Genomic DNA, 57,671 nt, shown 5'->3' with positions numbered 1-57,671 from the left:
ATTCATGAAAGTGATGACCTGAACAAAATGCTGCCAAACGAAACCATGTTCCTAGCTTATCCTGAACTTGAGGTTATCTTTTACAAGCACTTGGCCGACAAGCGTTTACTGAGCTATCGCTCGCAAGGTAAATCACGCACGTTACGTAAAGTGAAGGCGCAAAAACCAGATAGCAAGAACATCGATATTGAAAAGGGCCCGTTTATCGTCTGTGTGGACGCTTCGGGCTCTATGAGTGGTTTCCCTGAGCAGTCTGCTAAAGCGATGGCTTATGCCTTAATGCAAATTGCTCTTGCGGAAGAGAGAGACTGTTACGTGATTCTGTTCTCTTCTGAGCAGATTACTTATGAGTTAACAAGGCAGGATGGCTTACGTGAAGCGAGCGACTTCTTAAGTTACTCATTCCACGGCGGTACGGATCTAGAACCTGTTCTTATGAAGTCGATTGATTTGATGACGGGTGATAAATACAAGAATGCCGATTTAATCGTACTTTCGGACTTTATTGCACCTAAACAATCTGACGAAATGATTGCTCAGGTTGAAAAGTTGAAAGAACACAAAAACCGTTTCCATGCGGTTAGTCTTTCTAAGTATGGTAACCCTCAACTTATGACGATGTTCGACCACTGCTGGGCGTATCATCCGAGCCTTGTCGGTCGTTTCATGAAGAAGTGGTAGCGCTAAAACATCTTATTTAAATCGATTTTGCTGTGTGATTTTTGATTGAAGAGATCGAACATGCAGCAATTTGATTTAAATGTCAGCAAACGGAATTTAAATTCACTTTTTTGTTTGACTATCTCTCCCCAATCCGTAAAGTAGGCACCCGAACACAGCGATGAGGCTTACTTAAGTCCCTAAAGTGTTGAATTAAAAAGGCGCCTTGGCAGAGTGGCTATGCAGCGGATTGCAAATCCGTGGACCTCGGTTCGACTCCGGGAGGCGCCTCCATTCTTTCTCTTAGTTTGATAAGTTAAGAGACACTAAGAATGAAATGCGATACTAGCTCAGTTGGTAGAGCGCAACCTTGCCAAGGTTGAGGTCATCGGTTCGAACCCGATGTATCGCTCCAAATTTTGTAATGTTGATTCATCTCGACATTAAGATGGTGTTTTACTTTTCAGTAATCGGCATCGCAATAAAGAATTGCGTGCCCTGGTGGTGGAATTGGTAGACACAAGGGATTTAAAATCCCTCGACGTTCGCGTTGTGCCGGTTCAAGTCCGGCCCGGGGCACCATCTATTTGATTTTTACCTCGTTTGGTATTAGTCAAAAGAGTTGTTCTCTTAAAACACTATTGAAGGCGCCTTGGCAGAGTGGCTATGCAGCGGATTGCAAATCCGTGGACCTCGGTTCGACTCCGGGAGGCGCCTCCATCATTCAGAAAAACCAGTCCTAGTGGCTGGTTTTTTCGTTTCTGGCCTCGCTAAAAGCTTCCTACGTACCCATTTCAATGTTTATCAAAGAAATCTTTGTTACGGATATACTTGCTCATTAAGTGATACGAAAAAGGTCGTATCAACCAGCTAAAAATGGATCGTCCAAGGCGAATAAGAGTTGGGGTGTTCTCATAGATTCTGCCGTTGTAGAGCCAAAGGACCTTTCCTACATGCCAGTACAGTAAAGGTACGGGTGGCATGAAGGTCACGATGTCGATGTCACAACAGATGCGGTAAGTCTTCTTACTCAAGCGATAGTGCTTTCGAAAACTCCAATCACCAATTGCAGGTTGCCCAAAGGTCACGATCCGCTTAATGCAGCCTGGAAACTTTTGCTCAAAGTAGTCAGCAAACACACAACCAATAGCACCACCGGAAGAGTGGCCAGTAATGGAGATTCTTTTGCCTTGCTCTAAGAGAGGGATGAGCGTCGCTTCCAATCGTTCAATTACCGTTAAGCCAAGCTTATCTTCATTACGAGTTGGTTGGCTTTCCTGAAACATCAGATGATAGAAGCCAGCATGCACTCGGTAATTGAGTCCAATCCTTTTGCAGCTTCTCGTCCATAGGGCGAAGTTAAGCAGCCAGTCTGACACGCTGTGTGACCCTTTAATAACGACAACCACTTCGTCTTTGTCGCTGCTCCATAACACTCGAATCATGGTTTTAGCAAACTGGTTCTTTATGATGCGCTGCCCATTAGGATCGAAACCATAACGAGTTTGTTTAAAAACTCTAGGGTAGGCGAGGTTACAAAGAACGGCATAGCGTTCATATTGGTATCGTTTTAATGGTTTCACAGTTACACATGGTTTTTGGCCGTATTTAATACCATAGCGTTAGATTGTGAAGCAGAGATGAAGGGAGGAATAAACGAGGGAATGACATTCAGTTTGTATCAAAACCGTTCTAAATAAGCTATATAATATTAACTTGTAATATTGGTTAATATCTTTTAACAACAAGTCGGGTGTTTTATAATAAGTAAGCTTTTTTATACAATACAGTTTGTAACTAAGATGAATACAATGCCTTACTTAACCTTACATTTTTTAAAATTTAATATGGTAGCATCTTCGAAATTTCGAAGTTATAAAGATAATGTAAAAGGCTCTATTCATGCAATCAAAAAGTCAATCGTATAAGTTAACGTTTTACTGGGTATTAAAAAGCTTATATAGATTACTTCCTATACTACCTTCAAAAATCAAGATGTCTAAAAACCTTAGGCTTGCTGAGCTATATGTACAAAAAAAAGACTATAAAAAAGCAACTAGTCTTATAGAAGAGTTAGTCTACAAATTCAAAAAAAATGAATATAGTTTCATGTTATTGAATTTATATTTAATGAATGGTGACTCAGAAAAATCAAAAGAGCTTGAAGTTTCATTAGATTCCACAAGTGAAAGTACTAATCTTGTAAAGAGTTTGGATATCCTAAATTCAAGTGTGAACGACTCTGATAAAGTGGCCTTTATCAAGTCGTACATTGCGACCAAAGGAGCATCTTCAGTACTTATTGATGTTCAAAGTGGAGGAGATCATTTAACCAAGTTGTCTAATGAGGAAAAGATTCTTGTTAACAACACAAAGCTCTATCTAAAGCAACGAAGAGATTGGAGTCGCAGGAATAGTCCACCGACTTACATCAAATCGCTCTATAGCAAAGATGAGCAGAACAAAATTGATGAGTTGTTTAGTGATGTGCTGCCTATTGTAAGAGCGACCAAAGTATCTTTATCTGATCATGACAGCTCAGTTATATCAGTAAAAAATGGGTTTAGAGCAACCACAGGTCAACCAGAAATATCAGATCGCCGAGTGCTTTTCTTCGGAGCATCAACAACTTTTTCGTATGGTATGAGCGACAAAAATACAATTGTCAGTCAGGTTCAGAAAAACATTAATAAAGTAACTGATAATGTTAGAGTTGAAAATCATGGTGTACTAGGGATGAATTTGCTTCTAGCAATGAATAATTTAGTACAAACTGAGATCAAGCAGGGTGATGTAATTGTTTTTTTCAACTTTGATGAATTCAAAAATGTTGAAGATCCGGATGTGTTTTCGATTGATCTTAATGATGTTGACCGGGGTGGCGACTTTTTCATTGATCTAAACGCGCGTCATTGTCATTACTCTCCTAAGGGAAATAAGGCCATGGGAGAGATCGTAACAAATAAGTTAATACCTGTGTTGAACAGTAAAAGTGAACCTGTATCGACTCAATTAGACTCAGATAATAGAATGTTCTGTGTCCTAGAAAAGTTCAAGTACTTCCTATTCAGACATACTGCGCAGGCGCTTGAATCTTGTGAAATGAAATCTTACTTAGAGTTATTGGATCAACATGCTACAGATACTGAAGGTGTTATAGGCAGCGTAGCGGTTAATTGTAACCCAATTACTAAGGGACATTTGCACTTAATCGAGCACGCGGCAAGAAGTGTGGATAAGCTATTTATTTTTGTTATCGAAGAAGATAAATCGTTCTTTAAGTTCGAAGACCGCCTCCACTTAGTCGCAGAGAGTACTAAGCATTTAGATAATGCCACTGTGCTTAGAGGAGGTAAATTTATCTGTACTGAGTTAACTTACCCTGATTACTTCGACAAAGACACCACAGAAGCTAAAGCAGACGCTTCTATGGAAGCATGGTTCTTCTGTGAGTACATAGCAAAAACGCTAAATATTAGTAAGATCTTCTTAGGTGATGAGCCTAAGTGCATGATCACCAAACAGTACAATGAAAAAATGCGAGAGTTACTCCCAGAGTACGGTATTGAAGTTGATATCATCGATCGAATTGAAACTAATGGCGATGTTATCAGTGCTTCTAAAGTTAGGGAGTTTTTAGCTAGTAGAGATTTCAGCAGTATAGAAGCAATAGTGCCCAAGCCTACATATCAATTCTTAAAAGAAAAATATTAAGTTTTGTTTCGCTTTCAAACTACTTTTCTGTACAAAAGTCAGTCTGTTGACTGGCTTTCTTATTCGAATTCGCTAGCCATAGTTAAGTTCAAGAGATAATCCGAGGTCGAATTAGGTAGTGTATGTAGGATGTTGTGTGTGCAGTTTGTGCGATCTGTAGTAATTTCAATCGTTAAAGTTCGATAATTAATCACTTGAATTAAAAGATAAAATTTATTGTTGACGAATTTTTTCCTTCCGTTAAAGTACACCTCGTTCTCACGGCTTAGGTCGCTGAGGGATGGTGTTTTTACTTTTCAGTAATCGGCCTCGCAAGATTGCGTTGCCCTGGTGGTGGAATTGGTAGACACAAGGGATTTAAAATCCCTCGGCGTTCGCGCTGTGCCGGTTCAAGTCCGGCCCGGGGCACCATCTATCTAGCTTTTACTTTTTGAGTAGAGTGATGAACAAAGAGTTGTTCTCTTAAATCACTATTAAAGGCGCCTTGGCAGAGTGGCTATGCAGCGGATTGCAAATCCGTGGACCTCGGTTCGACTCCGGGAGGCGCCTCCATTCTCTCTCTTAGTTTGATAAGTTAAGAGATACTAAGAATGAAAATGCGATACTAGCTCAGTTGGTAGAGCGCAACCTTGCCAAGGTTGAGGTCATCGGTTCGAACCCGATGCATCGCTCCAAATTTTGTAATGTTGATTCATCTCGACATTAAGATGGTGTTTTATTTTTCAGTAATCGGCATCGCAATAAAGAATTGCGTGCCCTGGTGGTGGAATTGGTAGACACAAGGGATTTAAAATCCCTCGACGTTCGCGTTGTGCCGGTTCAAGTCCGGCCCGGGGCACCATCTATTTGATTGTTACCTCGCTTGGTATTAGTCAAAAGAGTTGTTCTCTTAAAACACTATTGAAGGCGCCTTGGCAGAGTGGCTATGCAGCGGATTGCAAATCCGTGGACCTCGGTTCGACTCCGGGAGGCGCCTCCATCACTTAAAGTTGAAAGGCCAGCAGAAATGCTGGCCTTTTTGCTATCTGAAATTCCATTTCCTAGCATTACTTCCAAATACCGATGTTGACCTCTGTTCATTAGTGCCTCTAGGAACAAGCCCTTGTCTGATGATTTTCTTTGTCGGTCTTTTCCTTGCGGAAATCTATCATTTACTAAACAACCACCAGCATATTTAAACTAATTGCGCTGTTTGTAAGTGGAATTAGTAGGGAATGGAAAAGGGCGCCTGTCCTTTGGGTCATTAAGTTCTTCATATTTATACATAGTTGCTCATGAACCTGTAACGCTTTCATGAGTTATTACAGTTCTTATGACTATAAATGAAAATGATTGTCATTTACTTGCGTTGTTGCTAATCTATTATGAAACTTTACAACATCCTCTCTAGTGCAAGAAAGTGTATATAAAACCCCGCTAAACCCCATTAAGACTACGGTTATTCGTTTGCTTAGCCTGATAATTAAGCAGATCTACCTCTTTTGTTCTACCCCTTTAGGGTAGTTTGTTTTCGTAATTGATTTACATCATATTTTCATTTTCTTTCATAATTCATTATTCGCTCAGTTAAGAAATATATAACCTTCAGGAATTCTTATGAGCAAGATGAAGCTAGTCGTAATCGGTAACGGGATGGTCGGCCATCGCTATATCGAAGATTTAGTCGAGAAGACAGATGTTGCAAACATGGACATCACCGTGTTCTGTGAAGAACCACGAGTAGCATATGACCGTGTGCACCTTTCTTCTTACTTTTCACACCACACTGCAGACGAACTTTCTTTAGTTAAAGAAGGCTTCTACGAGAAACACGGCATCAACATGCTGATCGGCGAACGTGCAATCAACGTTAACCGTGAAAAGAAAACAGTTTACTCAAGCACTGGTCGCGAAATTCAATACGACAAACTTGTTCTTGCTACCGGTTCTTTCCCATTCGTACCACCAATCAAAGGTAACGAAGGTAAAGATTGTTTCGTTTACCGCACAATCGAAGATTTGAAAGCGATTGAAGCTACGGCTAAAAACTCTAAGTCTGGTGTGGTTGTTGGTGGTGGTTTACTTGGTCTTGAAGCGGCAGGCGCACTAAAAGCACTTGGCGTGACAACTCACGTTGTTGAGTTTGCTCCTAAGTTAATGGCTGAGCAGCTTGATCAGGCGGGTGGTAATCAACTTCGTCAAAAAATCGAACGTATGGGCGTAAACGTACATACAAGTAAGAACACGCTTGAGATTGCTCCTGAAGGCACTGAAGCTCGTAACGTAATGCGTTTTGCAGACGGTACAGAGCTAGAAACTGATTTCATCGTATTCTCTGCTGGTATTCGCCCACAAGACAAACTTGCTCGTCAAATGGGTCTAGGTATTGCGCCTCGCGGTGGTATCGAGATTAACGATCACTGTCAAACGACAGACAAAGATATCTATGCCATCGGTGAGTGTGCGTCTTGGAACCAAACGTTCTACGGCCTAGTGGCTCCTGGCTACAAAATGGCGACGGTAGCGGTTGACCACGTTGTTGGTAACGAAAGCACATTTGAAGGTGCTGACATGTCTGCGAAGCTTAAGCTTCTAGGCGTGAAAGTAGGCTCTATCGGTGATGCGAACGGTCGTACTCCAGGTTGTAAGAGCTACGTTTACCAAAACGAAGAGCAAGAAGTTTACAAACGTATCATCGTTTCTGAAGACAACAAGAAGCTTCTTGGTGCAGTAATGGTTGGTGATACATCTGACTACGGCGATCTTCTACAGCTTATGCTGAACGAAATCGACCTACCAGAACACCCAGATGCACTGATTCTTCCTGCGCACGCTGGTGCTGAAAAGCCAACACTTGGCGCAGACTCGCTTCCTGAATCTGCGGTTATCTGTTCTTGTTTCGATGTAACGAAAGGCAAGATCGCTCAAGCGGTTGCCGGAGGTCACCACACCATTGGTGATATCAAAGCGGTAACAGGCGCAGGTACTGGTTGTGGTGGTTGTATTCCACTAGTGACTTCAGTACTAAACGCTGAACTTGCTAAAGCTGGTGTTGAAGTGAAGAACGACGTGTGTGAACACTTTGCTTACTCTCGCCAAGAGCTTTTCCACCTGATTCGCATCGAAGAAATCAAAACGTTCGATGAGTTACTAGAGAAATACGGTAAAGGCTACGGCTGTGAAGTTTGTAAGCCACTAGCGGGTTCTATCCTTGCTTCTTGCTGGGGTGAACACATCCTTAAGCCTGAACTAGTGAAACTGCACGATACCAACGATAACTTCCTAGGTAACATGCAAAAAGACGGTACTTACTCTGTAATCCCTCGTATGGCGGGTGGTGAAGTAACACCTCAAGCACTAAGCGTTCTTGCTGATGTTGCTGCAGAATACAACCTGTACACCAAGATCACGGGTGCACAACGTATCGGTCTGTTCGGTGCTCAGAAAGATGACTTACCAGCTATTTGGAAGAAGTTAATCGCTGCGGGTTACGAAACGGGTCAAGCTTACGCAAAAGCACTTCGTATGGCTAAGACATGTGTTGGTTCTACTTGGTGTCGTTACGGCGTTCAAGATTCAGTTGGCCTAGGCGTGATGATCGAGAACCGTTACAAAGGCATCCGTACTCCTCATAAGATGAAGTTTGGTGTGTCTGGTTGTACTCGTGAGTGTGCTGAAGCTCAAGGTAAAGATTTAGGTATCATCGCGACTGACGCGGGCTGGAACATGTATGTGTGTGGTAACGGTGGTATGAAACCTCGTCACGCAGACTTGCTTGCAAGCGACTTAGACCAAGAAACGCTGATCAAATACATCGACCGTTTCATGATGTTCTACATCCGCACGGCTGCTCCGCTGCAACGTACTTCGGTATGGATGGATAACCTAGAAGGTGGTGTTGATTACCTACGTGAAGTTATTGTAGACAACAAGCTTGGCATCAATGACCAACTTGAAACTGACATTGCTGGTCTAGTGGATAACTTTGCTTGTGAGTGGACAGATACAATCAACGATGAAGCTCAACTTAAGCGCTTTGCACACTTCATCAATGCTGATGACCGTGATGAAAACGTTGTGTTTGTTGATGATGGCCGTGAACAACACCGTCCAGCGACATTCACTGAGAAACACCCTGAAGCGAAGGGCGATATCCTTCACGTTGAACTGGTTTAATTGGGAGACGACATCATGGCATTTACCAAAGTTTGTAAGATCGAAGATATTATCCCAGGTACAGGTGTTTGTGCATTGGTTGGTGGTGAGCAAGTAGCAGTCTTCCGCCCAACTAAGGCTGAAGAAGTATTCGCGATTAGCAACACCGACCCTTACTTCCAGTCTAACGTGTTATCACGTGGTCTGATTGTAGAGCACAAAGAAGAGCTTTGGGTGGCAAGCCCGCTTAAGAAGCAACGCTTTAACCTGACAACAGGTGCGTGCATGGAAGACGAGAACTTCAACGTGAAAGCGTACAAAGCTCGTGTTACCAAAGGTGCTGTAGAAATCTCTGCTTAATCTTTGGATGAGTAAGATTTGATAGTTCAAGGGTTCTAGTTTTCGATATTGCCTTAACTCGGCAACTAGAGCCTTTTCCTATCCAATTTTAACTTTTAAATTTAACTTTTAAGGACAACCTTATGTCTACTGATTTTAAACCGGCAGAATTCGTTCAAACTATGATCGATGTAGGTGAAGCTAAAACTAAAACGAGTACTCGTGATCTTCTGATCCGAAGCACTATGGCTGGTATCATCCTTTCTCTTGCGGTTGTTGTTGCTATCACAACTATCGTGCAAACAGGTATCGGTATTGTTGGCGCTCTTGTGTTCCCGGTTGGTTTTGTCATTCTAAGTGTAATGGGCTATGACCTAGTAACGGGTGTATTTGGTCTTGCGCCTTTAGCTAAATTTGACAACCGCCCAGGCATTACTTGGGGCCGTATCCTTCGTTGTTGGGGTATTGTTGGTCTTGGTAACCTTATCGGTTCTTTGATTGTTGCTTTCCTAGTTGCCGTTTCACTAACGGGTAACTTTTCTCTAGAGCCAAACGCTGTTGCGCAAAAGTTTATTGCAGTTTCTACAGGGCGTAGCCTAGGTTTTGAAAACATGGGTATGGACGGATGGATTACGTGTTTCGTACGCGGTATCTTCTGTAACCTAATGGTATGTCTAGGTGTGATTGGTAACATGACTGCACGTACTGTTGCTGGCCGTGTAGCGATGATGTGGTTCCCAATCTTCATCTTCTTCGCACTAGTATTTGAGCACACAGTAGTAAACATGTTCCTATTCCCACTGGGTATGATTCTTGGCGCTGATTTCGGTATCGCGACATGGTTGAACTTCAACCTTATCCCAACAATCCTAGGTAACATCGTGGGTGGTTTGTTCCTAACATGTGTTCCTTTGTTCCTAACACACGCTAGAACAGCTCCTTCTCTAGGCGCTAAGTAATTCTTTTGCTCTAGATTAATGAGCAAATGATAAGCCCCAAGCAGTTGGTTTGGGGCTTTTTTGATCTCAACAGTCTCTACTTGATCAAGGGCGCACTATCAATGAGCATTGTGAGCTTGTTAATGGTGCAAAAGTCAGCGTGTTCCAGCGTAATAGATTGTTTTGTTATATAAACTTCTATCTTGATTAGAATTAATCGTGAAGTTTTATGGCAACAACTGATAGTCTAAGAAGTAGGGATATTGGTGATTCATACAATGATGAATCGTCATACAGAATTAAGCTTGAAATATAACAAGCTAACTTTCGGAGCAAAGCATGTCAGAAGTATCGCCATCGAATGTTAAAACAGGAAACACAGGATTTGTTTCATTAGTAGGTGCAGGTCCGGGCGACCCAGACTTACTTACGTTAAAAGCGGCACGAGTGATTCAACAAGCAGACGTTTTGGTTTATGACCGCTTGGTATCAAAAGATATCTTGGCGATGGCTAACCCAGAAGCAGAAATGCTGTATGTGGGTAAAAAGCTTGATCATCACTGCGTACCGCAAGATCAGATCAACCAATTATTGGTCACCAAAGCGCAAGAGAATAAGCATGTAGTACGCCTAAAAGGTGGTGACTCGTTTATCTTTGGTCGCGGTGGTGAAGAGTGTGAAACTCTGGCTGAGAATGACGTTAGATTTGAAGTCATCCCAGGCATTACTGCAGCAGCTGGGGCAACTGCTTATGCCGGTATCCCTCTAACGCACCGTGACCACGCACAAAGCGTCCAGTTCATTACTGGTCACTTAAAGAAAGATGGCGAAGATATCGATTGGCGCTCTCTTGCGCAGCACAACCACACGATAGTGTTTTACATGGGGTTAAAAGAGAGCCCGAATATTCAGAAAAACTTGCTTGATAATGGTATGCGATCAGACATGCCTGTAGCGATTATCGAAAACGGTACTCGCCAAGAACAGAAGGTGTATCGAGGTGGATTGAGTGACTTAGCTAACCTTGCGAGTGTCGCGAAAAGCCCGGCTTTGATCGTTGTTGGCAGCGTGGCTCAGCTTCATGAAAAACTTGATTGGTTTAACAAGTAGCTTTCTCTTATTAAGTAACGCTGCCTTGTTAAATAGCGTGGGTTTAGCAAACAGTGTTGGTAAGAACCAATAGCTTTAGCGTAATAAACAGTGTCTTACTTCAATCTGAAGATTAAATACTGCAGCGGCTGCCTTGTCGCTGCATTTCTTGCTGGCGCATGGGCATTTCGTCAATTATGTTGGTGATTAGGTTCCAATCTGTCTTACCATTCCATCTGTGCTTCTCTTTTCCGTCTTTACCGATCAATACCGCGGTGTGCGATCCTTTCGGTATGTCATAGCTGTTTGTTACCGCCTCCAGGTTAAACTCTTCCACTAACCAATTTGGGACAGTGTAGCCGCTCTCCGCAATGACCATAATGACAACATCTCTTTCTTCTAACTGACAGTTATTGATCAAAACCTCATTGAGAAACTCTTTAACGATCGAATCTTCGGTTGGTGCGAAATAAATAACACTTCGGTGCGGTAGTGCTTTGGAGTGAGAGTACGCTGGGTAGGCGAGGGCTGAGTTAGTCGCCATACACATGATTAAGATTATGCTGATAGTCATTAGTTTAAGCAAACCAGTACCAACGCCAGATCCGAATGGTTGATCCACAGGCAGCACTGATTGGGTTGACTTGATGCTTAAGCACATTTCGCGTGTTTGTCGGTGTAGCATAACCAGCCTCCCTTAAATAACTTTAAGCCTTATCGTTATTTGAATGTGACTCGTCTGAAATTCAGTCTTATTGAGCAACGAGTAAAGCCAATCGGCATACAATAAGCATAGTTAGATTTACGTTAAAGAGAGCGGATAGGTTCATTTTTATTGTCTAAAGCGACTCGCATTTTAGAAGTGAATAGAATAGGGTATACGGAAAATCTAAAGGTATGAATTTATGGAAAACATAGCAATTTTGGTCGACGTTCAGAACGTTTACTACACAACACGGGATAAATACCGTTCTAACTTTGACTATAACCAGTTTTGGTATGTTGCCACGGAAGGGCGTAATGTTGTTGCAGCTAATGCTTACGCAATCTCAAGCCAAGACCCAAAGCAGCGTCAATTTCATCATATCCTTCGTGGTGTGGGGTTTAATGTGAAGTTAAAGCCGTTTATTCAGCGTCGAGATGGTAGTGCAAAAGGTGACTGGGATGTGGGTATTGCGTTAGACGCGATAGAGCTTGCAGAGACGGTTGATACGATTGTTTTAGTATCAGGAGATGGTGATTTTGAAATTCTTGTAGAGCGAATCAAAGAGCGTTTTGGTAAGCCTGTTGAAGTGTATGGTGTCCCGGGATTAACCGCTCAAAATCTTATCGATTCTGCGTCAAAATTTGTACCGATCGAAAAAGATTTTCTTCTATAGAGGAAATCAGTCACTTTATAATTGAAATCAATAATAACGATAATTAGAATGCAAACAGTTCTTATTTATCGGTGTGTGCAATGTCTCGCGTTTTAGTTGTTGATGATGATATTCAGTTGTGTGAGTTACTGGGTGAAGTATTGGAAAATGAGGGGTATCACGTTGATACCGTTCATTGTGGTGAATCGGCTTTAGAGTTTATTCAGTCTCACCCTGTTGATTTGGTTTTACTCGATGTAATGCTTCCAAATCTAAGCGGTATTCAAGTAGCAAGACGTATTTGTCAGCGTTTTGCTACTCCCATTCTTATGCTAACCGCTCTTAATGACGATGCCTCAATGCTCGATGGCTATCAAGCTGGAGCCGACCAGTACATCGCTAAACCTTTTAATGTTCCTGAACTCTTAACCCGAATTAAGGTGATCTTGCGCCGAGTTGGGTTCGAGCGTCAGAGGCAATCTTTTGCTTCATCTAATCACGGCTTGTGTGAACAACTCTCCCGTTTACCTCTAACGGGGACTGAAAAGGACCTACTTGATTATCTGATCAAAAATGATGGTATTGTTGTATCCAAGTCTGATCTGCAGATACATGTCCTGAAGAAAGAGTTATGTCCTTTCGACCGTAACTTAGATATGCATATTAGCAATATACGCCGAAAATTGGTTCAGGCTGGCTTGTCGAAACAGCATATAAAAACCGTGCGTGGTAAAGGCTACAGTTACCTAGAGTCTGTCGGAGCATGAGTGCTAAGTTGGTACGCTGCCCGGAGTTCATTGCTAAACGTAAAGACGGGCTCACTTTCCAACTGTTTAGCTATCTCACGGTTATCTTAGTCAGTATCTTGATTCTTCAAGGCGTCGCTGAAAGAGCGTTGATGAAAGCTCTGCTAAAAGTCCCTGAGTCCGTTAAAGCTGAAATGTTGGATCTTGCTTATCAAGCGAATGTGTTGATCGAAGATGGAGACATGGATGAACTCGCGGATTGGGGTAATGCTCAACAGTATTATCTGTTCGTTATCGATGAAGATAATCGACCGATCACGCACCGTAACATGCATCCGCATTTTGAATTCAAATTGAAGTACTTGCGCAGCTTAGATCATCAACTGAGTGATCGTGTTAGTAAGCCTATATTCGGCCTACCTCTGAATAATGGCAACACGCTCGTAATTCAACTACCGCACCAGTTCCATCCGGCTAAATCCTTTGCTCCATACTCCTATATGATCAAAGCTTTGATTGCTCTAGTCGTATTATCGCTGTTCTCAATTATTATGGCGAAGAGCTTGCAACAACCGCTGGATAGATTGAGGGAGGCTAGCCGCAGACTTGCTCAAGGTGACTTTACTGTCAGTGTGGTTTCGGAGTTAAACTCCACGACGCGCGAGTTCAACGAACTAGCGCATGATTTTGATCATATGACATTTGAGATCAAGTCTCTGGCAGAAAAGCAGCGTCGACTGATTCGTGATGTATCACATGAGCTGAGAACACCATTAGCAAGGCAAAACCTCGTATTACACTTACTACGCAATAAGGTGGATGAGAAAAGCTTAGGATTGCTTGAACGGATGGAAAATGAGACAGAAGAGATGAATAAGCTGGTGGGTGAGATACTTGAGTTCAGCCGACTAGAAACGTCTCGCTACGACTCTAAGTTAACGCTAATGCATCTTGAGCACTACTGTTCGATGCTGATTGCCCAAATGCAAAGTGATTTAAAAACCAATCAAACTTTAATCGGAGATTTAGATACTCCGACTTCAATGGTAAATATTGATGAGCGACTGTTGCTAAGGGTTATCGGCAATTTGGTGGGTAACGCCATTAAATACGCTGGTGATAGTGCGCATGTTGTCGTCACTACATATGAACAGGTCATAGACAAACGTTACAGCGTCATATCTGTAGAAGATGACGGAGATGGTATTCCTGATAACAAAATAGCAGGGATTTTCGATCCCTTTACACGAATTGAGTCAGCCCGTGATAAACAGTCTGGTGGTTATGGTCTTGGGCTTGCGATTGTTAAAGAAGCAATGGGTGTGATGAATGGGCACGTTACTGCTGAGAATAGAGAAGATGGGGGACTCAGGGTCAATCTTATGTTCCCAATCGACGATTAATTTAAGTACTTTTCTAGAGATAGTTAATACCGAATACGAATTCAAAAAACGATACCCAATAAAAAACGCCACTGCATCTGCAGTGGCGTTTCTGTTTATGCGCTTTTTGTGAGTTAAGGTGTAGCCATTAATTACACCTTAGCTCGAAGGCAAGAGCGTCAGAGAAACTAGATTATGCCTGTTGGCGTGCTAGCTTAACTTCTTCTTCTTTCTCGCCAGCAGCTGGGTCGTTGAAGCGAGACTCATCAAGAGCACCTTCAGACTTAGCAACAATGATAGATACGGCACTATCACCTGTGATGTTTACAGCAGTACGGATCATATCAAGAAGGCGGTCAACACCCATGATTAGAGCAATACCTTCAAGCGGTAGACCAACTTGGTTTAATACCATCGCTAGCATAACAAGACCGACACCAGGAACACCTGCAGTACCAACAGACGCCAGTGTCGCCGTTAGGATAACCATCAGGTAATCGCCCATAGTCAGGTCGATGTTGTAAGCTTGTGCGATAAACGCAGTCGCAACACCTTGCATGATAGCAGTACCATCCATGTTCACAGTCGCACCTAGTGGTACTGTGAAAGATGCTACTTTGTTGTCTACGCCCATACGGTTCTTAGCCGTTTCCATGGTTACTGGAATCGTTGCGTTTGAAGACGCTGTTGAGAATGCAAACATGATGGCATCTTCCATCTTACGTAGGAATGTAATCGGACTAAGACCTGTGAATCCTTTAAGCATTGCGCTGTAAGTAACCAAACCGTGTAACAGTAGGGTACCTGCAAGTACTAAGAAGTATTCTGCTAGGTTCCAAATCGCACCCAAGCCAAGGCCAGAAAACAGTTTCGCCATTAAGAAGAATACGCCGTAAGGAGCAAGGTTCATTAGTAGCGCAACTAGCTTCATGATCACTTCGTTAAGATCAGAGAAAACGGCGGCGATACGTTCACCGGGTTTGCCCGCTGCACTGATTGCGATACCAAACAACACTGCAAATACGATAACTTGTAACGTTTTGCCCTCAGCCATCGCCTGAATAGGGTTGGTTGGGAACATGTCGATGATTACTTGGCCCAAAGAAGGGGCATCTGCTGATTTGAAAGAGCTCGCAGCAGTAAGATCCGCACCAGCTCCAGGTTGGAACAGGTTACCGATAGTGAGTGCTAGAGTGATAGCAACGGCTGTAGTACCGATATAAAGTGCAAGCGTTTTGCCACCCATACGGCCAAGAGTTGATAAGTCTTTAAGAGAACTTGTACCGCACACTAGTGAAACGAAGACTAGTGGCACAACAAGCATTTTTAAACTGGCGACAAAGATTTGCCCGCCTACTTCAAAGAATCCGTTAACGATGTAGTTATTAACAAATCCGCTGTCTGCAAAAAGGGATTGAATGGCAAATCCCGTTAATATACCTACGACCATACCGAGGATTACTCGACCGGTCAGAGACATAGGTTTCTTGGTATTCATTTAGAACACTCCTTATTATTTATAACTTTGATACCTTTTCAAAGTGAGCAGGAGATTAGCAGTCGGTTGTTAAAATCGAAAAACAAAAAATGAGTTTGAAATTATAGATGTGATCATAATCACTGATATTTGTGTCAATTAAACAAAATTGAACAATATAATTCACCATAATTTTACATCTATCGAGGGTTTTATACATAAAGTTGTCATTTCAAAGGTAGTAAATAAGAAGAGATGAATTTCTTATTGATCTTCGCGTCTTAAATTGACCCGGCCAATAACGCCGTTTCAAAAAGACTGGATAGTGACAACCATTTTTTAGCGTAAATGCTCTCTAAATATCTGTATTGAATTGGTTTTGCTTAATATCATAAAAACAAGTCATCAATACGCCTTTACAAAACTTTACGAATGCAAAGAATGTAAATTTAATGCAAATGGTAATAATTATCACTTATATTCACTCCCGAAATAATTCAGTGGTACCGGAAACGGTTCAACGAACACATCGAATAAATAACAAGGTGTTCGGATAAAGAATAAAAGCGGAGTAAAGGACATGTTTTCAAAGAGCCCATTGGCTTTAGTGATCGGTGCAGTATTAGCTTCACCAGCAGTATTGGCAGAAACAGTAAAAACAGACGAGCATATGGTCGTTGAAGGTCGTGACTACGGTTACAAAGCCGACACGAACACAACAGCAATGCGCATGGAGGCGACTCAATTAGAGACTCCGGGACAAGTTTCAGTAATCGATGAGCAAATCATCGATGAACAGCGTGCAACGACGTTAGGTGACGTTCTTAAGAATGACGCAAGTGTAAGTGCGGGTGGTACAAGCCGTAACCGTGAGCGTTTCTCATTACGTGGTTTTTCGGTAGAAAGCTCTTCGGGCTTCCTTAAAAATGGCCAGCAACATTGGTCACACTACCGTCAACCAATCGAACTTCTAGAACGTGTTGAAGTACTTAAAGGACCTTCTGGTCTTCTTTACGGTATTTCTGCACCTGGTGGTTTGATCAACATGGTCAGTAAGAAACCTACTTACGACACGCAAGTAAGCTTAAGCCAAGACATTGGCTCGAATGATCACTCTCGTACGACTGTTGATGTAAGTGGCGCATTGAACGACGCGGAAACTTTACGTGGTCGCGCAATTGTGTCTAAAGAAAGCTACGGCTCTTGGAGAACATACGGTGACGGTACCGAACCACAGACTGAGCGTTTTGTTGGCGGTGTATTCGTTGATTACGATGTAACTGAAGACGTAATGGTTTCTGTTCACTACGACAAGACCAATGACGAAGGTAGCGTAGATTCTGGTGCACTATACACACTAGATGGCAACCGCGTGGGTAGCGACAAGCACATCTGGGATGCGCAGTGGTCACAGATTGAAAACGATGTTGAGAACGTAGGCTTTGATATTGCTGCTAACCTGACTGACACATGGTCTTTAAAAACAGGTTTCAACTACCAAGATTTCGAACGTATCGATATGGAAAGCTACCCAAGCTTTTCAAACATGAATCCTGACGGTACAGGCACCGTGACTCAAGGCGGCAACTACCGTCACGACAAATGGCGTTTCAGAACAGCTTATGTCGATCTAACAACAACCGCTGATCTTGCTGGCACAGAGCACCAACTATTATTCGGCGCTAACTGGTTAGGCTACAGCTATTATCGTGGTATGGATCGCTTCAGCAGCGGTGAATACGCACCAGATGCAACGGTACCAGCACCGTCAGTGGGTCCAACATCGCTAGGTAAGATGAGCACTTACGATACTTGGGGTTTCTACATTCAAGATCTGATTACTATCAATGACGAATGGCAAGTTCTTGCGGGCGCTCGTTTCGACCGTAAAGTAAGTGATGGCGTTGCAGAAGAAAACGTAGCACCTAAGCTTGGCGTGATTTACCACCCAGCATCAAACGGTAGCATTTACGCTTCTTACTCTGAAAGCTTTGAACCACAAGGCGTTGTCTCTAGCGGTAGCCGCAATTACACGAACGATGGTGAACTTCTTGATGCCGCGACGGGTGTTTCTTATGAAGTCGGTACTAAGTGGGAACTGATGGACGAACGTCTATTCGTTTCTGGTGCGGTATTTGATATTACCCAAGAAAACATCTCAATGGATGTAGAAGACACTTCATCAGGCGATTGGACGAAGACACAAGGTGGCGAACAAGTTCACCGTGGTGCTGAGTTAGCCGCGCAAGGTTTTATCTCTGAAAAATTCTCTATGTCTGGCTCAGCAATGTACTTAGATGCAGAAATCACGAACCATGAAACGTATGAAGGTAACCGTCCAGTTGACGTACCTGAGTTTGCAGCAAGCGTTTGGTCTACTTACGCAGCGACAAACGAAGTTGATGTTAACCTAGGCCTTATCTACGAGGGTTCTCGTTACGGTGATAGTGCGAACACGTTCAAGAAAGATGGCTATGCTCGTGTCGATATGGGTGCAGCATACACGCTTAAGTACGACGACTCTCTAGACTTCGTTGCTCGTCTAACAGTAGAGAACGTATTTGACAAAGAATACCTAGCGGGTGGTGGTTCAACTTCTTCAAAACACCAATTTGCAGAAGACGTAGTAATCGGCGAAGGCCGCAACTACATGGCGACTTTACAGGTAAAATACTAATTTGTTAGTAGGGTACTATTGTTAGCTTAAATATAGAGGGGAAGGTTTCGACTTTCCCCTTTCGTGATTCTGCTATTTCTTAAAATATCCCTAGCTATGTGAGTGGGTTTTAATGATAATGAGACCGCTTATCAATAAAACTCATTTGACCTTCTTCTTATAGTAAATGACTACAATTATGAATCTTTTAAAAACTAGCCTAGCGCTTGCCATCAGTTTGGCCGCAACGTCTTCTATGGCAAATAGCTTAGAACAAGCTCAATCAATTCAAAATAAAACCAATAACGCGTCGGCTTCGAGCCAAAAGGTTATTGATAAAAGCTCACAAGCAACTTTAATGCTGCAAGCTGAGATTGAGCGCCTGCAAGAAGAAGTCAAAAACCTAGAAATCTATCACGATCACCTTGCCGCCTTGGTTTACAGCCAAAATCAAGAAGCTCAAAGCATTGAAGGGCAGATCGACGAAATCAAATACACACGTCAAGGTGTTGTGCCTTTGATGTACCAGATGATTGATGGCCTTCAACAGTTAGTTGAGCAAGATGTGCCAATCAAGAAAGAACAGCGTCTAGAAAGAGTAGAAAAGCTGCAAGCAATGATGACTCGTGCTGATGTGAGTGATGCTGAGAAATACCGCCGTATTTTAGAGGCATACCAAATTGAGATGGACTACGGCATCAAGCTAGGTGCTTATCAAGGTCGAGTAGTATTGAGCAGCGACAGAACGATTGAAGCTGACGTGTTGCACCTAGGTCGTATCTCTTTAGTTGCTCGCAACCTAAATGGCAGCCAATATTGGTCTTGGGATCAAACAAAAGGTCAATGGCAAGAGTTAGATTCTTCAATGAAGTCTGAACTAGATAAAGCGTACGATATTGCTAGCCAACAAGCGGCGCCAAGCCTAATTACTTTACCTGTTTCTTTAACTGTTGCGGAGGTTAAGTAATGAACTTAAAACCATTAGCAGCATTGCTTTGCATTACGTCCATTTCATTTTCTGCTTTCTCTGCATCAGACACGACAGCTCAGCTTGTTAATAAAGCAAAATCAGAAAGCCGAACTCAAGCTTCTCACAACGTGGTGCGTGAAGCTGATTTCAAAAAGACAGAACAAGAACTGAAAGCGATCAAAGCGCAGCTTGAAGCGAAACGTACCTCTATCCAAGGTGCGACAGATGTTCTGACTCAAACCTTCAGTGATAACGAAAACAAGCTTGCTCGCTTAGAAGAGAAGCTGCGTTTAGAAACCGGTAGCTTAGGCGAGCTGTTCGGTGTCGTTCGTCAAAACGCAAAAGAACTCGGCGCAGAACTTAGCTCAACCGTGAACAGTGTTGATCGCGCTGAATACACTGCAACTGTTGATCAAATCATTGATGCTAAATCACTGCCTTCAATGCCACAGCTGACCGGTTTGTGGATGAGTATGGTTGAACAGATCCAAGCGAGCTCTGAGCTTAGCAAATCTCAAATTGCATTCATCAATGGTGAAGGCAATACACAAACTGTCGACGCTTATCGCTTAGGTTCAATCGGCTTAGTAACAGACCAAGGCTATGTTAGCTGGAACACTCAGCGTGAAGATGCGATTGCGTATCTGAAACAACCATCGAATGGTCCAACTTTAGCATCGCTATCTACATTAGCTAATGGCGACGTGTCTAACGTGGTTGTCGATCCTTCTCGTGGGTTCATGCTAGAGCAACTAGCGCTAACACCAAGCCTCACAGATCGCCTTCAAGCGGGTGGTGTTGTTGGTAAAGTGATTCTTGGCTTGCTTGCAATTGGCTTAATCATCGCATTGGTTCGTGGTATTTCTTTAGCTATCGCTCGTCAGAAAATTCGCGCACAACTGAAGAACCCTGAACAAGCGGGCGACAACCCTCTTGGTCGCGTTCTTGCAGTTTACAACAAAGAGCAAAACCAAACGGTAGAAGCGTTAGAGTTGCGACTTTTAGAAGCGGTTGTTGATGAGCAGACTCATTTAGAGAAAGGCCTATCAATGCTTAAACTATTGGCAGCACTAGCACCAATGTTGGGCCTTCTAGGTACAGTAACGGGTATGATCGAAACATTCCAAGTGATCACACAGTTTGGTAATGGCGACCCTAAAGTGATGGCGGGTGGTATTTCGATGGCACTTGTAACAACCGTACTTGGTCTTGTTGCTGCAATGCCCCTTCTATTAGCGCATAACATTCTTAGCACTCAGGCTGAAAACATTCGCAATATTCTTGAGAAACAAGGTATTGGCCTCGTTGCTGAGCAGGCAGAAAAGACGGATGAATCAAAAGTTGTCGTTTCACCAGTTGGGACTGCTGCGTAATGGATATTCTGTCGGGTTCTCTATTACCAGCGAGTTGGTTAACGAGTGACTGGCTGCTGTCTTTATCAAGCTTTATGGAGCAGGGCGGTTTCGTCCTGTGGTGGCTAGCAGCTGTTGTCCTAGTTTACTGGGTGCTTGTAGTAGAACGTATGCTTTATCTTGCGTTCTACTTTCCAAAGCAGCGCCAAGCTTGGATTACTAAGTGGCATGAAAGAGAAGATCACTCTTCTTGGCATGCTAAGGCCATTCGAGAAGGTTGGTTAGGGCAAGCGAGTATCTTACTTAACCAAAACTTGAATTTTATTAAGCTGTTAGTCGCTATTTGTCCGATGTTGGGTTTGCTAGGTACCGTTACCGGTATGATCTCTGTTTTTGATGTCATGGCGACACAAGGTAGCAGTGACCCTAAATTGATGGCTTCAGGTATCTCGTTGGCAACACTGCCAACCATGGCGGGTATGGTTGCTGCATTAGCGGGCATGTTTGTTCACGCTCGTTTAGCGAAAGTGTGTAACCGCTTAGAATTGAAATTAGAAAAATCTTTAAGGAGTCAACGATGAGACTCGGTCGACGTCATTCAAAAAACGAAGAGGCTCAAATAGACCTTACTTCGATGCTTGATATTGTATTTATCATGCTTATTTTCTTTATTGTGACCAGTTCATTTGTTCGTGAATCAGGGGTTGAAGTCAATCGCCCACAAGCGTCTAACGTAGTAAGCCAAAAGGATGCGGGCATCTTTGTTGCGATTACTTCTGCGAATGACATCTTCATCGATAAACGTGTTGTTGATGTTGAACGTGTCCAAGCAACGTTAGAACACTTGTTGCTAGAACAACCTGATGCTTCTTTGGTTATTCAAGCGGATGAGCACGCTTACAACGGTACGGTTGTTAAAGTGATGGACGCCGCGAAAGGTGCGGGTGTTAAAAACATTGCGCTTGCTGCTGAAAAGCGATGATCTTGGAGGATCTTCATAAATGATTCGCCTATTTCTTGCTTTACCGCTAGCGGGCGCATTGGGCTTAGCTCTGTTTTCTTTTATGGCTTGGATGGTCGATAATGGCCACCAACGTTCACCAGACAACAGTGAGACGGTAAGTTTCAACATGGTGATGGTGGAACAAGAACAAGAAGTCCAAAGAAAGCAACGTGCAGTCCCTGAAAAACCAGAAATGCCAGAGCCGCCACCGGAAGCGCAAACATCTCAGTCACAAGCTGAAGTTACGCCTCTGAATTCGATGTCTTCTCTGCCTTCATTGGATTTGAATACATCCATTGATGGCCTAGCGATTAACGCACCGACATTCTCTGATTTTGGGTCAAACCAACAAGCAATGCCTTTGTACCGAGTGGAGCCTCGTTACCCAGCGAAAGCGCTTAAGCGTGGAGCTGAAGGCCATGTGATTATGTCTTTTACCATCGATGAAACGGGGCGCCCAATTGATATTCAAGTCACTGACGCAAACCCACGTCGTATGTTTGAACGTGAAGCGATGAGAGCACTTAAAAAATGGAAATATCAACCGAAAGTCGTCGATGGAAAAGCGATAGCTCAGGTTGGTCAAACCGTGAAACTAGAGTTTAAGTTGGCAAAATGATGAAACAGATATGGATATTAGTGGGCTTGTTGTTAATGCCCCTTACAACACAGGCACAAGAGCTAACCCAATATACTGCTATTCGTGTTCAAAAGGCGCATAAGCTTGCTCAAGATGAACAGGTTAAACAGGCCATTGACGTACTTGCAGGTTTAGAGCTTTCTAAGGGCTACGACAAAGCGTACGTAGCTCGTATGCTGGGTGTGTTTTACTGGCAAGATGGCAAAACGGATAAGGCAATTAAGCAGCTTACTTATGCCGTAGACACTAATTTGCTGGTGGATGAACAAGCTTGGATAACGAAGCGTATGCTTGCGGATCTGTTATTAAACGATCAGCAGTTCAAAAACGCGCTTCCACATTACTACGAGTTAGTAAAAACAGCACCAGAGGCAGAAAAGAAAGACGTGCTTTGGATGCGAATTGCACAAGCGGAATACCAAATCGAAAACTGGTCAAAAGCACTAGTAGCTATTGGTAATCGTGATAAGTTCAATGCAAAATCAGAACTGTCGCCTCTGTCTCTAAAACTGGGTGCGCAACTACAGTTAAAGCAGTGGAAGCAATCTATTCCGACACTGGAAAGCCTGATTGAACTTCAGCCAGAAAAAGACAACTGGTGGCGTCAACTTGTGGGCATTCAGTTAAGACTAGAACGTAACCGCGATGCATTGAACACGTTAGCGTTGGCGGATCTACAAGGTGTTGAGCTGAAAAACTCAGACCGCCGACTACTGGCTCAGCTTTATGCTAAACGTGGTATTCCAGAGCGCGCAGCGCAAGAAATTAGTAAGTTAGACGATGCGAACAGCGATGTTCAACTTCTGGCTGAGCAAGCAACCTACTGGCAGTTAGCGAAAGAGTGGGACAATGCGATTGAAGTGTGGACGTTAGCGTCTAAAAAAGACACGCAATATCATTGGAACGTGGCTCAATTACTGGTTCAGCAAGGTTACTACGATCGTGCTCTGGTTGTTTTGGATAAAGTGAAAGACAAGAACAAGCAAGCTGATGTTGCTTTAGCGAAAGTACGTTCATGGTACAAGCTAAAGAATCTTGATAATGCTCTTGCTCAAGCGAAACGTGCGAACAACATTGAGCCTTCTTCTGAAGCAAAAGGTTGGATTAAATATCTGACTCAGCTAAGAACAGTGAGTGACAACGGCAACGTTTAACTGCTAATAGCACAACAGAAGACAAGAGAAAGTGATATAGAGAAAAGGGTGTCATTTGATGGTTCAAATGACACCCTTTTTAATTTTTGGCGATTAAGGCTCGCACATCGTGCCGCTGGACGTCGCACTCTGAATTACGCCACTGGTATCAGCGACCCAATTAATGGTGCAGTCACGATAAGGATTTTTGAATGCGTGTACTGTATAACCATTGTCTAACGGCTTCTTCGTCTCAATCCAAGCATAGTTGCGAGACGCCCAAAAACTGATAGGGCGTGAGCGTTCGGTGAGATAACGTTCTTGTACATCGGTTATGTCTGAACCGATGTATTGTTGAATATGTTCTTCCGTGCTGGCTACTTGACTGGTACACGCCGTTGCTAGCGCAGCAAAAGCCAAAACAATAATACGCATTTCAAATCCTTTTAAGCTTAATTAGCTATCTCAAACCAGTGGTCAAATAGTCCCAACTTTCTATCCTTAAAGCCACAACTGTTACCTTAAACCCATCTCAGTCAAGGATGTTGAGATTGAGGTTTTTTGAGCTTTGACCCTGTTATCGATTACCTCTAATAGAACGAATCAAATCCCTCTAGTACACGTTAGCAAGAATATGCATACAGTTCGATTACTTCCGATGTAATGTTATGTAAATTTCCTTACGCCGCTCGGCAAACGTAAACAATGTAAATTGAATGCCAATACGAATGATTATCAACTAAATTGTCGCCATAAAATTTATAGGTATTGGTTTGTATGTCGTTAAAAAGTAGGGCGGTTCAGTCATGGGCTCGTCGACTTCATGTTTATATTTCTATGGCACTTCTGTTCGTGGTTCTTTTTTTCTCAGTGACAGGTATCACCCTGAACCGACCTGAGTTCTTTGAATCAAGCCAACCCAATACTCAACGCTCTACGCTAACGCTTCCTACGAGTTTATTTACAATCCAAGACGGCCGTTTAAAAGCTGACGAGACAGCATTTGAAACGTTTCTGTTTGAAGAAGCTAACCTCTCCGGCGTTCCTTCAGGTTTGGACATCTACGCAGAGATTGAAGACGGTGAGTTGCTGATCGGTGAAGTGTCTATGGACTTCAAAGGACCAGGCTACAACGCTTCCGTGTTTGTTGACGTTGCGTCTGAATTTGTAGAAGTCGAAACCACTAATTACGGCGTTATCGCATTGTTGAACGATCTACACAAAGGTCGTAACAGCGGAGAAGTATGGAAATGGTTTATCGATATCACCGCGCTACTGATGATCTTCTTTGTGCTGACTGGCGTGTGCTTACTGCTACCTAAGAAAAAGACACTCAATACCTCCATCAAGTGGACGGTGTTTGGGTCTGCAATCTCACTTGTTATCTATTTTGTCGCCGTGCCTTAACACTTGATTCGATTGATGAATCGGATTGAAGAACGAACTTAAGGTTAAACGGATTTAAAAGGTTGTTAAACATGAAAAAAATGAACTGGAGTAAGGCACTTCTTGCTTTATCTTTTTTGCCAAGCCTAGTTATGGCACAAGCGATCCCTGATACGGCAAAACTTGATGTGAACTTTAAGCTACCAAAGATCGATACCTCTATGTACGCGCGTCCTTATGTGGCGGTATGGGTAGAGAACAGCGAACGAAAGTCAGTGAAAACCATCGAGCTTTGGGTCGGTAAAGACGAATGGCTTAAGGATTTGCGTAGCTGGTGGAGAAAGGTTGGCCGTTACGATCGTGAACTGGTTGACGCTGTGACGTCTGCAACACGCCCTGCTGGTCAGTACCGTTTCGTTTGGGATGGCAAGAGCGACAGCGGTGAAACGCTAGAACAAGGCGAGTACACGGTTCATATCGAAGTTGTTCGCGAACACGGTGGCCGTAATTACCTTCGTCAAAAAGTATCACTAACGGATACAAATGCTTCATATGAGCTAAAGGCAACGGAAGAGACGGGTGAAATCACTCTGAACTATATCGCTAGATAGTAAGTGCGAAATCGCAAAAGCAAACTGAACAGAATAGACAGTCGTCATCGTAGGCTCAGATAGAGCGACACGGCTAACAATTATAAATAATGGAATTGAACATGATGAAACAGATAAAAATTAAGGCACTTGCACTAGCGGGTGTTATGGCATTTGGTTTAGCAGCAACGACAACAGCGCAAGCTCACCCGCGTTGGATCCTGCCATCTCACTTCACTGTATCTAAAGAAGGTGGTGATTGGCTAACGTTCGACGTAACTGCGTCTCACGGTACGTTTGTGTTTGATAAGCCTGCTGGTAGCGAAAATGCTCATGTCATCATGCCAGACGGTCGCAGCGAGCGTCCTAACTTTGTTATTCGTGGTAAGCGCCGTTCTATCTTCGACTTCTATTTTGAAGAAGAAGGTACGCACAAAGTTGCGATCAACAATGAACCGTCTTACTACACACAATACAAAGCAGGCCGCCGTGACACGGTGAAATGGATGAAGGCAAACAAAGCGGAGCGTGGCTCTGTGCTTCCTGAAAAATCACGTGACGTGGTAACACAAATCAGCTTCACGCGCGCAGAAAGCTACATCACGGTAGGTAAGCCAACAGATTCAGTCTTTAAAATTGAAGGCAAGCTTCTTGAAATGAAGCCTGTGACACACCCATCAGACATCGTTGAAGGCGAACCCGTAACGTTCCAGTTCTTCTACAACGGTGATGTTCAGAAAGGCGTGAAGGCGGAAATCACTCGTGAAGGTACGCTTTACCGCAACCACCAAGAGCAGATTGACGTGGTGAGCGATGAGAACGGCGAGATCACCTTTACTCCAGACGTAGCGGGTCGTTACGTAATGAAAGCGAACTACAAAGGTGAGTTGATTGACAACCCACTGGCAGACAAAGCAAGCGCGAACGTTCACCTAACGTTCGAAACACTGCTTCAATAATCTGTGCTATCGGGGGCTAGGCTCCTGATTAAGCAACCAAAAACTTAAGGGCTCATTTGAGCCCTTTATCGCTCAGTTTATTACTGAGAATTTGCACTGTGGCTAGGGTACGAACCATGACAATAAAAACAAAACTTAACGCATTAATGACTCCTTGCTTAGCACTGGGACTTGGTTTCGCTGCATTACCTGCACAAGCACACTTTCCATTGATGAGTTGCTGGTTTGAAGGCAAAACCGTGGCCTGTGAAGCGGGTTATTCAGACGGTAGTAAAGCGATTGATTACGCGGTTGAGATGTACGACTACGAAGACAACTTGATTGCGAAAGAGATGACGGATAAGCGCTCTATCGTTGAGTTTCCAAACCCAGACACTGAGTTCTATCTTGTGTTTGATTCAGGCCACGAGTTTCCTGTTGAAGTAGACGTTGTTGAGATCAGTGAGAAATGATGATTGAAGGTGTACGTGCAGACACGGGTGGCAGAGAAGGCAAATGGGTAGGGCTGAGCATTGTATTCATCCTGAGCTTTGCCACGGTCGCTATCCCATTTCATCAGGCAGAATCCTACGTTAAAGCAGTGCTTGATCATCAAATTTTGGTGACCGATGTTGAACAAGAAAACTTGGCGATGTTATCAGAGCTGCGTTTGGCTCATGAAGAGATTCGTGACCTGCGTATTGACTCAGACGGCGAATGGCCGAGTGTCGCATCACTTAAAGATGAATGGGTTGCGCCATTTGTAGAAGACCAAAGCTGGAAGCGCAAAGGTTCTCATACTTGGTTATTGGACGAGCGTGGTTATTATTTCTCTACTCCAAGTGAATATGCGACACCAAGTGGACAAGCTACACCAACTGATCATGGTTTTGCAGATTCTTTTATTTTAAACGCGAACAGCGTTTCTCCAGAAATCTGGATCTTCTTCGATGGTGTAGCGAAACAGCCTGATACTTTTGACCAACAAATGCTTGAGTCTGCCGGCTGGAAAATGGTTGTGAATGAATCAGAAATCGAACTGCATCATGAAAGTGATGCTCACTAATAATAAGAGAATTACTATGCGAATTATGACTCTGTTCATGTCGTTACTAGCGGTGTTCATGGCACCTAATGCATTAGCAAAAGAATACAATGTCGACAGTGACAAACTGACGATTGGTATCACACTTCAACCTTACTACAGCTATGTGAAAGCCGTAGTCGGAGACAAAGTGAACATTCTTCCTTTGGTTGACGCTGGCTTTAACCCACATAACTACCTACCACAACCGAACGACCTGAAGCGATTGAGCCAGATGGATGCAATCGTGGTAAACGGTATTGGTCACGATGACTTCGCGCTTAAAGTGATTTCAGCCGCGCAACGTGATGACCTCGTCGTGATCGAAGCAAACAAAGATGTACCTCTACTTCCTGCTCTTGGTCAGTCTGTTGGTCAGGGTGCCGTTAACCCGCATACTTTTGTTGGGCTTTCGACAACCATTCAAAAGGTTTACACCATTGCCAGCGAGGTTTCTAAGCTCGACCCAGACAACGCTGCGTTTTATCGCAAGAATGCACGTAAATACGCTAAGCAATTCCGTCTTATAAAGCGTGATGCAATGCTGTCACTGGGCGAACTCGATACATCAGGTATGAAGGTTGCGACCACACACAACGCTTATGGCTATATTCTTCAAGAGTTTGGTGTGGATGTCGCGGCAGTAATTGAGCCTGCACACGGTGTTGAACCAAGTGCTAGCCAGCTGCAAGAGACGATCGAGAAGATCCGCGCATCAGGCATTGATGTTCTGTTCTACGAGCTAAACATGCCAAACCGTTTTGTTGACACGATTGAAGCGGAAACAGGCGTTCAGCTTTATCGCTTCTCTCACATGACGCATGGCGAATACGAAGACGATAAAGTAGAAGTTGAGATGAAGAAGAATCTAGAGACGTTGATCGAAGCCATGAAATTTGCGGCGGCGAACCAAGCTAAAAGCGGGAACGCATAATGTTAGGTCCATCAATCTCAATTAATAAACTCGGCCTGCAATACGATAATAACGTGATTCTGGATGATATATCGCTCCAACTGAAAGCGGGCGAATGTCATGTGATCATGGGGCCAAACGGCGGTGGTAAAACTTCATTGCTACGCTCTGTACTTGGTCTTACGCCTTTCTCTGGCCAAATCAATATCCACTGGCCAGAAAAGCCGAGTATTGGTTACGTACCTCAAAAAGCGACGTTCGAGTCTAGCTTACCTTTGACGGTCATGGACTTCGTATTGCTTAATCAAACGCGAATCCCATTGTTTTGGCGCCGTAAATCTAAGCAATTGGATCTTGCTCTTGCCCAGTTAGACCGCGTTGGCATGGCGACACGCAGCGACCGCCGCATGGGACAGTTATCGGGTGGTGAGCAGCAACGCGTGTTGTTTGCTCAAGCGTTATTGGATAACCCAAGTCTATTGGTGTTGGATGAACCTACGACCGGTATGGACGAGCAGGGCGTGCGTTATCTGGAATCGCTGATTCGTGAATGTGTTAATGAAGGTCGTACGATTCTTGCGGTACACCACGATGTCACGGCAGTTCGTCGACTTGAAGCGAACGTACATGTCGTTAACCGATTCTTAGTGGATAGTGGCCCGCATGAGCAAGTTCTGCATCCAACTAAGATTGAGCGTCTGTTCCAGCATTACAGTAGTGGCGCTGCAATTTCTGAATCGAAGGAGGTTGCGTAATGGATTGGTTACGACAACTTGCCATTAGTGGTGTTGAAGCGGGTCTGTTATCAGAAAGCTTCATGTATGCCTTCATGGTAAACGCTTTGGTTGCAGCGTTACTACTTGGTCCTCTATTAGGTGGTCTGGGTACTTTGGTGATTGCCAAGCGTCTGGCTTTCTTCTCAGAAGCCGTTGGTCACGCCGCGTTAACTGGTATTGCAATTGGTGTTTTGCTTGGTGAGCCACCAGAAAACCCAATCATTGGTCTGTTTAGCTTCTGTATGATCTTCGCTCTGCTTCTTCATTTTGTAAGAAATAGAACCAACGTTCCATACGATACCTTGGTTGGTGTGTTCCTTGCGCTGGCATTGGCAGTGGGTGCAGCGTTACTGATGTACGTGGCTCGTAAGATCAATATTCACATGCTTGAGAACGTACTGTTTGGTTCGATCCTTACGGTAACGGACCAAGACTTAGCGATTCTCGCAGGCAGTTGCGCGATCATCATTTTGCTTTTGATACCGACATTCAACCGTATCCTGCTTACCTGTATCAGTCCTGATATTGCGAAGGTTCGCGGTTACAACACCAGTTTCTACGACTACCTGTTTGTCATGATGATTACGTTAGTCACGATTGCTGCCGTGAAGATCGTGGGTGCAGTTTTGGTAGGCGCTTTGTTATTGATTCCAGGTGCGACGGCTCGACTACTAACTAAACGCATGGGTAGCTTTGTGCTGTTATCAGCTCTGCTTGCGACCATTGCTTGTCTGGTTGGTACGGTATTACCAATGGAACTTAAATTGCCAGTACCGTCAGGTGCTTCAATCATCATCGTTTCTGCAACGTTTTTCCTAGCAGCAACGTTATACCGAATTGTAAGAAAGGCGTAATCATGACTTGTTTAATGAATCGTATCACTAGCTCAATAAAACGTATCGCTAGTTCAGTAAAAACAGCGGCTCAAGTAGGTGTGCTTGGTAGTGTGTTAATAGCTGGTTCTGTGATGTCACTGAACGTGAATGCAGAAGATATTCTAACGAGTACACCTGTAACCTATGCACTAGCGACAGAGCTAACTAAAGGCACTGACATCACGACGGAGTACCTGCCACCAAAGCGCTATGGTATTGATCGTCTGCCGAATTGGTTTGGTACCAAGGGGGCAAGTAAAGTGTTTCAATCCGGCGAAAAGGCGACGGTAGTAGTCACGTTGTCATCCATCTGGCAAGCTGATCCTACATTTGTTTACGCAAGACAGGGCAATATCCGTTTGGTTGAGGTTGATGCCGCTCAAGCCATTACACCACGAGCACAAGGTGTTGCCACGCTGACGTTATCAAATGGCGATGTGTCTAAATACGCATGGTTAAACCCAACCAACTTGATTCGTATGGCGGCGATTGTTGCTGATGACTTTAAGTTATTGTGGCCGGCGCAAGCTGAGACCATTGATAGCAACCTACAGCGTGTAATGCTTGATGTGCGTGAACTGATTAACAAGCAACAAGCAGTCTTACTGGATAACGACGTAGACTCTGTATTGTTGCTTTCAGAAAGCTTGGAAGATTTCGCTTCAGGTACTCAACTGTTTGTTGAAGAACGTATGTTCAAAGCTGAACTTGAATGGACAGAACAAGACAAAGCCAAACTCAAAGCGATGTTTTCAGAAGACGATGCTCTATGGTTAGTTACAGCGAAAAAGCCAAGCAACTTGATTAAATCATTGGTACCGAATGAGCGTATCTTGGTTGTGGATTCTGTTGATCGTTGGGGTAGAGCAGGAATCAACGCAAAAGCACCGTTTGCTCGTTGGGAAGTGCAACCTTTCAAAGGTTAGGTGGCTAAAATAAGTGAGCTAATAAACCGCTCGATCAAAAAAGCAGCCCAAATAGAGGCTGCTTTTTTTGTTTTTGTTCATCTGCTCTGTGTATTGAGCTAGACAAGGGCTGCGAGTATAAACTTACTCTGCAGTTTTTGTCTCTTCAGCTTCAACAGTTGTTTCGACTGTGCCTTCAGCCTGCTCTTGAGCTGCTTTAGCCTGTTCTTCAGCTTCCATTTTTGCACGGTCAGCTTTAGAAATGTAGCGAGGCTTGTTGCTACTATGCAGTTTAGAATTCGCCTGTTTCTGCTTCTTTTTTAGAATTTGATTAATTTTTTTCTTACGGTTCATTGCTGCATAGCCTTGTATTTAGTTTAGGCGGTGGAGGATAATCATTTTAGCTCTAGAACTCAATATTTACATGGTATTCAGCAAGGAAAATATCACTATGCATGCAGTCGAGACCGAACGCTTACGATTAAGAATGATCACACCTCAAGATGCGGCGTTTATTCAACGATTATACAGCTCAGAAGATTTCCTGCGTTACATTGGTGATAAGGAAATCAGCGACACTGAAAAGGCTGTCGAGTACATCGAAAACAACATTCTTAAGATGCATGAAGAGAAGGGTGTTTGCCTATTGATGGTCGAAATAAAGGATTCCTTAACCCCAATTGGTATTTGCGGATTAATTAAAAGAGATAGCTTAGACTCGCATGATATTGGCTATGGCTTTGTTCCTGAAGTGTATGGGCAAGGGTTTGCTCATGAAGCGGCAAAAGCAATAATCGAACAAGCTAAGCAGAATGCTGACATCGATCATTTAGTTGCCATCACTACCTCTGATAACATTCGAAGCATCGCACTACTGACTAAACTGGGTTTTGCGTTCGAGCGGGTTGAAGACGTGATAAGTGAAAGCGTTAATCTCAATCTGTACAGTCTCTCTCTGGGTAGTTAATCATGTTCCAACATAACAATATTCTACAAGGTGAACTCGCGACGGAGTACAAAACCGTTATTGCGATGGTGCACATCTACTGTAAAGATCACCACGGTGCAGTGTGTCCGAATGGCGCGTTATGTGAAGAGTGTGAGCAATTGTTGCGCTATGCCGAAACACGACTTGATCGTTGCCCTTATGGCGAAGCAAAACCGACCTGCAATAAGTGTCCGATTCATTGCTATAAGCCCGACCCTAAAGAGCAGATGCGTTTAGTGATGCGTTATGCCGGGCCAAGAATGTTACTCAAGCATCCGATTTTAGCGATCAGGCATTTGATACATGAAAAACGAAAAGTGCCCGAGAAGCCGCTGCCGAATGTGTCGAACCGCCATATCCGAATGAACAAGAAGTAACGTATTGTTTGCCGTACAAAACGGTTCAGAAACAAGAAAGGTCTGATTTCTCAGACCTTTTTGTGTTTATATTCGATACCTAAAACTAGAACCTTGAACGTAAGAGATTACGCTACTTGAGGTTGTTCGTAGGTCACCGTCAGGTTGTTGATCCAGCGTCGGCTTAGGTAACGATGAGAACAAATTGCCAGTTTCACCACTTCTTCTACCAACATCAAACCATAGATGTATTTGAAATCCCATCCAGCGACAAACGCGCCGTAAACACATACTGGAATGCCCACCATCCACATCGCGATGAAATCCATACGCAGGCAGAACGCATTATCGCCACCAGCGCGAATAATGCCATTGATGATCACCATGTTCAGCATGCGGATCACCACAGCAAAGCACATGATCATCATTGCTGGCGCGGCGAGTGAATACAGTTTCTCGTCTGTTAAGTTCAGCCAACTCAACACGTGCTCTTTGCCTAGGAAGAGAAGAAGGCCAACAACCGCGCCAAATCCAATCACAGCCTTTATGAATGTTAGACCCATGCTCATAGCATCATCAAATTCATCACGGCCGAGTGAGTGGCCAAGCAGTACAGAACACGCCACTGAGATACCAAAGAAGATCGAGTAACACAGCGATTCAAATGGTGCGAGCATCGAAAACACCGCAAGCTCAGTCGTGCCCATGTGACCGAAAATCATTTGATATGCCATGGTACCCATTGCCCACAACACAGCATTCATCGTCAACGGCAAAGCAATGCGACGGTAAGACAACCACAATGACGGGCGATGTGGTGAGCTCGGTGTCGTTAATAGCCAATGTTTACGCATACGCATGTAGCTATACATCAAGCCCACTTGAATCAATCGCGCTAAGGTTGTCGCCAATGCCGCACCTGCGACGCCCATTGCTGGAATGCCGAAAGCACCTTTAATAAGAATGAAGTTAAGCGCAATGTTGAGTGCGATGGTAACGCCACCTAATAACAGCGGGGTTACGGTGTCACCAGATGAGCGCATACTTGCTTCTACCACGACAACAATGTGAGTCAGAAGTAGAACAGGGAAGCCATACCATAGGTAAGTTGCGCCAAGTTCAATCACGGTTTGATCGCTGGTTTGCAACATCATTAAAAACTGAGAACCAAGAGTGATGATTGCAGTAACAGGCAGCAGAACTTTTAAGCCAAATATCATCGCAATCGATGATACAGTTCGTGCGCTTTTTCGGTCATTTTTCCCCCAGTATTGAGCGACTAATGTACCGTTTGCTGAGGCCAACCCTGCCATAATCATAATAGCAACGAAGTGCCATTTTGACGCAATTCCCACAGCTGCAGCTGCTTCCATACCATAATCACTGACCATTAATACGTCAGCAAGGGCAAGAATAGCCACCAGCGCACTTTGCAAAGCGACAGGTAAGCCAAGTTTAACGATACGAGGCAAGATGCTCTCTGGCTTGTTATTCATAGATGAGTTAGGGTTGATGTTAGTTGTCATAAGCTCTCCGATTTATGGCAGAACTATAGTGATTTGAGTGAAGTAACAACATGTTTAAAAAACAACAAAACCTGTGCAAATCCGTCATTGATTCAATGAGACCAAAATCAACTTGGTATGATGATGTTTTTCTCGCTGAACAGTGCAAAGAACGTTTTTTGACCGTTGAAGATATTCCAGAGATGAAAAGCTTTGGTGTTTATATGGGCGGTATGGCGAAGCTATATGATGGTTATTGGGTTGAGCGTGAATCCGTTAATGTTCATACGTTGATTTTCACTATGGAAGGTGGTGGTATTCTAACAACCGCAACATCGGTACAAGCGATTACGCCTTATACACTCGTGGTTCTTCCTGCTGAAACCCCATTTCGTTTTGAACTCGATCCTCAATATAATTATTGGAAAATGGCGTGGATGTTGACGCCTGACACTAAGCAGTGGCAGCACATCGCAAGTTTAGGTCAGGGGATTGTGCCGTTCGGAGAGTGTGAGCAGATCTGGTCATTAATGAACTTGGTTTACTTTGAGATAGGCGGTAGAGCCAGTTACCGTAAGTTACTCTTGAGTGAAATTATTCGAACCTTGACGGGGTTTGAGCCTAAGTCGACCAGCACCACTGCACGTGTTCAAGCGCTTTATAACGAGATTGAAAGCAGTCTGCACCAGCCATGGACAGTAGCAGGGATGGCCGAAAGAGTGTTCATCAGTGAAGAGCAACTCAACCGAGTCACCAAGACGCTATTTAACCTGTCACCACGCAGCAAATTGATTCAATTACGTATGGATAAAGCCACCAGTCTGCTGAAATATCAAGATTGGTCTGTTTCTATGATTGCTAATCGCTTGGGCTACAAGGATCCTTATAACTTTTCGCATCGTTTCAAAAAGCATTTCGGCTTGTCACCCAGTCAGTATCGAAAGAGTCATCGACTGCCCGGTTAGCTTTGCTTGTTTCCTCGATCAATTACGCAAGATCAAGCTTTGCAGTAATATTACGGTATTGAGCTATCTATCAATTTAGTATTTTTACTCTATTCGGTACTATTGGAAATATCTAAAAAACATCAATGCATATGCAATGTGAGGAATAAATGCAACAAGCTATCGGTAAGGTGAATGATTTTACTCTTCCATCAAAGCTCACTTTAAATAATAAAGAGTTTCAATCATGCACGAAAATTGTTCGAAAACAGGGCTGTGGTTCAATAATAGGAACGCTTTCTGAGCCTCATCGTAAAGTGCTTTTCTATCTTTACCTGAACAGAGGTCAAGTAGTTAGCAAGCAAATATTGAAGAGCGTAGGCTGGGCTGGTAAAGCTGTGACATCTGCTTCTGTTTTGGTCGCTATTTACGAAATAAGAAGGATTCTTGACTGTCGTTGTATTCAAACAATTTCCAACGAAGGGTATGTCATGGAGTAATAAATAATCTCCTATTGATATCCTATTAATATTTTAATAATAAAAATTTAATCTCTTTACCGTACGAATTCCATTGATTATCGTCAAATCTAAAACGTCCACATATAAGCGACGTTATATAAATACGAACAAATCTGACATTGTCGCTGGCTATATAGTAAGGGAATGATATAAAAATGGACTCTTATCCTGTAATAGAAACGAACCATTCTGAAAACAACGTAGTACTTGAATTAAACGGTAAAATTGTTGAACTCAACACCAAACTTGTTCGCAACGTAGAGAACGGCTACGTACTGGCTACCATGCCTTTGGCATACCGAAAGATCATTCTATTTATGAATCGACATAGGGGTGAATTGTTCAGTGTTAGTCAATTAAAGAAGATTGGCTGGGAAAGTGAGAAAGTGACCAACTCATCTGTGATTGTTGCGATATCCGAAATAAGATCGTTATTCGGAGATGGATTAATCATTACCATCACTGGTGAAGGTTACGTATTTCAACCTTAACTTTCTAAAATAATAGACGTTATTGTTATTTGTTGTCGATCTTTCTTACCGTTGGCATAAAACAAAAAGGGCTCTTCGCTTAGACATGAAGTCTTAACTCAGAGCCCTGATGACACGTCTCTTGTGTCTGTCTATTTGAGCTTACTCGCCTGCAATCTGTAGGTGAGAGCGCTTTAGACTAGCAATCAACATGTAGATCGTTGTAGCAAGTAGAGACGCGAACAGGTATGTGAATAATCCTGCTTGTGAATCCATAAAGCTGTCTGCAACGATTGGTCCGGCAACAGAACCGATGCTGTAGCAAAGTAGCATGATCTGAGTCACTGACACCAAGTAGTTTGGGTCAAGGTTTCGGCAACCCAAGTTAATCGCGATTGGGTATAGCGCAAATGTCGCCATGCCTAATACGAACAAGCTCATGCCTAGTACATAGAAATCGTGATTGATAGTCAGCACACCAATGCTTGCAACGCCTAGCAGGCAGAACAGAGCCATTAATAACACTTGTCCTATGTGGTGAGATAACCAAGTCACCATCGGCTGTACAGCCATGCCACCCATGATAACCAAAGCCATCAAACCGCCAATGTCTTCGTGCGCAATGTTACGTTGAGCAAGTTCAACTGGCATCAAGCCGTAAATCGCACCTAGCGTTAATCCAGACACAATGCAGCCAATTAGCGCGCTGTGGCTTAATTTGCTGATCTGCTTTAAAGACAAAGATTGCGCATCGTGGATCTGTGGTGGTGTTGCTTGTCCGTACATCAGAACAATGATCGCACCAAACAGAAGGGTGAACATTGCGATGAAAGGTACACCACCAGTAATACCTAGGTAACCGATACCAAGCTGACCAACTGCAGAACCACCGTACAGTGAGCACATGTAGATAGCGAGACGTTTTGCGCGTTGTGATTCGTCACCGCTCATTAGCCAAGACTCTACAATCACAAAGATACCTGCAACCGCTACACCAGCCACAAAGCGAGCTAATAGCCATACAGCTTGGTGTGGGATCAATGGCAATACAAGGATCGTTGCGATGAACACACTCAATGCGATGACGAACGCGTCTTTGTGACCAACACGCGCAATGGCACGTTCAATCAATAATGTGCCAGCCAGTAGACCTGCATAGAATGCACTCGCCAACCAACTCGATAGATCTTTGTCTAAGCCATACTCAGACAGCATTAATGGTAATGAACTCATTAAGTAGCCTGAAGCGATCGCGTAAAAAGACAATGCAATAACAGGAACAGTTATGCGAGTTGTTGGTTGGATGTTGTCCAATGCAGGAGCCTCTAAATAGTAAAAGAAACGATGAATTTTCCGCGACTATGGGGGAGAAACTGAATTGGGTAAAACGAATAAAAATGGTCGTTAAGATAAAAGAGATTTATCGACTGACTAAGCTAAAATACCGTTGCGAAATTTGGTCATTTGACGAGATTTTATGTGGTCAAAAAGCCGTTAAACCCTTGTTCATTGGCTATTTAATTAAGAGGGTGAAAACAAATTTATTTGTAGCGTTGAAATTAAATTTGAAGTGCAGTTTACGATAAGAGCGCTTCTTTACGGTATTGGCGTGGCGAGTTACCACTCCACTTACGAAAGGCATGTCGAAAGTTAGCACTATCAGAAAAGCCAACTCGTTCAGATATCTCTTCAATACTCATTTGAGTTGAAGAAAGGTAGTGCCGGGAAAGGTGATAGCGAACATGATCAAGTATCTTCTGATAGCTTGTATCAGCAGCCTTTAGGTGACGGCGCAGTGTTCGAGAAGACATGCCGAGTTCTGAAGAAATGGATTCTATCGAAGGGTAACATCCCGGCCTTTCAATCAGCATCTGTGAGACTTTCTCTTTGAGGCTGGTGGGTGCGCTGACTTTTGCCAACATGTCATCACACGACTTTAAGCACATCTGTAAAGTGATGGTATTGGCGGTAGGAAGAGACGAATACAAGGTGGTTGCGTCAAACTCCCATTCAAGACGGTCACTATTGAATTCAACCGGGCAACCAAAAACTTCTGTATAAAGATCCCCGTATTCAGGTTTTGGATAGGGGAATCGGATCACTTGAGAAGGAAAGGGTTGTTGCAAGACTTCTTCGCACAAACTGTGTATCGCCGCGAACCAGTATTCACAACAAAAGGGCAGTAAAGAATCAAGTTCGATCAGTTGCTCTGCCCGAAAGTAGCCAACGTTGTCTTCTACTGACATGGTCTTTCTAAGAACTGGGCCAGCAAGTTGCAGATACTTGAACCCAATCAGTAAAGCGTCCAACAGCGTTTCGCTACTGAATACCGCATAACCCAAAACACCAAAGTCACTAAATCGTGCTTGTTGGCCGACTCTTAACCCTAAACCACCTTCATCTGTGTTCGCTAACGCATTACTGAACACAGCAAGCTTTTGCGCCAAAGTGATGTGTGTATCCGGTGTGTTGAGTTGGAGAGCATCGATGTTACTGCCTTCGAGTAACTCTTCGATACAGAGAGCAGGTGATAGGTAACGATGCAGCAACTGAAGATCCAGAATGCCGAATGCTTGCATATCGGGTTCGTAAACTGCGGTGTATTCCATAAGCTGCCTCTTGTTGAATATCGATATTTTAACCGAACTTTTAACATTTATGCCTGTTGCTTGTTCTCACTTTCGCAAGCTTGTTCCAAATTTTGGTTTATGTGTGCAAGGTTTTATTGGGCTTGCGCAGGCTTTGTCCGAATTTCACCGGTTTTTGTCTTTTTGAAACCTGTTCGAAATGTTGCCAAAATGTTGTAATTTCTTGAGTTGCACATTGGAGCGTCTCAGACATTTTGCTCAATAACTACTATTTTGCTCAATAAATACTCTTACCTACATGACACACCAGTGTGCAGGCTCGTGATTACAAGAAAGACACTTATTACAACGATTAGAACGTCTACGGTGACCGCCACTAACAGGTCTAAGCCGCATAAGGAGATCATGGATGCACAATCTTGCTGTTAATTTGGAGCGTAGTGCTTCGCTTTTTCCAACTAAAGCTGCTCTACGTATGGGCTCGGATCAAGTCAGCTTCGCTCAGTTAGAACAACTTTCTGGAAACGTGGCTGCTAACTTGAAAAGACTTGGGTTGCAGAAGGGAGATAAGGTCGCGCTTTCGTGTCCCAATGTCACTTATTTTCCCATTGCTTATTACGGCATTCTAAAAGCAGGCTGTGTAGTAGTGCCTTTAAACGTGTTGTTTAAGGCTCGAGAAATCGCATATCACCTCAATGACTCTGATGCGAAAGCTTATTTATGCTATGAGGGCAGTGAAGAGCTTCCAATTGGTCGCTATGGTTTACAAGGTTTTGAGCAGGCAAAGCACTGTGAACACTTTGTCGAGATGCCTATCCCGACAAGCGCAAACACTACTTCAGAAACAAATGAGCAGCATGAATCAATCGCTGACTGGCTAACACAACCTTTGACTCCTTTTGAATCTGTCGCTTGCTATGGTGATGATACCGCTGTGATCCTTTATACCTCTGGCACAACGGGTCAGCCAAAGGGCGCTGAGCTTTCTCACACCAACATGCAAACCAATGCGATGTCGTCACAGTATCTTATGAGATTGGAATACAGCGACACGACCATGGCTACGCTTCCTCTGTTCCACAGCTTTGGCCAAACTGTCATGATGAACGCGAGCGTGTTGACGGGGTCAACCATGGTCTTGATTCCACGCTTTGAGCCGTCACTGGTGATCGATCAGATCATTAGCCACAAAGTGAGTGTCTTTGCTGGCGTTCCCACCATGTATATCGCGTTGCTAAAGGCGGGAGAAGAGTCTTCTGATACTTCAGAAAAAACAAGCAAACGGTCTGAACAGGTTAAACATAGCTTAAGGCTTGGTGTGTCTGGTGGTGCGTCTATGCCGCTTGAGGTTATCCGACAATTCGAATCTCGATTTGAGCTTCCAGTCCTTGAAGGATATGGACTGTCAGAAACGGCGCCTGTTGCTACTTTTAATCACATTGATGGTGATCGTTTGTCCGGCAGTGTCGGTCAGCCGTTATGTGGCCATCTCATCAAGATTACTGATGTACAAGGCAACTCTGTCGCAATGGGTGAGCTAGGCGAAGTCTGTATCAAAAGTCCAAGTGTCATGAAAGGCTATTACCATAGGCCAGAGGCGACAGCTGAATCCATTCGTGATGGTTGGTTCTTAACGGGAGATATCGGGCGCGTCGATGAGCACGGCAATTTGTTCATTGTTGACCGTGTTAAAGACATGATTATTCGTGGCGGGTACAACGTTTATCCACGAGAAATTGAAGAAGTATTGATGTGTCACCCTGATGTGGAAATGGTCGCGGTGGTGGGCGAGCACCATGATCAGTTGGGTGAAGAGATTCACGCCCATGTTGTGCTTCACGAACATACGCAATGTGATAGCGCAGCCTTGATAGTATGGTGTCGTGAGCAACTCGCCGACTACAAATACCCGCGTAAAGTATTCATTCGGAAAGCCTTACCCATGACAGCAACAGGTAAAATCTTGAAGCGAGAGTTACACCCATTAGAAATAGCGGAGATGGCAAATGGATAGTTATGATTTTATTGTTGTTGGTGGTGGTTCGGCTGGTTGTGTGATGGCTTCTCGATTGTCGGAAGACCCTAATGTGACAGTTTGCTTGTTAGAAGCTGGTGGCAAAGACACGAGCCCATTTATTCATACTCCAGTGGGTGTTGTGGCTATGATGCCGACTAAGCTCAACAACTGGGCTTTCGAGACTGTTGAACAGCCAGGCTTAAATGGCCGTAAGGGCTATCAACCGAGAGGTAAGACTCTCGGTGGTTCTAGCTCGATCAATGCCATGATGTATGCCCGTGGACATCGCTATGACTACGATACATGGGAGAGCTTAGGCAATGATGGCTGGAACTATGAATCGTGTCTGCCTTACTTTAAAAAAGCAGAGAATAACGAAGTCCATCAAGATGAGTATCACGGCCAAGGCGGTCCATTGAATGTGGCAAACCTTAGGTCACCAAGCCCAATGTTGGAACGCTATTTAACTGCCTGTGAGTTGATAGGTGTTCCTCGCAATGAAGACATCAACGGTGCCGCTCAGTTTGGTGCAATGCCGACTCAGGTGACTCAGCTGAATGGTGAGCGATGCAGCGCGGCTAAGGCTTATCTAACCCCTAATCTAACGCGTCCCAACCTTACTGTGGTGACTAAAGCAACGACTCATAAAGTCTTGTTTGAAGGTAAGAAAGCGGTCGGGGTTGAATACGGTTCTAATGGTAAACGTTATCAGATCCGATGCAACAAGGAAGTCATTTTGTCTGCAGGTGCTTTTGGCTCTCCTCAGTTATTGTTGCTATCGGGCGTTGGCGCAAAAGACGAATTAACCGTGAATGGCATTGAACAAGTTCATGAGCTGCCAGGAGTGGGTAAGAACCTGCAAGATCATATCGACTTAGTTCACTCATACAAGTGCAGTGAAAAGCGCGAAACTTTTGGTATCTCGCTGCAAATGGCATCTGAAATGACCAAAGCTTTACCGCTATGGCATAAAGAACGCCGTGGCAAGATGAGTAGTAACTTTGCAGAGGGAATCGGTTTTCTTTGTTCCGATGATCATATCGCTGTGCCGGATTTAGAGTTTGTATTTGTGGTCGCAGTAGTCGATGACCATGCAAGAAAAATTCATACCAGTCATGGCTTTACCTCACACGTCACTTTGCTGAGACCTAAAAGCCATGGCACCGTGACACTGAATAGCGCCGATCCATACGATCCACCTAAGATCGATCCTGCATTTTTCAGTCATCCAGAAGACATGGAGATTATGATTAAAGGGTGGAAGAAGCAGTATCAAATGCTAGAAAGCGAAGCGTTCGATGATATCCGTGGCAATGCTTTTTATCCTGTCGATGCCAATGATGACAAGGCTATTGAGCAAGACATCCGTAACCGGGCCGATACCCAATATCACCCCGTTGGAACATGTAAAATGGGACATAGCAGTGATCCATTAGCCGTGGTGGATAAAAACCTTAAAGTCTATGGGTTGAACAACTTAAGAGTCATTGATGCGTCGGTTATGCCGACATTAGTCGGGGCCAATACTAATGCGCCAACCATAATGATTGCTGAGAAAGTCGCTGATCAGATTAAAGAGCAATATAGCTTGGATAAGAAAGGTAGTACAAATAAGCAAGGCGCGAATGAGAGCGCAGAGCATGAAATGACTGGTTAGCCGGCAAGATTAGAGAAAACAGACGGATTTACAATAGGTTAGGGAGCCTTATTTATTAAGATTCCTTAACCTATTTTGTTTGTTGATTACTCAAAGAATTGAAACAAACTTACTTAGTTAAAGCTTGATTAAGCCATTGATCAAATTGGCCTTTTGGTAACGCACCGTTAATCGTATCGACACGTTTGCCATCTTTAAACACCATTACCGTCGGAATGCTTCTGATTTGATACATTGCGGCAAGTTGTTGCTGAGCTTCAGTATCAATCTTAACGAATCGAACATCTCCCGAACGCTCTTTAGCAACGTCACTGAACACTGGCGCAAAGCCAACACATGGGTTACACCATGTCGCCCAGAAATCGACAACCACAGGCTGTGAACTGTTTAAGATAGATTGGAAATTAAGTGACGTTCCCTCGATAGGAGCGCCATCGAGCAATGCTGTTTTGCATTTACCGCAGGTTGGGCTTTCTGAAATTCTTTCTGAAGGAACTCGGTTTACGCCATTACAAGAAGGGCAACGTGTGTTGAATGTAGACATAACTTTCTCTTTTTATTGCTACTCCGTGTCTAACGCGATTTACGAATCACGCACGGAACGCTTATACTGTTTAAAACAAGAATACGATACTTAAATAAAAACAAACAATAAACAGGTAAATGATGACAAAATTTTACGCCGAGATTACTGGCTGGGGAAAGTGTCTGCCACCAGCCGTGCTGTCCAACGATGATTTAAGCACTTTCATTGATACGTCTGACGAGTGGATTCGTACTCGAACTGGTATCGAAAACCGTCGTATCAGTCATGTAAATACCTCTGAGCTAGCGACTGTTGCTGCTCAACACGCAATGGCGTGTGCTGGCCTTACTGCCGATGATATCGATCTCGTGATCATCGCAACGTGCAGCCCTGATTCTCTTATTCCAAATACTGCGTCTAAGGTTCAACAGAACCTAGGTATCAAGAGCGCAGCGGCTTTTGACCTTAATGCAGCATGTACTGGCTTCATTTACGGTGTTGAAACCGCGACTCGATTAATTCAAGCCGGCAACTACCGCAATGCGATTGTTGTGGGCGCAGAACGTCTTTCATTCTTCATTGACTGGACCAAGCGTGATACTGCGGTTCTATTTGGTGATGGTGCTGGCGCTGTGGTTCTATCGCGTACTGAAGAGCAAGTTGGCCTGCAAGAAGCGCAGATCGGTTGTGACGCGGAAGGCCGCGATATTCTAGCAGTACCAAAGTTCGGTACTTCTATGGATCGCTTCGCTGCTGACAACGGTTACTGGGACTTTGATTTCGTAGGTAAAGAGATCTTCAAACGTGCGGTTAAAGGCATGGGTGCAGCAGCACACACAGTATTGAGCCGCACTGGCATCTCAACAGACAACATCGATGTAGTGATTCCACACCAAGCAAACATCCGAATCATTCAAACTCTGTGCGACATGGCGGGCATTGAACGTGAGAAAGCGTTTGTGAACATTCAAAACTACGGCAACACGTCGGCTGCGACTGTGCCAATTGCATTGTGTGAATCGTTAGAGCAAGGCTTTGTTAAACCTAACTCAAACATCCTTGTGGCGGCATTCGGTGCCGGTTTAACTTGGGGTGCTGGTCATATTAAATGGGGTAGCCGTGTTGAACCGTTAGGTCAGTCGGACGCTAAGCTTCCAGAAGCAGATAAGTCGGCTTTAGAGCTTTTAGAAAGAGCCATTTTACACTGTAAAACGCGTCCTAATTCTGAGAATGAATAGTAGCATCGCGCAAGTTCGTTTTATGACAAAAGCCGACCTTGATGGGGCGGCTTTAGTTCACCAAGCTACTTTTGTTCGACAGCAAAACTCAAAAGATTGGTTACAATGTAACTTAAGCGCTGCACCACGCTTTCTTAACTTCGTTGCAGAGAGTGAAGGTGAGATTGTCGGCTACATAATTTGGGTGCAAAAGAGTGGGTTTAGACCTGAAGCTGTTTTGGAACTAGAGCAACTTGCTGTGTTACCGAGCGCGCAGGGGCAAGGATTAGGCAAAAAGCTGATTCTAGACTCCTTGCCCCAAGTGAAGCACAAGCTAGCAGAGCAAGGCTCGACACTAAAACATGTATTAGTGACCACCAGAGCAGACAACTTTGCACAAAAGCTTTATCAATCGACGTTGGGTGCAGAAGTCGAAACCACGATTTCAAACCTGTACTCTGCGGATGAAGTGCTTATGATAGCTCGCAATGTGGGTGAACGAATATGATCGCTGAGTACTTAGAACCAATTATAATCAGCGATGTAAATTGATTTACGTTTAATTAGGGACTTCTACAGCCCCTTTTGTTATTTCTTAGGAAGTGTTTTGAAGAAAGTTTTAGCAATTGGCTACGTTTGGCCAGAACCGAATTCATCGGCGGCTGGTAGCCATATGATGTCACTTTTACGTCTATTTAAGCGACAAGGTTGGTCCGTTGAGTTCGCAACGCCAGCTCAAGAAACCGAGCATATGATCGACCTCTTTGAAGAGGGCATCACAAGCCAATCTATTCAGCTAAATTGCGATAGCTTTGACCAGTACATCGAAGAGCTGCAACCTGATGTCGTGATGTTTGACCGCTTTATGATGGAAGAGCAATTCGGCTGGCGCGTTGAGAAGGTATGTCCGAATGCCTTTAAGCTACTGGATACTGAAGATTTACAATTCCTACGCAATGCTCGACATGAAGCAGTTAAGAAAGAGACTGAGTTAACGAAAGAACACCTGTACAGTGACTTGGCGAAACGTGAAATTGCCGCGATTCTACGCTGTGATCTTTCGTTGATCATCTCAAGCCATGAGATGGAACTGCTCCAATCTAAGTTCAATATCGATCCAAAGCTGTTACATCATCTGCCGTTCATGGTTGATCTCAACACGTTGCCTGAAAGTACGAAAAGCTTTGAAGAGCGTAAGCATTTCATGACGATAGGTAATTTTAGACATGCGCCTAACTGGGATGCTGTGCTTCAGTTACAGAAGATTTGGCCGAAGATTCGTAAGCAGCTGCCTGATACTGAACTTCATATTTACGGATCTTATCCGCCGCCGAAAGCAACGGCTTTGCACAACCCTAAAACCGGCTTCCATATTAAAGGTTGGGCTAAAGACGCTCAAGAAGTAATGGAACAGGCGCGTGTTTGTGTTGCGCCATTACGTTTTGGTGCAGGTATTAAAGGTAAGTTACTTGATGCTATGAAGTTGCAAACTCCCAACGTGACTAGCGAAATTGGTCGTGAAGGGATGTTGCCACAAGGTGAGTTGCAATGGCCGGGCGCGGTTGCAGATGATATCGACGAATTTGTTGAACAAGCAGTCGCTCTTTATAAAGATGAAGAGAAATGGCTTAAAGCTCAAAGCCAATGTCATTCAATTCTTGAAGCGCACTATGAACAGAATCAACTGGGCGAAAAATTGATCGAGCGACTGATTGCGTTAGATTCTGAACTTGATTCGCATCGACTGGATAATTTCTTTGGTTCAATGCTCAAGCACCATAGTATGGCGAGCACTAAGTACATGTCGCAGTGGATAGCTGAGAAGAACAAGAGCAAATAACTTCTTTAGGAAAAGACAGAATAAATCTTAAGCCCTTAGGTTAACGCCTAGGGGCTTTTTCATGCTGGGCGTTTGTTAGTTCCAAACTTACAAATCGAAACATAACGCCATTACATTAGCATTGACTAATTTATATTTATTAGTAAACTCTAATTTAAGGTTGTTATGAGTTTATGATGTTTGTGAATAGGAGAGGTCTGTGCTTAGTTTGATTCCTTGGAATGCTTTTTTCGGTGGCATGCTGTTAGGCGTGTCGGCCATTGTTTTAATGTTGGGCATTGGTCGAGTTGCAGGTATTAGTGGCATTGTTAGCCGTTTATTACCAGTTGGCACCAGCAACAAAGAAAGCAAAGGCGTGGATACAGATAAAACTGACAAGTATTGGCGTATCGCATTTGTTGTTGGAATGATCGTAAGTGGTTGGTTGTTAATTCCTACCGGTTACCAACTCCCTCAATTGGAAGAGATGAACCTCTTGGTAGTCGTTATTGCTGGTCTGTTAGTCGGCTTTGGCACTAAAACGGCGAATGGGTGTACTAGCGGACATGGCATTGTAGGGATGGCGCGTTTGTCTAAACGCTCGATTATCGCAACGTGTGTATTCATGGGTGTGGCAATAGCCACCGTGCTTATCAAAAACCTGATAGGGTTGGGGGCATAATGAAAAATTCTTCATTTACTATCATTGTCGGTTTATTGGCTGGAATCTTGTTTGGCATGGGTATGATCATCTCAGGCATGGTTGACCCGAACAAAGTGCTTGGCTTTTTAGATGTGACTGGCGATTGGGACATCAGCTTGGCATTCGTCATGGGCGGTGCGCTAGTGGTGTTCGCTCCGTTTTATCACCTAGTCATTAAAAAGCGCGCTAAAGCCATCAATGGCGAGCCGTTAGATAGCCGTAACAACCCGCTAATCGACAGAAAGCTGATTCTAGGTTCAACAGCGTTTGGACTCGGTTGGGGGCTTGCAGGCTTTTGTCCAGGGCCTGCAGTTACAAGTCTTAGTGGCGGTAACCCAACTGTGTGGGTGTTTATGATAAGCATGCTGGCGGGAATGTGGTTGGCAGGTCGAACGAATAAAATTTGTTAACGTTAAACCTATCGCTGATCGCATAGGCTTGATATGAGCATTGAGAGGCTGACGCTCTTTAATCAGAAAGCCAGTCAGCCTCTTTGTACATCTCTATCTATTATTTAATAGTCGTTGAAACTGGGCAGTGGTCACTGAGTTTGTAGTCCAACACATCTTGCGTTTCAAATACCTTCTGCTTTGCAGGTGATGTACTCAATGAATCGCTAACGACAATGTGGTCAATCACAGAGCGGAATTGGTGTGTGCGGTGGTTATGACGATTTGAGCGAACCTTACAATCCGCACGGGTCTTTCTTGTCGCCAAACGAGCATCCGTGTTTTCAGTTAAATCCTTCCACATCCAATCTCTTGAGTAGGATAGGTTATGGTTGAAGTCGCCTAAGATCGCATAGTCTTCACCGTTACGTTCTCTTTGTTGTATCCACTTATTCAGTTGTTGAGCTTGGTCTTTTAGGCGTGAACAATCGCGGTTAGACTTATACGCGCCGCTGCAGCCTGCCTTTAAATGTACAGACAACATGTGAATTGGTTTCGAGCCTGTTTCAACGACCACGTAACTGGCAAACCTAAGCTTGCTGTTAGTATTCGATTCCAGAGGAAAGTCAGCGTAATCGGTGAGTGTGATTCCTTTACGAACTGCGAAGCCTGTGTATTGGTTCACTTCTTTGAACTGATGGTTACTGTTTTCTGGTAATGCTCGGTCAGACATCAATATCTTGTATTGATCGCCAGCCACGCGCTGAATCGCATTTACGTCATCGACTTCTTGAAAGGCGACCACATCCGCATCTAAGGATTGAAAGTATTCTTCAAGTTTGTCGAAATCAGTTTGATCACGTTGGGCAGAAAACTTATTCACAGCCTCGTTGGTTGATAACCATTCGATATTCCAACTGGATATGGTCAAAGGTTCAGCAAATGTCTGGCTACTGAGTAAGCAGCCTAACATTATCCAGTTTTGAAGTCGTTTCATCCCAAATATCCCTGATTTTGTCGTCCAATATAGTTGAGCCGTTATCCTACAACACTTACCAAAAATTCAACTCTTTTTAGCAGTTTTTTTATTGTTACATTGTTTCTTTTCGACTTGAGAACTAGCGTAATAATATTGAATTGATCTTAGTCAGCGTGAGAGTTTTATTGATCTAAATCAATACTCAAAGTTGGTGGTTCTCGTTAAATACGCCACAATATCTAGTGTTAGTTAAACGATAAATCGCTCTATATAGTGTGTTTGTGGATAAGTCTGTGAATACATCAAGAGTAAGGAGAAGTGGTGAAATCAATCGTAATCAAGCGTGATGGCTCAAGAGCTCCATTCAGTAGAGATCGCATCCAAGCTGCAGTGGAAGCAGCATCAGACAAAGCCGATAAGGAAATTGCTATTTATGCACTGAATGTGGCATTAGCAGTTGAGTTGAAGCTCGAAGACTACGATGAAGTTCATATCTCTGAAATTCAAACTATGGTCGAGAACGAGCTAATGCAGGGACCATATAAGTCTCTGGCTCGTGCCTACATTGAATATCGTCATGACCGCGACATCGCACGTGAAAAGCAAAGCGCTTTAACTCGCGAGATCGAAGGTTTAATCGAAGAAAGCAATGTTGATCTGATCAATGAGAATGCCAACAAAGACGGCAAAGTTATCCCAACTCAGCGTGATTTGCTGGCGGGTATCGTGGCTAAACACTATGCGAAAACTCACATTTTGCCACGTGACATCGTACAAGCTCACGAATGTGGTGACATTCATTACCACGATCTAGACTACGCACCGTTCTTCCCAATGTTTAACTGTATGCTTATCGATCTGAAAGGCATGTTAACGCATGGCTTCAAGATGGGTAACGCAGAAATCGACACGCCTAAGTCTATTTCTACGGCGACAGCGGTAACAGCACAGATCATCGCACAAGTGGCGAGCCACATTTACGGCGGTACAACGATTAACCGTATCGATGAGGTTCTTGAACCTTACGTAATGGCGAGCTACGAGAAGCATTTGTCATTAGCGAAAGAGTGGGACATTCATAGCCCAGAAGCTTTTGCTATCTCTCGTACAGAGAAAGAGTGTTACGACGCATTCCAATCTCTAGAGTACGAAGTAAACACGCTACATACCGCTAATGGTCAAACACCATTCGTGACGTTTGGTTTTGGTCTAGGTGAAAGTTGGGGTTCAAAACTGATCCAGCAATCTATCTTGAAAAACCGCATTGCTGGTTTGGGTAAGAACCGCAAAACAGCGGTATTCCCTAAACTGGTATTTGCAATCAAAGATGGTTTGAACCACCAGAAGCAAGATCCAAACTACGACATCAAGCAATTGGCGCTTGAGTGTGCGTCTAAGCGTATGTACCCAGACATTCTTAACTACGACAAAGTAGTAGAAGTGACAGGGTCATTTAAAACGCCTATGGGTTGCCGTAGCTTCTTGAATACTTACGAAGAAAATGGTGAGTTGATTCATGAAGGCCGTAACAACCTAGGTGTTGTTAGCTTGAACTTGCCACGTATCGCGATTAACGCAAAACAAGATATGGCTAAGTTCTACGAACTACTTGATGAAAAACTCAAGCTAGCTCGCCGTGCGCTAGAAACTCGTATTTCTCGTCTAGAAAACGTTAAAGCGCGTGTTGCACCAATCCTATACATGGAAGGTGCATGTGGCGTTCGCTTGAAAGCCGACGACTCTATTGCTGATATCTTCAAGAACGGCCGTGCATCTGTTTCTCTTGGTTACATTGGTATCCATGAAGCAATGACCGCGCTTTACGGCACTGACGTTCATTTGTACGACGACGGCGAAATGCGTGCTAAAGCGCTTGAACTGGTGGAGTACATGAAACGTGAAGTGGAATCTTGGACAAAAGAGACAGGTTACGCATTCAGCCTATACGGCACACCAAGTGAAAACCTATGTAGTCGTTTCTGCAGCATCGATACCAAAGAGTTTGGTGTGATTGATGGTGTAACGGATCGTGGTTACTACACCAACAGCTTCCACTTAGATGTGCAGAAGAAAGTGAACCCATACGACAAGATCGATTTCGAGATGCCTTATCCTGAAATCTCTAGCGGCGGTTTCATTTGCTACGGTGAATTCCCGAACATGCAGAAGAACATCGAAGCGCTAGAAAACGTATGGGACTACAGCTACACACGCGTACCATACTACGGCACCAACACGCCAATTGATGAGTGCTACGAATGTGGTTACAACGGTGAGTTTGACTGTACAAGTAAGGGCTTTACGTGTCCTAAGTGTGGCAACCATGACTCAACCAAAGTATCGGTAACGCGCCGTGTTTGTGGTTACCTTGGTAGCCCAGATGCACGCCCATTTAACTTCGGCAAGCAAGAAGAAGTTAAACGTCGCGTGAAGCATCTTTAATCTAACGAAGGATCTTAATTAAGATCTGCGATCTTTAGCTAGTCAATTTAGAAGAGCTAGGTTTCAAGAAATAAGATTGGTATCGGCGTTATGTCGATACCAATTCTTTTATTTCAGCACTTATAGCATTTCGCTTCAAACTATTAAGCCATCACGAGTTTTCAATACTGCCTTATGAACTATCATCAATATCACCCAATCGACGTTGTAAACGGCCCAGGAACACGCTGCACTTTGTTTGTGTCGGGTTGTGTACACCAGTGTCGCGGGTGCTATAACCAGTCGACGCAAAGGTTGGACTCTGGGCATTTGTTTACTCAAGAACTACAAGACCAAATTATCGCTGATCTCAATGATCCGCGAATCAAGCGTCGTGGTTTATCACTTTCTGGTGGCGACCCAATGCATCCGGCAAATGTGTCTGAAGTGCTTAAGCTTGTGCAACGTGTAAAAGCGGAGTGCGAAGGCAAAGACATCTGGATGTGGACAGGTTACGAACTTGATGAGCTTGATGCAAAGCAGAAACAAGTATTGGAATACGTTGATACCTTGATTGATGGTCGTTTTGAACAAGACAAAGCGGATCCAATGCTCGATTGGCGTGGCAGTTCAAACCAAATCATTCATCGATTTACTGACATATAACGGTTGTCGTGACTTCGTATACTCGTAAAACGAAAAAGGGCGTCATGGTTAGCGCAATGCAACCAATCGGCCCTTGGGTGTGAGTTCTTTTTGTTTATTCGCTCAAACTACTGTTCAAGCAGCTAGCTGGTCTGGCTCTTCTATTAGGTTGTTGATCCATTTCTTAGAGTGAATCCGCTGGCTAGTTAAAGCTATCTTCACTAACTCCTCCAGTAATACAATCATCAACACCCATTCTAAAGACCAGCCAAGCACTAAAGCGGTGAAATAGGCGAGGGGGATACCAATAGCCCACTGGCCGAATATGTCGATGAAGATGCTGTAGTTGATGTCGCCACCACTTTTTAACACACCTCCGATCCCAACCATATTGAATACTCTCAATATCATCCCAGCCGCCATCACCAAGGCGACGTTGACCGCTGTATCTTTGAGTTCCAGATGCGTCAAATCGATTAATTGAACAATGGCTGGCTTGGCGATAAAGCATAGCAGTGCCAATAGTGTCGCAAGCGCACAACTCACAAATACATAGCCCCAAGCGGTATTTTCAACACGTTGATAATTCTTCGCGCCGATCTCGTTACCTAGAATGATTGAAGCGGCAACCGCAAAGCCTAAGAAGGCTGAAATTAAGATACTTTCCACTGGCGATAACAAAGAGATGATCGCCAGTTCACCAACGCCAATCTGACCAACAATGACGTTGTAAATCAGTATTCCACCAGCCCATGCCGTATCGTGAACTAACATAGGAATAGCAATATTAAAGTACTTCTTTCTGTGCTTAGGTAAGATTGCATCACGCCAACTCTCAATTGTAGGGAATAGATGTGCATAATGTTTTCTCGCCATAACAAGCAGTGCAATCGTCTGAAAGAATCGAGAAACCGTGGTGCCAATCGCTGCGCCAACCACGCCGAGTTCTGGAAAGCCAAACAGTCCAAAGATCAACAGGGCATTGAGAATCGCATTAACGATGATTGCCCAAATACTGATTTTGGTGGGTAGCTTAGCTTCGCCCACAGAACGAAGTGCACTCTCTAGCGGCACAACTACGGCGGTACCAATAAGGCTGGCTCCTGTTATCCAAAGGTAATCCGTTGCCAATCGGACGTAATCAGGGTCTGAGGCCACCACAGACACTACTGATTCAGGAACCAATGTATAGATGAATACAAAAGGGATGATGGCAAAGATCGACAATGCCCATGATTGCGCTAGTGTGCGTCTAATTCCGTTAAAATCACCTGCACCAAAATATTGCGAAGCTAGCACGCTGACTGCTCCGCTAATTCCGGAAACCATGATTAAGTTAAAAAAGAATATACGGTTGCCAACGCCAACTGCTGCAGTTGCCGCATCACCAAGCTGATTGACCATGAAAATATCGACCACGCCGAGCAATGAAAACAACATGGTTTGCAGTGAGACAGGTAAACCGATGTGTAATAGCTTTTGCCAAAATTCTTTATCTAAATGACGATATGTCGAGAGCATCGCATTTCCCCTCTGTTGAATATGCGAGAAGTGTATCGGCATTTGTTTTAGCTGTATTGTTCAGACTCATCACAAACTTTTGTCAAACTATCTACTTTGGTAGTTTGGCAACATGAACGAGCTAGCAATGGAATGAGTGATAAACAAGAACGGTACGAGATCTCTGAAAAGACGCATCAAGAGTTTGTCGATCAAAGCCATGTATTGGCATTCGAAGAGCTCGGTATCGTTCAATGTGGGACAGCATCGTGCCGCGATTTCTTTTCTGTCTATCGAAAAAACCAACAAAAACACATGTTGCTGTATACCGTAAGAGGCAAAGGGTGGCTCGAAAGTGAAGGGTGTCGATATATTCTCGAGCCAGGTTCGTGTATTACTGTGCCTGCAGGCGTTGAGAACGGTTTTGGTATTGAGGAAGAAACATGGCAGATCGCGTGGATCTTTCTATCGCCTGACAAGCAATGGGATAATGTCGTCAGTGATGAGGTGAGTTATACGCTCTCTCCAGCAGCAGAAGTTGTTTCGTCTTGTATTCATACCTTGCTGAGAAGTATTGCCTTGCCCATTGATTTAGGTGGAGCGATTGCCATTCACAGCGTAGCGCAAATAGAGTTCATGATTAATGCGCCAGTCCCGCAGCAGCAATCTCGAAATTTGATTCGCTTGAGGCGTGTGTTCGATAACGTGCAAAAGCAGCTTCACAAAGAGTGGAATGTGCATGAGCTAGCAAACCTATTCCCGTGCTCAGAGCCGCATTTCCATCGTTTGTGCCAACGTTATTATTCTCATAGCCCGATGACGCATATTATGCGTATGAGAATGGAATACGCTGCACGATTGCTCAGGTCGAGCGATTGGTCGATTCAACACATTGGCGAGATAGTTGGATATCCCAATGCCGCTAACTTTAGCACTCGGTTTAAGGCGTGGTCAGGAATGACACCTAGGCAATTCAAACATGGTTCTTGGTTGGAAACTTAATAGGGAACTGACTAAACCAGTCACCATAATTTCATAACTTATCAGTAGCTGTTCGAAATTTGCGCTGTTTAGTGATGTAAAACGACCAATCTCTGATTACTTATTCTAACTAAGCGCTTCTATTAAAAAATGTTTCTGATTTTAGTACTAAAATGTTAACGTGAAATTCATTACTTGAATTTCAAAGGGTTGTGACTTTCATGTTTTCACATCTACCAAAACCAACTTTAGATCCAATTCTATCTCTTTCTGTTGCTTACCGCGGCGATACTCGTACTGATAAAGTCGATTTAGGCATTGGCGTTTACAAAAACGACCAAGGCGAAACTCCGATCATGAAAGCCGTTTCTAAGGCTCAAGATATCGTTGTTGAAACTCAGAAAACCAAAGCTTACGTTGGCCTAGCAGGCTGTGAAGAGTTTAACCAGAGCATGGTTGATCTGCTGCTTAAAGGGACTTCTGCAATGGATCGCGTGGCTGCGATTCAAACACCGGGTGCAAGTGGTGCACTTCGTATGTTGGGTGACTTAATGAAAGTTTCTCAACCAGACACGACGGTTTGGATTTCAAACCCAAGTTACGTTAACCACAAACCGGTAATGGAAGCGGCAGGCTTAAAAGTTCGCTACTACAATTACTTCAGTCCTGAAACGAAGCAAGTTGATACTGCAAAAATGTTGGACGACCTTTCAAAAGCCGGTCCATCAGACGTGGTACTACTGCACGGTTGCTGTCATAACCCAACGGGTGCTGACATCGACTTTGAAGCGTGGCAGGAAATCACTAAGTTATCGCAAAATAATGGTTTCTTACCGTTCGTTGATATTGCTTACCAAGGCTTTGGTGACGGCCTAGAAGAAGACGCGAAAGGTCTTCAACACATGGCAAATAACGTTGAAGAGATGTTGATTACAACGTCTTGCTCAAAGAACTTCGGTTTGTACCGTGAAAGAACGGGTGCCGCTATCGTGATTGGCAAGAACAGCGAACACGTTGGCAATGCTAAAGGTAAACTTCTTACCCTTGCTCGTTCTACTTACACAATGCCGCCAGACCATGGTGCAGCTTTGGTTAAAACAATTCTTCAGAATCAAGAGCTAACATCGATTTGGAAGCAAGAATTGAGTGAAATGCAGCAACGTTTGTTAAATCTGCGCCAAAATTTATGTGATGAATTGCGAAATACTTATAACACGTCACAATTTGATTTCATTGAAAGCCATAAAGGCATGTTTAGTGTACTAGGCTTTAAAGAAACTCAAATGAATCAATTACGTGAAGAATATGGAGTCTATGGTGTTGGTGACGGACGCATTAATATCGCAGGCCTTTCTGAATCTCATATTCCTTATGTAGCTAAAGCGATAGCCAACGTTTCAAAATAGAAGGTGACTGAATGTATAACTGGAAAGCGATTGTAGTTTTAATGCTAAGTGGTGGCTTGTTTGCTTGTTCGACGACGACTCAAGTGCCTGCCGAGCCGGAACAAAAGCCTCAAGTAGAACAACCTGCTGTGGATGATTCTTCAAAGACTGATGCAACTGAAGGTCAGAAAGTAACGGAACCCACAGAGAAGGCTGAAGAAGTAAAACCAACTGAACCAGAAGCGAAGCCAAAGCCTGAAGAAAAGCCAGCTCCAAAGCCGACTAAAACAAGCGATGGTAAACTGATCCTTGGTGAAGAAGAGTGGGTATTTGTTCCTGGTTTGAAAGAAGCGTTTAAAGCACGTGTAGATACAGGTGCAACAACATCTTCAATCAGTGCGGTTGATATTGTTGATTTTGAACGTGACGGAAAAGACTGGGTTAAGTTCAAGATTGAACACGACGGTATCACAACGGAAGAAATCAGCTTACCAGTAGAACGCTGGGTGAAGATCAAGCAATCAAGCGCAGAAGGAACACAACGACGCGCTGTGGTTGTGGCTTCAATTCAAATTGGTGATCTAAAAGACAAAACTGAATTTACGCTAGCCGACCGAACGCACCTTTCTTTCCCACTTCTGTTGGGTAGAAGCTTCTTTAGAGATGTTGCGGTTGTCGATGTGAGCAAAAAATACGTTCAGAAGAAAATCACTAAATAGATTTAAGTCTATGAGTTCTGACTCAATCTGACATTTCTGTTTTGATAAATTGAATCCCTGCTAATGGAATTAGCGGGGATTTTTTCTATTTATGGCGTAATAACCGACGAAATGCATTTAATTGTCCATTGTTCGCTATCCGTTCACTGTTTAACCTCGACAATGTGATCCTGATCTCTATATAATCCGCGCTTCGTTTTATGTTTAATCCATACTTTCGTACTTCTTATTTAGGCACGTCTTTCTGCCTAATAATTAACTGTCAGTACACGCTTAGGAATTAGTTCTTTGATATCTACCGCGAACATCACAATGCAATTTGGCGCAGAGCCGCTGTTTGAAAACATCTCTGCTAAATTTGGTAACGGCAACCGCTATGGTTTGATCGGCGCTAATGGTTGCGGCAAATCAACGTTCATGAAAATCCTAAGTGGCGCATTAACGCCAAGTTCGGGCAACGTTTCTATCACTCCTGGAGAAAAACTGGGTGTTTTGAGCCAAGATCAGTTCGCATTCGAACAGTACAGCGTTATCGACGTTGTAATCATGGGCGACAGAAAGCTTTGGGAAGTAAAACAAGAGCGTGACCGTATTTACTCTTTGCCAGAAATGAGTGAAGACGATGGTATGAAAGTCGCTGAGCTTGAAAGTGAATTCGCAGAAATGGACGGCTACACAGCAGAAAGTCGCGCGGGTGACATCCTGATTCAAGCGGGTATCGAGGAAGAGTTCCACTTCGGTCTGATGCAGCAAGTTGCTCCAGGTTGGAAACTGCGTGTGCTATTGGCACAAGCACTGTTTGCAAACCCAGATATCTTGCTACTTGATGAACCAACCAACAACTTGGACATTCATACGATCAACTGGCTGGCTGAAGAGCTAAACCAACGTAAATGTACAATGATCATCATCTCGCACGATAGACACTTCCTGAACTCTGTATGTACGCACATGGCGGACATCGATTACGGTGAGCTGCGTATTTATCCAGGTAACTACGAGTACTTCCTAGAAGCATCTGGCTTGATTCGCGAACAACTTCTAGCAAGCAATGCTAAGAAAGCGGCTGAAATCAGCGAGCTTCAAGACTTCGTAAACCGTTTTGGTGCTAACGCATCTAAAGCGAAGCAAGCAAGTTCACGTGCTAAGAAAATGGATAAAATCACGCTTGATGAAGTGAAATCATCGAGCCGTATGAGCCCATCAATCAATTTCGGTGAAGGTAAGAAACTGCACCGTCAAGCTCTTGAACTTCAAGAACTTGGTCACGGCTTCGATGGCGAAACACTGTTTACTGGTGGTAATTTACTGCTTGAAGCGGGTACACGCCTTGCGGTTATCGGTGAGAACGGTGTAGGTAAAACCACGCTGCTACGTTGTCTAGTTCAAGAGCTAGAGCAGAACGAAGGTATCGTTAAATGGTCTGAAAATGCTTCTGTAGGTTACTGCCCACAAGACAGCACTAAGGATTTTGATAACGACCTGAGCATCTTCGATTGGATCTCACAATGGCGTACAGCGAAGCACGATGACCTAATGGTGCGCGGTATTCTTGGTCGTCTGTTGTTTACGGCTGACGATGCGAACAAGAAAGCTCGCAACTGTTCTGGTGGTGAGAAGAACCGTCTGTTATTCGGCAAGCTAATGATGCAAGACATCAACGTGCTTGTGATGGACGAACCAACCAACCACATGGACATGGAAGCTATCCAAGCCCTAAACGATGCACTTAAGGTTTACACTGGCACGCTTATCTTCGTGAGCCATGACCGTGAGTTTGTATCTTCATTGGCAACACACATCATCGATGTGAAAGACCAACAGCTAGTGAGTTTCCAAGGCACTTACGAAGAGTACCTCGATCATCAGAAAAAGATGCTGATGGTTAACTTATAGAGTAAGTTGTAGTTAGGGTGTTGAACGACTAACGGCCAGCGAATCTAACAAAAAAAAGCCCCAAACATTAATATGTTCGGGGCTTTTTTGTTTGTTCTGTACCGTCCTAAATATGGTTGACACATTTCCAACATGAAATTGGAGAGTGTCATGAAAACAACAAGTAGACGTACTCAACGAGATTATTCTCTTGCCTTTAAATTGTCAGTCGTAAGCCAAGTTGAAAAAGGCGAAATGACTTATAAGCAAGCTCAAGAACGTTATGGGATCCAAGGTCGCTCTACCGTTTTAGTTTGGCTTCGCAAACATGGTCAACTAGATTGGTCTAAAGGAACAGAACAATCGAGAGCGTTAGGAGCGACTATGTCAAACGCGACTATGTCAAAC

53 protein-coding genes, 9 tRNA genes and 2 pseudogenes (1 of these 64 running past the window's edge) are annotated in these 57,671 nt (G+C 43.8%); 53 read left to right on the top strand and 11 right to left on the bottom strand.

The genetic code is table 11. From position 1 onward, the window contains the following. The 5 genes from viaA to L4C44_RS06080 all read left to right on the top strand — a co-directional run. Window positions 1-681, top strand: the 3' end of a protein-coding gene (viaA, locus tag L4C44_RS06100; protein ID WP_146492492.1) for an ATPase RavA stimulator ViaA. The gene continues 765 nt to the left of window position 1, outside the view; the window shows 681 of its 1,446 coding nt (coding positions 766-1,446); its start codon lies beyond the left edge, outside the window; the stop codon is at window positions 679-681. A gap of 199 nt (window positions 682-880) precedes the next feature. Beyond that, window positions 881-954, top strand: a tRNA-Cys gene (locus tag L4C44_RS06095). Window positions 955-999: 45 nt separating this feature from the next. Further along, window positions 1,000-1,075 (top strand) — tRNA-Gly (locus L4C44_RS06090). Window positions 1,076-1,155: 80 nt separating this feature from the next. Continuing rightward, window positions 1,156-1,242 (top strand) — tRNA-Leu (locus tag L4C44_RS06085). A 64-nt stretch (window positions 1,243-1,306) separates the two neighbouring features. After that, window positions 1,307-1,380: transfer RNA gene (locus L4C44_RS06080), tRNA-Cys, on the top strand. A 74-nt stretch (window positions 1,381-1,454) separates the two neighbouring features. Here L4C44_RS06080 and L4C44_RS06075 read toward each other — a convergent pair. Then, window positions 1,455-2,243 (bottom strand): lipase family protein, encoded by a 789-nt coding sequence (locus tag L4C44_RS06075; protein WP_428804609.1) that lies wholly within the window; start codon window positions 2,241-2,243, stop codon window positions 1,455-1,457. 319 nt (window positions 2,244-2,562) lie between these two features. On the opposite strand from L4C44_RS06075, the gene L4C44_RS06070 reads away from it, so the two are divergent. The 10 genes from L4C44_RS06070 (at window position 2,563) to cobA (ending at window position 10,895) form a co-directional block, all read left to right on the top strand. After that, window positions 2,563-4,374 carry a citrate lyase ligase gene (locus tag L4C44_RS06070; protein WP_428804608.1) on the top strand — a complete coding sequence of 604 codons (1,812 nt, stop codon included), beginning with the start codon at window positions 2,563-2,565 and terminating at the stop codon, window positions 4,372-4,374. A 324-nt stretch (window positions 4,375-4,698) separates the two neighbouring features. Then, a tRNA-Leu gene (locus tag L4C44_RS06065) sits at window positions 4,699-4,785 on the top strand. A gap of 67 nt (window positions 4,786-4,852) precedes the next feature. Continuing rightward, window positions 4,853-4,926: transfer RNA gene (locus L4C44_RS06060), tRNA-Cys, on the top strand. A 46-nt stretch (window positions 4,927-4,972) separates the two neighbouring features. Then, window positions 4,973-5,048, top strand: a tRNA-Gly gene (locus L4C44_RS06055). A gap of 80 nt (window positions 5,049-5,128) precedes the next feature. Beyond that, a tRNA-Leu gene (locus L4C44_RS06050) sits at window positions 5,129-5,215 on the top strand. A gap of 64 nt (window positions 5,216-5,279) precedes the next feature. Then, window positions 5,280-5,353, top strand: a tRNA-Cys gene (locus L4C44_RS06045). 617 nt (window positions 5,354-5,970) lie between these two features. Next, entirely contained in the window at window positions 5,971-8,529 is a 2,559-nt protein-coding gene (gene nirB / locus L4C44_RS06040) for a nitrite reductase large subunit NirB (RefSeq protein WP_428804607.1), read from the top strand. A 15-nt stretch (window positions 8,530-8,544) separates the two neighbouring features. After that, the gene (gene nirD, locus L4C44_RS06035) at window positions 8,545-8,868 is read left to right on the top strand and encodes a nitrite reductase small subunit NirD (protein ID WP_017066844.1); all 324 of its coding nucleotides are present in this window, start codon (window positions 8,545-8,547) and stop codon (window positions 8,866-8,868) included. A gap of 122 nt (window positions 8,869-8,990) precedes the next feature. Further along, entirely contained in the window at window positions 8,991-9,806 is an 816-nt protein-coding gene (locus L4C44_RS06030; RefSeq protein WP_061016882.1) for a formate/nitrite transporter family protein, read from the top strand. Between the two features lie 318 nt (window positions 9,807-10,124). Beyond that, on the top strand, window positions 10,125-10,895 hold the full coding sequence (gene cobA, locus L4C44_RS06025) for a uroporphyrinogen-III C-methyltransferase (RefSeq protein WP_146490404.1): 771 nt from the start codon (window positions 10,125-10,127) through the stop codon (window positions 10,893-10,895). 112 nt (window positions 10,896-11,007) lie between these two features. On the opposite strand, the gene L4C44_RS06020 is transcribed toward cobA, so the two are convergent. Continuing rightward, entirely contained in the window at window positions 11,008-11,559 is a 552-nt protein-coding gene (locus L4C44_RS06020; RefSeq protein ID WP_146490405.1) for a DUF4174 domain-containing protein, read from the bottom strand. A gap of 220 nt (window positions 11,560-11,779) precedes the next feature. On the opposite strand from L4C44_RS06020, the gene L4C44_RS06015 reads away from it, so the two are divergent. The 3 genes from L4C44_RS06015 (at window position 11,780) to L4C44_RS06005 (ending at window position 14,381) form a co-directional block, all read left to right on the top strand. Next, window positions 11,780-12,253, top strand: a complete 474-nt coding sequence (locus tag L4C44_RS06015) for a LabA-like NYN domain-containing protein (protein WP_004731130.1) — start codon at window positions 11,780-11,782, stop codon at window positions 12,251-12,253. An 80-nt stretch (window positions 12,254-12,333) separates the two neighbouring features. Continuing rightward, entirely contained in the window at window positions 12,334-12,999 is a 666-nt protein-coding gene (locus L4C44_RS06010; protein WP_060981260.1) for a response regulator transcription factor, read from the top strand. Further along, the gene (locus tag L4C44_RS06005) at window positions 12,996-14,381 is read left to right on the top strand and encodes a histidine kinase sensor domain-containing protein (protein WP_428804606.1); all 1,386 of its coding nucleotides are present in this window, start codon (window positions 12,996-12,998) and stop codon (window positions 14,379-14,381) included. The genes L4C44_RS06010 and L4C44_RS06005 overlap by 4 nt, the downstream gene beginning before the upstream one ends. Window positions 14,382-14,553: 172 nt before the next feature. Here L4C44_RS06005 and L4C44_RS06000 read toward each other — a convergent pair whose 3' ends face one another. Continuing rightward, window positions 14,554-15,858 carry a dicarboxylate/amino acid:cation symporter gene (locus tag L4C44_RS06000; RefSeq protein ID WP_146490407.1) on the bottom strand — a complete coding sequence of 435 codons (1,305 nt, stop codon included), beginning with the start codon at window positions 15,856-15,858 and terminating at the stop codon, window positions 14,554-14,556. Window positions 15,859-16,417: 559 nt separating this feature from the next. Here L4C44_RS06000 and L4C44_RS05995 point away from each other — a divergent pair. The 7 genes from L4C44_RS05995 (at window position 16,418) to L4C44_RS05965 (ending at window position 23,612) form a co-directional block, all read left to right on the top strand. After that, window positions 16,418-18,514, top strand: coding sequence for a TonB-dependent siderophore receptor (locus L4C44_RS05995; RefSeq protein ID WP_146490408.1), 2,097 nt, complete (start codon window positions 16,418-16,420; stop codon window positions 18,512-18,514). Between the two features lie 178 nt (window positions 18,515-18,692). Continuing rightward, window positions 18,693-19,460, top strand: coding sequence for a DUF3450 domain-containing protein (locus L4C44_RS05990; RefSeq protein ID WP_146490409.1), 768 nt, complete (start codon window positions 18,693-18,695; stop codon window positions 19,458-19,460). Further along, window positions 19,460-20,836, top strand: a complete 1,377-nt coding sequence (locus tag L4C44_RS05985) for a MotA/TolQ/ExbB proton channel family protein (RefSeq protein ID WP_146490410.1) — start codon at window positions 19,460-19,462, stop codon at window positions 20,834-20,836. Before L4C44_RS05990 ends, L4C44_RS05985 begins: the two co-directional genes overlap by 1 nt. Beyond that, window positions 20,836-21,396 (top strand): MotA/TolQ/ExbB proton channel family protein, encoded by a 561-nt coding sequence (locus L4C44_RS05980; RefSeq protein ID WP_146490411.1) that lies wholly within the window; start codon window positions 20,836-20,838, stop codon window positions 21,394-21,396. Before L4C44_RS05985 ends, L4C44_RS05980 begins: the two co-directional genes overlap by 1 nt. After that, window positions 21,393-21,797: an ExbD/TolR family protein gene (locus tag L4C44_RS05975; protein ID WP_004731145.1), complete on the top strand. Its 405-nt coding sequence runs from the start codon at window positions 21,393-21,395 to the stop codon at window positions 21,795-21,797. Before L4C44_RS05980 ends, L4C44_RS05975 begins: the two co-directional genes overlap by 4 nt. A 19-nt stretch (window positions 21,798-21,816) precedes the next feature. Continuing rightward, the gene (locus L4C44_RS05970; RefSeq protein WP_428804605.1) at window positions 21,817-22,437 is read left to right on the top strand and encodes an energy transducer TonB; all 621 of its coding nucleotides are present in this window, start codon (window positions 21,817-21,819) and stop codon (window positions 22,435-22,437) included. After that, on the top strand, window positions 22,434-23,612 hold the full coding sequence (locus tag L4C44_RS05965) for a tetratricopeptide repeat protein (protein WP_428804604.1): 1,179 nt from the start codon (window positions 22,434-22,436) through the stop codon (window positions 23,610-23,612). The genes L4C44_RS05970 and L4C44_RS05965 overlap by 4 nt, the downstream gene beginning before the upstream one ends. Window positions 23,613-23,705: 93 nt before the next feature. On the opposite strand, the gene L4C44_RS05960 is transcribed toward L4C44_RS05965, so the two are convergent. After that, window positions 23,706-24,026 (bottom strand): hypothetical protein, encoded by a 321-nt coding sequence (locus L4C44_RS05960; RefSeq protein WP_285954463.1) that lies wholly within the window; start codon window positions 24,024-24,026, stop codon window positions 23,706-23,708. A gap of 342 nt (window positions 24,027-24,368) precedes the next feature. Between L4C44_RS05960 and L4C44_RS05955 the strand changes: the two genes are divergently transcribed. The 9 genes from L4C44_RS05955 (at window position 24,369) to L4C44_RS05915 (ending at window position 31,079) form a co-directional block, all read left to right on the top strand. Further along, the gene (locus L4C44_RS05955) at window positions 24,369-24,998 is read left to right on the top strand and encodes a PepSY-associated TM helix domain-containing protein (protein WP_428804603.1); all 630 of its coding nucleotides are present in this window, start codon (window positions 24,369-24,371) and stop codon (window positions 24,996-24,998) included. Between the two features lie 71 nt (window positions 24,999-25,069). Beyond that, window positions 25,070-25,588, top strand: a complete 519-nt coding sequence (locus L4C44_RS05950; RefSeq protein ID WP_428804602.1) for a DUF2271 domain-containing protein — start codon at window positions 25,070-25,072, stop codon at window positions 25,586-25,588. Window positions 25,589-25,689: 101 nt separating this feature from the next. Continuing rightward, window positions 25,690-26,526 carry a DUF4198 domain-containing protein gene (locus tag L4C44_RS05945; RefSeq protein WP_285954466.1) on the top strand — a complete coding sequence of 279 codons (837 nt, stop codon included), beginning with the start codon at window positions 25,690-25,692 and terminating at the stop codon, window positions 26,524-26,526. A 116-nt stretch (window positions 26,527-26,642) separates the two neighbouring features. Then, entirely contained in the window at window positions 26,643-26,978 is a 336-nt protein-coding gene (locus L4C44_RS05940; RefSeq protein WP_048608222.1) for a hypothetical protein, read from the top strand. Beyond that, on the top strand, window positions 26,975-27,571 hold the full coding sequence (locus L4C44_RS05935) for a DUF6162 family protein (RefSeq protein ID WP_428804601.1): 597 nt from the start codon (window positions 26,975-26,977) through the stop codon (window positions 27,569-27,571). Before L4C44_RS05940 ends, L4C44_RS05935 begins: the two co-directional genes overlap by 4 nt. Window positions 27,572-27,587: 16 nt before the next feature. Beyond that, complete coding sequence (locus tag L4C44_RS05930; protein WP_428804600.1) at window positions 27,588-28,523, top strand: metal ABC transporter solute-binding protein, Zn/Mn family; 936 nt, start codon at window positions 27,588-27,590, stop codon at window positions 28,521-28,523. After that, entirely contained in the window at window positions 28,523-29,257 is a 735-nt protein-coding gene (locus L4C44_RS05925; RefSeq protein ID WP_428804599.1) for a metal ABC transporter ATP-binding protein, read from the top strand. Before L4C44_RS05930 ends, L4C44_RS05925 begins: the two co-directional genes overlap by 1 nt. After that, window positions 29,257-30,132: a metal ABC transporter permease gene (locus L4C44_RS05920; protein ID WP_004739197.1), complete on the top strand. Its 876-nt coding sequence runs from the start codon at window positions 29,257-29,259 to the stop codon at window positions 30,130-30,132. The genes L4C44_RS05925 and L4C44_RS05920 overlap by 1 nt, the downstream gene beginning before the upstream one ends. A 2-nt stretch (window positions 30,133-30,134) precedes the next feature. Next, window positions 30,135-31,079: a metal ABC transporter substrate-binding protein gene (locus tag L4C44_RS05915; RefSeq protein WP_428804598.1), complete on the top strand. Its 945-nt coding sequence runs from the start codon at window positions 30,135-30,137 to the stop codon at window positions 31,077-31,079. Between the two features lie 123 nt (window positions 31,080-31,202). On the opposite strand, the gene L4C44_RS05910 is transcribed toward L4C44_RS05915, so the two are convergent. Further along, a complete protein-coding gene (locus tag L4C44_RS05910) occupies window positions 31,203-31,412 on the bottom strand; it encodes a DUF2986 domain-containing protein (RefSeq protein ID WP_086714063.1) in 210 nt (69 codons plus the stop codon). A gap of 97 nt (window positions 31,413-31,509) precedes the next feature. Here L4C44_RS05910 and L4C44_RS05905 point away from each other — a divergent pair, with 97 nt between their 5' ends. Further along, complete coding sequence (locus tag L4C44_RS05905) at window positions 31,510-32,025, top strand: GNAT family N-acetyltransferase (RefSeq protein WP_372385047.1); 516 nt, start codon at window positions 31,510-31,512, stop codon at window positions 32,023-32,025. 2 nt (window positions 32,026-32,027) lie between these two features. Further along, on the top strand, window positions 32,028-32,423 hold the full coding sequence (locus L4C44_RS05900; RefSeq protein WP_146490424.1) for a nitrous oxide-stimulated promoter family protein: 396 nt from the start codon (window positions 32,028-32,030) through the stop codon (window positions 32,421-32,423). Between the two features lie 107 nt (window positions 32,424-32,530). Here L4C44_RS05900 and L4C44_RS05895 read toward each other — a convergent pair whose 3' ends face one another. Beyond that, window positions 32,531-33,928: an MATE family efflux transporter gene (locus L4C44_RS05895; protein WP_428804597.1), complete on the bottom strand. Its 1,398-nt coding sequence runs from the start codon at window positions 33,926-33,928 to the stop codon at window positions 32,531-32,533. A 50-nt stretch (window positions 33,929-33,978) separates the two neighbouring features. Here L4C44_RS05895 and L4C44_RS05890 point away from each other — a divergent pair, with 50 nt between their 5' ends. From L4C44_RS05890 to L4C44_RS05880, 3 genes and pseudogenes are all read left to right on the top strand, one after another. Continuing rightward, window positions 33,979-34,872 carry an AraC family transcriptional regulator gene (locus L4C44_RS05890; protein ID WP_146490426.1) on the top strand — a complete coding sequence of 298 codons (894 nt, stop codon included), beginning with the start codon at window positions 33,979-33,981 and terminating at the stop codon, window positions 34,870-34,872. 69 nt (window positions 34,873-34,941) lie between these two features. After that, window positions 34,942-35,380 (top strand): annotated as a pseudogene (locus L4C44_RS05885) (winged helix-turn-helix domain-containing protein). Window positions 35,381-35,527: 147 nt separating this feature from the next. Next, on the top strand, window positions 35,528-35,863 hold the full coding sequence (locus L4C44_RS05880) for a helix-turn-helix domain-containing protein (RefSeq protein ID WP_048660133.1): 336 nt from the start codon (window positions 35,528-35,530) through the stop codon (window positions 35,861-35,863). A gap of 141 nt (window positions 35,864-36,004) precedes the next feature. Here L4C44_RS05880 and L4C44_RS05875 read toward each other — a convergent pair whose 3' ends face one another. Both L4C44_RS05875 and L4C44_RS05870 read right to left on the bottom strand, forming a co-directional pair. Then, entirely contained in the window at window positions 36,005-37,156 is a 1,152-nt protein-coding gene (locus L4C44_RS05875; protein ID WP_428804596.1) for an MFS transporter, read from the bottom strand. A 263-nt stretch (window positions 37,157-37,419) separates the two neighbouring features. Next, complete coding sequence (locus L4C44_RS05870) at window positions 37,420-38,451, bottom strand: AraC family transcriptional regulator (RefSeq protein ID WP_146490427.1); 1,032 nt, start codon at window positions 38,449-38,451, stop codon at window positions 37,420-37,422. 388 nt (window positions 38,452-38,839) lie between these two features. On the opposite strand from L4C44_RS05870, the gene L4C44_RS05865 reads away from it, so the two are divergent. Both L4C44_RS05865 and L4C44_RS05860 read left to right on the top strand, forming a co-directional pair. Further along, window positions 38,840-40,444 carry a long-chain-fatty-acid--CoA ligase gene (locus tag L4C44_RS05865; protein WP_428804595.1) on the top strand — a complete coding sequence of 535 codons (1,605 nt, stop codon included), beginning with the start codon at window positions 38,840-38,842 and terminating at the stop codon, window positions 40,442-40,444. Continuing rightward, entirely contained in the window at window positions 40,437-42,104 is a 1,668-nt protein-coding gene (locus L4C44_RS05860) for a GMC family oxidoreductase (RefSeq protein ID WP_428804594.1), read from the top strand. Before L4C44_RS05865 ends, L4C44_RS05860 begins: the two co-directional genes overlap by 8 nt. 109 nt (window positions 42,105-42,213) lie before the next feature. Here L4C44_RS05860 and trxC read toward each other — a convergent pair whose 3' ends face one another. Beyond that, window positions 42,214-42,648, bottom strand: a complete 435-nt coding sequence (gene trxC / locus L4C44_RS05855) for a thioredoxin TrxC (RefSeq protein ID WP_004731082.1) — start codon at window positions 42,646-42,648, stop codon at window positions 42,214-42,216. 122 nt (window positions 42,649-42,770) lie between these two features. Between trxC and L4C44_RS05850 the strand changes: the two genes are divergently transcribed. From L4C44_RS05850 to L4C44_RS05830, 5 genes are all read left to right on the top strand, one after another. After that, complete coding sequence (locus L4C44_RS05850; RefSeq protein WP_146490453.1) at window positions 42,771-43,868, top strand: ketoacyl-ACP synthase III; 1,098 nt, start codon at window positions 42,771-42,773, stop codon at window positions 43,866-43,868. A 22-nt stretch (window positions 43,869-43,890) separates the two neighbouring features. Next, window positions 43,891-44,355: a GNAT family N-acetyltransferase gene (locus L4C44_RS05845; protein WP_146490454.1), complete on the top strand. Its 465-nt coding sequence runs from the start codon at window positions 43,891-43,893 to the stop codon at window positions 44,353-44,355. Window positions 44,356-44,454: 99 nt separating this feature from the next. Further along, complete coding sequence (locus L4C44_RS05840; protein WP_428804593.1) at window positions 44,455-45,687, top strand: glycosyltransferase family 4 protein; 1,233 nt, start codon at window positions 44,455-44,457, stop codon at window positions 45,685-45,687. 199 nt (window positions 45,688-45,886) lie between these two features. Next, complete coding sequence (locus tag L4C44_RS05835) at window positions 45,887-46,348, top strand: YeeE/YedE family protein (protein WP_285954475.1); 462 nt, start codon at window positions 45,887-45,889, stop codon at window positions 46,346-46,348. Then, entirely contained in the window at window positions 46,348-46,779 is a 432-nt protein-coding gene (locus L4C44_RS05830; protein ID WP_428804592.1) for a DUF6691 family protein, read from the top strand. The genes L4C44_RS05835 and L4C44_RS05830 overlap by 1 nt, the downstream gene beginning before the upstream one ends. 100 nt (window positions 46,780-46,879) lie before the next feature. On the opposite strand, the gene L4C44_RS05825 is transcribed toward L4C44_RS05830, so the two are convergent. Further along, window positions 46,880-47,755, bottom strand: a complete 876-nt coding sequence (locus L4C44_RS05825) for an endonuclease/exonuclease/phosphatase family protein (protein WP_428804591.1) — start codon at window positions 47,753-47,755, stop codon at window positions 46,880-46,882. A 303-nt stretch (window positions 47,756-48,058) separates the two neighbouring features. Between L4C44_RS05825 and nrdD the strand changes: the two genes are divergently transcribed. Both nrdD and nrdG read left to right on the top strand, forming a co-directional pair. Beyond that, the gene (nrdD, locus tag L4C44_RS05820) at window positions 48,059-50,179 is read left to right on the top strand and encodes an anaerobic ribonucleoside-triphosphate reductase (RefSeq protein WP_017109601.1); all 2,121 of its coding nucleotides are present in this window, start codon (window positions 48,059-48,061) and stop codon (window positions 50,177-50,179) included. Between the two features lie 174 nt (window positions 50,180-50,353). Next, window positions 50,354-50,824 carry an anaerobic ribonucleoside-triphosphate reductase-activating protein gene (nrdG, locus tag L4C44_RS05815; RefSeq protein WP_428804590.1) on the top strand — a complete coding sequence of 157 codons (471 nt, stop codon included), beginning with the start codon at window positions 50,354-50,356 and terminating at the stop codon, window positions 50,822-50,824. A gap of 114 nt (window positions 50,825-50,938) precedes the next feature. Here the strand turns inward: nrdG and L4C44_RS05810 are convergent, their stop codons facing one another. Further along, on the bottom strand, window positions 50,939-52,366 hold the full coding sequence (locus tag L4C44_RS05810; RefSeq protein WP_428804589.1) for an MATE family efflux transporter: 1,428 nt from the start codon (window positions 52,364-52,366) through the stop codon (window positions 50,939-50,941). Window positions 52,367-52,456: 90 nt separating this feature from the next. On the opposite strand from L4C44_RS05810, the gene L4C44_RS05805 reads away from it, so the two are divergent. From L4C44_RS05805 to L4C44_RS05785, 5 genes and pseudogenes are all read left to right on the top strand, one after another. Then, the gene (locus L4C44_RS05805; RefSeq protein ID WP_146490436.1) at window positions 52,457-53,305 is read left to right on the top strand and encodes an AraC family transcriptional regulator; all 849 of its coding nucleotides are present in this window, start codon (window positions 52,457-52,459) and stop codon (window positions 53,303-53,305) included. 200 nt (window positions 53,306-53,505) lie between these two features. Then, window positions 53,506-54,690, top strand: a complete 1,185-nt coding sequence (locus L4C44_RS05800; RefSeq protein WP_428804588.1) for an amino acid aminotransferase — start codon at window positions 53,506-53,508, stop codon at window positions 54,688-54,690. A gap of 11 nt (window positions 54,691-54,701) precedes the next feature. Further along, window positions 54,702-55,388, top strand: coding sequence for a putative ATP-dependent zinc protease (locus L4C44_RS05795; protein WP_146490438.1), 687 nt, complete (start codon window positions 54,702-54,704; stop codon window positions 55,386-55,388). Between the two features lie 288 nt (window positions 55,389-55,676). Next, window positions 55,677-57,284, top strand: coding sequence for an ABC-F family ATPase (locus L4C44_RS05790; protein WP_146490439.1), 1,608 nt, complete (start codon window positions 55,677-55,679; stop codon window positions 57,282-57,284). Window positions 57,285-57,434: 150 nt separating this feature from the next. After that, window positions 57,435-57,671, top strand: a pseudogene (locus L4C44_RS05785) (helix-turn-helix domain-containing protein); the annotation flags it as partial.

The organism is Vibrio satsumensis, from assembly GCF_050337435.1.
Lineage (GTDB): Bacteria > Pseudomonadota > Gammaproteobacteria > Enterobacterales > Vibrionaceae > Vibrio > Vibrio satsumensis.
This window is presented reverse-complemented; position numbering and strand designations above follow the sequence as displayed.

Coding starts and splice junctions, on each gene's coding strand:
- L4C44_RS05970 (WP_428804605.1), top strand. CDS start 21,817: ATGATTCGCCTATTTCTTGCTTTACCGCTAGCGGGCGCATTGGGCTTA.
- L4C44_RS05995 (WP_146490408.1), top strand. CDS start 16,418: ATGTTTTCAAAGAGCCCATTGGCTTTAGTGATCGGTGCAGTATTAGCT.
- L4C44_RS05910 (WP_086714063.1), bottom strand. CDS start 31,412: ATGAACCGTAAGAAAAAAATTAATCAAATTCTAAAAAAGAAGCAGAAA.
- L4C44_RS05890 (WP_146490426.1), top strand. CDS start 33,979: ATGTTTAAAAAACAACAAAACCTGTGCAAATCCGTCATTGATTCAATG.
- L4C44_RS05860 (WP_428804594.1), top strand. CDS start 40,437: ATGGATAGTTATGATTTTATTGTTGTTGGTGGTGGTTCGGCTGGTTGT.
- L4C44_RS05915 (WP_428804598.1), top strand. CDS start 30,135: ATGACTTGTTTAATGAATCGTATCACTAGCTCAATAAAACGTATCGCT.
- L4C44_RS06010 (WP_060981260.1), top strand. CDS start 12,334: ATGTCTCGCGTTTTAGTTGTTGATGATGATATTCAGTTGTGTGAGTTA.
- L4C44_RS05980 (WP_146490411.1), top strand. CDS start 20,836: ATGGATATTCTGTCGGGTTCTCTATTACCAGCGAGTTGGTTAACGAGT.
- L4C44_RS05945 (WP_285954466.1), top strand. CDS start 25,690: ATGATGAAACAGATAAAAATTAAGGCACTTGCACTAGCGGGTGTTATG.
- L4C44_RS05920 (WP_004739197.1), top strand. CDS start 29,257: ATGGATTGGTTACGACAACTTGCCATTAGTGGTGTTGAAGCGGGTCTG.
- L4C44_RS06020 (WP_146490405.1), bottom strand. CDS start 11,559: ATGCTACACCGACAAACACGCGAAATGTGCTTAAGCATCAAGTCAACC.
- L4C44_RS05845 (WP_146490454.1), top strand. CDS start 43,891: ATGACAAAAGCCGACCTTGATGGGGCGGCTTTAGTTCACCAAGCTACT.
- L4C44_RS05975 (WP_004731145.1), top strand. CDS start 21,393: ATGAGACTCGGTCGACGTCATTCAAAAAACGAAGAGGCTCAAATAGAC.
- L4C44_RS06070 (WP_428804608.1), top strand. CDS start 2,563: ATGCAATCAAAAAGTCAATCGTATAAGTTAACGTTTTACTGGGTATTA.
- L4C44_RS06000 (WP_146490407.1), bottom strand. CDS start 15,858: ATGAATACCAAGAAACCTATGTCTCTGACCGGTCGAGTAATCCTCGGT.
- L4C44_RS05900 (WP_146490424.1), top strand. CDS start 32,028: ATGTTCCAACATAACAATATTCTACAAGGTGAACTCGCGACGGAGTAC.
- L4C44_RS05880 (WP_048660133.1), top strand. CDS start 35,528: ATGGACTCTTATCCTGTAATAGAAACGAACCATTCTGAAAACAACGTA.
- L4C44_RS05925 (WP_428804599.1), top strand. CDS start 28,523: ATGTTAGGTCCATCAATCTCAATTAATAAACTCGGCCTGCAATACGAT.
- L4C44_RS05865 (WP_428804595.1), top strand. CDS start 38,840: ATGCACAATCTTGCTGTTAATTTGGAGCGTAGTGCTTCGCTTTTTCCA.
- L4C44_RS05965 (WP_428804604.1), top strand. CDS start 22,434: ATGATGAAACAGATATGGATATTAGTGGGCTTGTTGTTAATGCCCCTT.
- L4C44_RS05810 (WP_428804589.1), bottom strand. CDS start 52,366: ATGCCGATACACTTCTCGCATATTCAACAGAGGGGAAATGCGATGCTC.
- L4C44_RS05800 (WP_428804588.1), top strand. CDS start 53,506: ATGTTTTCACATCTACCAAAACCAACTTTAGATCCAATTCTATCTCTT.
- trxC (WP_004731082.1), bottom strand. CDS start 42,648: ATGTCTACATTCAACACACGTTGCCCTTCTTGTAATGGCGTAAACCGA.
- L4C44_RS05935 (WP_428804601.1), top strand. CDS start 26,975: ATGATGATTGAAGGTGTACGTGCAGACACGGGTGGCAGAGAAGGCAAA.
- L4C44_RS05895 (WP_428804597.1), bottom strand. CDS start 33,928: ATGACAACTAACATCAACCCTAACTCATCTATGAATAACAAGCCAGAG.
- L4C44_RS06005 (WP_428804606.1), top strand. CDS start 12,996: ATGAGTGCTAAGTTGGTACGCTGCCCGGAGTTCATTGCTAAACGTAAA.
- L4C44_RS05825 (WP_428804591.1), bottom strand. CDS start 47,755: ATGAAACGACTTCAAAACTGGATAATGTTAGGCTGCTTACTCAGTAGC.
- nirD (WP_017066844.1), top strand. CDS start 8,545: ATGGCATTTACCAAAGTTTGTAAGATCGAAGATATTATCCCAGGTACA.
- L4C44_RS05990 (WP_146490409.1), top strand. CDS start 18,693: ATGAATCTTTTAAAAACTAGCCTAGCGCTTGCCATCAGTTTGGCCGCA.
- L4C44_RS05955 (WP_428804603.1), top strand. CDS start 24,369: ATGTCGTTAAAAAGTAGGGCGGTTCAGTCATGGGCTCGTCGACTTCAT.
- cobA (WP_146490404.1), top strand. CDS start 10,125: ATGTCAGAAGTATCGCCATCGAATGTTAAAACAGGAAACACAGGATTT.
- L4C44_RS05960 (WP_285954463.1), bottom strand. CDS start 24,026: ATGCGTATTATTGTTTTGGCTTTTGCTGCGCTAGCAACGGCGTGTACC.
- L4C44_RS05830 (WP_428804592.1), top strand. CDS start 46,348: ATGAAAAATTCTTCATTTACTATCATTGTCGGTTTATTGGCTGGAATC.
- nrdG (WP_428804590.1), top strand. CDS start 50,354: ATGAACTATCATCAATATCACCCAATCGACGTTGTAAACGGCCCAGGA.
- L4C44_RS06030 (WP_061016882.1), top strand. CDS start 8,991: ATGTCTACTGATTTTAAACCGGCAGAATTCGTTCAAACTATGATCGAT.
- L4C44_RS05805 (WP_146490436.1), top strand. CDS start 52,457: ATGAGTGATAAACAAGAACGGTACGAGATCTCTGAAAAGACGCATCAA.
- L4C44_RS05905 (WP_372385047.1), top strand. CDS start 31,510: ATGCATGCAGTCGAGACCGAACGCTTACGATTAAGAATGATCACACCT.
- L4C44_RS05985 (WP_146490410.1), top strand. CDS start 19,460: ATGAACTTAAAACCATTAGCAGCATTGCTTTGCATTACGTCCATTTCA.
- L4C44_RS05850 (WP_146490453.1), top strand. CDS start 42,771: ATGACAAAATTTTACGCCGAGATTACTGGCTGGGGAAAGTGTCTGCCA.
- L4C44_RS05940 (WP_048608222.1), top strand. CDS start 26,643: ATGACAATAAAAACAAAACTTAACGCATTAATGACTCCTTGCTTAGCA.
- L4C44_RS05870 (WP_146490427.1), bottom strand. CDS start 38,451: ATGGAATACACCGCAGTTTACGAACCCGATATGCAAGCATTCGGCATT.
- L4C44_RS05795 (WP_146490438.1), top strand. CDS start 54,702: ATGTATAACTGGAAAGCGATTGTAGTTTTAATGCTAAGTGGTGGCTTG.
- L4C44_RS06015 (WP_004731130.1), top strand. CDS start 11,780: ATGGAAAACATAGCAATTTTGGTCGACGTTCAGAACGTTTACTACACA.
- nirB (WP_428804607.1), top strand. CDS start 5,971: ATGAGCAAGATGAAGCTAGTCGTAATCGGTAACGGGATGGTCGGCCAT.
- L4C44_RS05950 (WP_428804602.1), top strand. CDS start 25,070: ATGAAAAAAATGAACTGGAGTAAGGCACTTCTTGCTTTATCTTTTTTG.
- L4C44_RS05930 (WP_428804600.1), top strand. CDS start 27,588: ATGCGAATTATGACTCTGTTCATGTCGTTACTAGCGGTGTTCATGGCA.